The 53,465-nt window shown below is 67.7% G+C and carries 53 protein-coding genes, 2 pseudogenes and 1 riboswitch (1 of these 56 only partly in view); of the genes and pseudogenes, 30 read left to right on the top strand and 25 right to left on the bottom strand.

Translation table 11 applies throughout. The features are described 5' to 3' along the window. Positions 1 to 190 precede the first annotated feature (190 nt). From ACGFSA_RS00535 to ACGFSA_RS00520, 4 genes are all read right to left on the bottom strand, one after another. Positions 191 to 547 (bottom strand): hypothetical protein, encoded by a 357-nt coding sequence (locus tag ACGFSA_RS00535; RefSeq protein WP_393297548.1) that lies wholly within the window; start codon positions 545 to 547, stop codon positions 191 to 193. A 42-nt stretch (positions 548 to 589) separates the two neighbouring features. Continuing rightward, positions 590 to 1,858, bottom strand: a complete 1,269-nt coding sequence (locus ACGFSA_RS00530; protein ID WP_393297546.1) for an MFS transporter — start codon at positions 1,856 to 1,858, stop codon at positions 590 to 592. Between the two features lie 124 nt (positions 1,859 to 1,982). Continuing rightward, positions 1,983 to 3,065 carry an inositol-3-phosphate synthase gene (locus ACGFSA_RS00525; RefSeq protein WP_393297543.1) on the bottom strand — a complete coding sequence of 361 codons (1,083 nt, stop codon included), beginning with the start codon at positions 3,063 to 3,065 and terminating at the stop codon, positions 1,983 to 1,985. Positions 3,066 to 3,132: 67 nt separating this feature from the next. Next, positions 3,133 to 3,840 (bottom strand): helix-turn-helix transcriptional regulator, encoded by a 708-nt coding sequence (locus ACGFSA_RS00520; protein WP_393297540.1) that lies wholly within the window; start codon positions 3,838 to 3,840, stop codon positions 3,133 to 3,135. A gap of 810 nt (positions 3,841 to 4,650) precedes the next feature. On the opposite strand from ACGFSA_RS00520, the gene ACGFSA_RS00515 reads away from it, so the two are divergent. Next, a complete protein-coding gene (locus ACGFSA_RS00515) occupies positions 4,651 to 6,954 on the top strand; it encodes a transglycosylase domain-containing protein (RefSeq protein WP_393298339.1) in 2,304 nt (767 codons plus the stop codon). Between the two features lie 112 nt (positions 6,955 to 7,066). Continuing rightward, a complete protein-coding gene (locus ACGFSA_RS00510) occupies positions 7,067 to 8,593 on the top strand; it encodes a glycosyltransferase family 87 protein (RefSeq protein ID WP_393297537.1) in 1,527 nt (508 codons plus the stop codon). Positions 8,594 to 8,682: 89 nt separating this feature from the next. On the opposite strand, the gene ACGFSA_RS00505 is transcribed toward ACGFSA_RS00510, so the two are convergent. The 3 genes from ACGFSA_RS00505 to ACGFSA_RS00495 all read right to left on the bottom strand — a co-directional run bounded on the left by ACGFSA_RS00505 (position 8,683) and on the right by ACGFSA_RS00495 (position 11,491). Beyond that, positions 8,683 to 9,714 carry an alanine racemase gene (locus ACGFSA_RS00505; RefSeq protein WP_037702122.1) on the bottom strand — a complete coding sequence of 344 codons (1,032 nt, stop codon included), beginning with the start codon at positions 9,712 to 9,714 and terminating at the stop codon, positions 8,683 to 8,685. A 133-nt stretch (positions 9,715 to 9,847) separates the two neighbouring features. Beyond that, positions 9,848 to 10,966, bottom strand: coding sequence for a lipid II:glycine glycyltransferase FemX (locus ACGFSA_RS00500; protein WP_393297534.1), 1,119 nt, complete (start codon positions 10,964 to 10,966; stop codon positions 9,848 to 9,850). 216 nt (positions 10,967 to 11,182) lie between these two features. Continuing rightward, entirely contained in the window at positions 11,183 to 11,491 is a 309-nt protein-coding gene (locus tag ACGFSA_RS00495; RefSeq protein ID WP_393297531.1) for a hypothetical protein, read from the bottom strand. Between the two features lie 278 nt (positions 11,492 to 11,769). Between ACGFSA_RS00495 and rpsF the strand changes: the two genes are divergently transcribed. The 4 genes from rpsF (at position 11,770) to rplI (ending at position 13,485) form a co-directional block, all read left to right on the top strand. Next, positions 11,770 to 12,060 (top strand): 30S ribosomal protein S6, encoded by a 291-nt coding sequence (gene rpsF / locus ACGFSA_RS00490; RefSeq protein WP_015609864.1) that lies wholly within the window; start codon positions 11,770 to 11,772, stop codon positions 12,058 to 12,060. Between the two features lie 74 nt (positions 12,061 to 12,134). Then, complete coding sequence (locus tag ACGFSA_RS00485) at positions 12,135 to 12,740, top strand: single-stranded DNA-binding protein (RefSeq protein WP_393297529.1); 606 nt, start codon at positions 12,135 to 12,137, stop codon at positions 12,738 to 12,740. Between the two features lie 43 nt (positions 12,741 to 12,783). Next, positions 12,784 to 13,020, top strand: coding sequence for a 30S ribosomal protein S18 (gene rpsR / locus ACGFSA_RS00480; protein WP_003967857.1), 237 nt, complete (start codon positions 12,784 to 12,786; stop codon positions 13,018 to 13,020). Positions 13,021 to 13,038: 18 nt separating this feature from the next. Beyond that, entirely contained in the window at positions 13,039 to 13,485 is a 447-nt protein-coding gene (gene rplI / locus ACGFSA_RS00475; protein ID WP_037702131.1) for a 50S ribosomal protein L9, read from the top strand. Between the two features lie 90 nt (positions 13,486 to 13,575). Here rplI and ACGFSA_RS00470 read toward each other — a convergent pair whose 3' ends face one another. Next, a complete protein-coding gene (locus tag ACGFSA_RS00470; protein WP_393297525.1) occupies positions 13,576 to 14,913 on the bottom strand; it encodes an MATE family efflux transporter in 1,338 nt (445 codons plus the stop codon). A 478-nt stretch (positions 14,914 to 15,391) separates the two neighbouring features. On the opposite strand from ACGFSA_RS00470, the gene dnaB reads away from it, so the two are divergent. Next, positions 15,392 to 16,852, top strand: coding sequence for a replicative DNA helicase (gene dnaB / locus ACGFSA_RS00465; protein ID WP_327249482.1), 1,461 nt, complete (start codon positions 15,392 to 15,394; stop codon positions 16,850 to 16,852). A gap of 235 nt (positions 16,853 to 17,087) precedes the next feature. Here the strand turns inward: dnaB and ACGFSA_RS00460 are convergent, their stop codons facing one another. Beyond that, positions 17,088 to 17,651: a dihydrofolate reductase family protein gene (locus ACGFSA_RS00460; RefSeq protein WP_393297522.1), complete on the bottom strand. Its 564-nt coding sequence runs from the start codon at positions 17,649 to 17,651 to the stop codon at positions 17,088 to 17,090. A gap of 455 nt (positions 17,652 to 18,106) precedes the next feature. Here ACGFSA_RS00460 and ACGFSA_RS00455 point away from each other — a divergent pair, with 455 nt between their 5' ends. From ACGFSA_RS00455 to ACGFSA_RS00430, 6 genes are all read left to right on the top strand, one after another. Continuing rightward, positions 18,107 to 18,673, top strand: a complete 567-nt coding sequence (locus ACGFSA_RS00455) for a TnsA-like heteromeric transposase endonuclease subunit (RefSeq protein WP_393297519.1) — start codon at positions 18,107 to 18,109, stop codon at positions 18,671 to 18,673. Then, complete coding sequence (locus ACGFSA_RS00450) at positions 18,589 to 18,834, top strand: hypothetical protein (protein ID WP_393298412.1); 246 nt, start codon at positions 18,589 to 18,591, stop codon at positions 18,832 to 18,834. The genes ACGFSA_RS00455 and ACGFSA_RS00450 overlap by 85 nt, the downstream gene beginning before the upstream one ends. Next, on the top strand, positions 18,831 to 18,998 hold the full coding sequence (locus tag ACGFSA_RS00445) for a hypothetical protein (protein WP_393297516.1): 168 nt from the start codon (positions 18,831 to 18,833) through the stop codon (positions 18,996 to 18,998). The genes ACGFSA_RS00450 and ACGFSA_RS00445 overlap by 4 nt, the downstream gene beginning before the upstream one ends. Positions 18,999 to 19,062: 64 nt before the next feature. Further along, on the top strand, positions 19,063 to 20,265 hold the full coding sequence (locus ACGFSA_RS00440) for a hypothetical protein (RefSeq protein WP_393297513.1): 1,203 nt from the start codon (positions 19,063 to 19,065) through the stop codon (positions 20,263 to 20,265). 52 nt (positions 20,266 to 20,317) lie between these two features. Next, the gene (locus ACGFSA_RS00435) at positions 20,318 to 20,692 is read left to right on the top strand and encodes a PadR family transcriptional regulator (protein ID WP_393297510.1); all 375 of its coding nucleotides are present in this window, start codon (positions 20,318 to 20,320) and stop codon (positions 20,690 to 20,692) included. Next, on the top strand, positions 20,689 to 21,279 hold the full coding sequence (locus ACGFSA_RS00430) for an HAAS signaling domain-containing protein (RefSeq protein ID WP_393297507.1): 591 nt from the start codon (positions 20,689 to 20,691) through the stop codon (positions 21,277 to 21,279). The genes ACGFSA_RS00435 and ACGFSA_RS00430 overlap by 4 nt, the downstream gene beginning before the upstream one ends. Positions 21,280 to 21,426: 147 nt before the next feature. On the opposite strand, the pseudogene ACGFSA_RS00425 reads toward ACGFSA_RS00430, so the two are convergent. The 3 genes and pseudogenes from ACGFSA_RS00425 to ACGFSA_RS00415 all read right to left on the bottom strand — a co-directional run. Beyond that, a pseudogene (locus ACGFSA_RS00425) lies at positions 21,427 to 21,653 on the bottom strand (glycosyltransferase); the annotation flags it as partial. Positions 21,654 to 21,659: 6 nt separating this feature from the next. Beyond that, positions 21,660 to 23,807 (bottom strand): RNA polymerase recycling motor ATPase HelR, encoded by a 2,148-nt coding sequence (gene helR, locus ACGFSA_RS00420; RefSeq protein ID WP_393297504.1) that lies wholly within the window; start codon positions 23,805 to 23,807, stop codon positions 21,660 to 21,662. Between the two features lie 217 nt (positions 23,808 to 24,024). Continuing rightward, the gene (locus ACGFSA_RS00415) at positions 24,025 to 24,438 is read right to left on the bottom strand and encodes a hypothetical protein (protein ID WP_393298336.1); all 414 of its coding nucleotides are present in this window, start codon (positions 24,436 to 24,438) and stop codon (positions 24,025 to 24,027) included. Positions 24,439 to 24,909: 471 nt separating this feature from the next. Between ACGFSA_RS00415 and ACGFSA_RS00410 the strand changes: the two genes are divergently transcribed. The 3 genes from ACGFSA_RS00410 to ACGFSA_RS00400 all read left to right on the top strand — a co-directional run bounded on the left by ACGFSA_RS00410 (position 24,910) and on the right by ACGFSA_RS00400 (position 27,445). Continuing rightward, complete coding sequence (locus ACGFSA_RS00410) at positions 24,910 to 25,089, top strand: hypothetical protein (protein ID WP_393297501.1); 180 nt, start codon at positions 24,910 to 24,912, stop codon at positions 25,087 to 25,089. A 302-nt stretch (positions 25,090 to 25,391) separates the two neighbouring features. After that, complete coding sequence (locus ACGFSA_RS00405; protein ID WP_393297499.1) at positions 25,392 to 25,988, top strand: dihydrofolate reductase family protein; 597 nt, start codon at positions 25,392 to 25,394, stop codon at positions 25,986 to 25,988. A 575-nt stretch (positions 25,989 to 26,563) separates the two neighbouring features. Beyond that, the gene (locus ACGFSA_RS00400; protein ID WP_393297496.1) at positions 26,564 to 27,445 is read left to right on the top strand and encodes a GNAT family N-acetyltransferase; all 882 of its coding nucleotides are present in this window, start codon (positions 26,564 to 26,566) and stop codon (positions 27,443 to 27,445) included. 78 nt (positions 27,446 to 27,523) lie between these two features. Here ACGFSA_RS00400 and ACGFSA_RS00395 read toward each other — a convergent pair whose 3' ends face one another. Further along, positions 27,524 to 28,129 carry a TetR/AcrR family transcriptional regulator gene (locus tag ACGFSA_RS00395; protein WP_393297493.1) on the bottom strand — a complete coding sequence of 202 codons (606 nt, stop codon included), beginning with the start codon at positions 28,127 to 28,129 and terminating at the stop codon, positions 27,524 to 27,526. A 122-nt stretch (positions 28,130 to 28,251) separates the two neighbouring features. Here ACGFSA_RS00395 and ACGFSA_RS00390 point away from each other — a divergent pair, with 122 nt between their 5' ends. Continuing rightward, entirely contained in the window at positions 28,252 to 28,836 is a 585-nt protein-coding gene (locus ACGFSA_RS00390) for a dihydrofolate reductase family protein (RefSeq protein ID WP_393297490.1), read from the top strand. A gap of 63 nt (positions 28,837 to 28,899) precedes the next feature. Then, positions 28,900 to 30,282: a serine hydrolase domain-containing protein gene (locus ACGFSA_RS00385; RefSeq protein ID WP_393297487.1), complete on the top strand. Its 1,383-nt coding sequence runs from the start codon at positions 28,900 to 28,902 to the stop codon at positions 30,280 to 30,282. A 53-nt stretch (positions 30,283 to 30,335) separates the two neighbouring features. Here the strand turns inward: ACGFSA_RS00385 and ACGFSA_RS00380 are convergent, their stop codons facing one another. Genes ACGFSA_RS00380 through ACGFSA_RS00370 form a run of 3 tightly spaced genes read right to left on the bottom strand, consistent with a single transcriptional unit; the run spans position 30,336 to position 32,485 of the window. Beyond that, on the bottom strand, positions 30,336 to 31,499 hold the full coding sequence (locus ACGFSA_RS00380) for a winged helix DNA-binding domain-containing protein (protein WP_393297484.1): 1,164 nt from the start codon (positions 31,497 to 31,499) through the stop codon (positions 30,336 to 30,338). A 46-nt stretch (positions 31,500 to 31,545) separates the two neighbouring features. Continuing rightward, positions 31,546 to 31,998, bottom strand: a complete 453-nt coding sequence (locus ACGFSA_RS00375) for a GNAT family N-acetyltransferase (protein WP_393297481.1) — start codon at positions 31,996 to 31,998, stop codon at positions 31,546 to 31,548. 28 nt (positions 31,999 to 32,026) lie between these two features. Continuing rightward, positions 32,027 to 32,485, bottom strand: coding sequence for a MarR family transcriptional regulator (locus tag ACGFSA_RS00370; RefSeq protein ID WP_366693264.1), 459 nt, complete (start codon positions 32,483 to 32,485; stop codon positions 32,027 to 32,029). Between the two features lie 138 nt (positions 32,486 to 32,623). On the opposite strand from ACGFSA_RS00370, the gene ACGFSA_RS00365 reads away from it, so the two are divergent. The 3 genes from ACGFSA_RS00365 to ACGFSA_RS00355 all read left to right on the top strand — a co-directional run bounded on the left by ACGFSA_RS00365 (position 32,624) and on the right by ACGFSA_RS00355 (position 34,782). Continuing rightward, positions 32,624 to 33,835 (top strand): MFS transporter, encoded by a 1,212-nt coding sequence (locus tag ACGFSA_RS00365; protein WP_393297478.1) that lies wholly within the window; start codon positions 32,624 to 32,626, stop codon positions 33,833 to 33,835. Positions 33,836 to 33,899: 64 nt separating this feature from the next. After that, complete coding sequence (locus ACGFSA_RS00360; protein WP_393297476.1) at positions 33,900 to 34,328, top strand: heme-binding protein; 429 nt, start codon at positions 33,900 to 33,902, stop codon at positions 34,326 to 34,328. 241 nt (positions 34,329 to 34,569) lie between these two features. Further along, positions 34,570 to 34,782, top strand: a complete 213-nt coding sequence (locus tag ACGFSA_RS00355) for a hypothetical protein (RefSeq protein WP_393297473.1) — start codon at positions 34,570 to 34,572, stop codon at positions 34,780 to 34,782. A 60-nt stretch (positions 34,783 to 34,842) separates the two neighbouring features. On the opposite strand, the gene ACGFSA_RS00350 is transcribed toward ACGFSA_RS00355, so the two are convergent. Continuing rightward, positions 34,843 to 35,733, bottom strand: a complete 891-nt coding sequence (locus ACGFSA_RS00350; protein ID WP_393297470.1) for a GNAT family N-acetyltransferase — start codon at positions 35,731 to 35,733, stop codon at positions 34,843 to 34,845. Positions 35,734 to 36,186: 453 nt separating this feature from the next. Between ACGFSA_RS00350 and ACGFSA_RS00345 the strand changes: the two are divergent. Continuing rightward, a pseudogene (locus tag ACGFSA_RS00345) lies at positions 36,187 to 37,311 on the top strand (globin domain-containing protein); the annotation flags it as partial. 44 nt (positions 37,312 to 37,355) lie between these two features. Here the strand turns inward: ACGFSA_RS00345 and ACGFSA_RS00340 are convergent. The 4 genes from ACGFSA_RS00340 to ACGFSA_RS00325 all read right to left on the bottom strand — a co-directional run bounded on the left by ACGFSA_RS00340 (position 37,356) and on the right by ACGFSA_RS00325 (position 40,539). Next, the gene (locus ACGFSA_RS00340; protein ID WP_037702185.1) at positions 37,356 to 37,835 is read right to left on the bottom strand and encodes an NUDIX domain-containing protein; all 480 of its coding nucleotides are present in this window, start codon (positions 37,833 to 37,835) and stop codon (positions 37,356 to 37,358) included. Positions 37,836 to 37,888: 53 nt separating this feature from the next. After that, a complete protein-coding gene (locus ACGFSA_RS00335; protein WP_393297467.1) occupies positions 37,889 to 38,785 on the bottom strand; it encodes a LysR family transcriptional regulator in 897 nt (298 codons plus the stop codon). 212 nt (positions 38,786 to 38,997) lie between these two features. After that, positions 38,998 to 40,122 carry a cystathionine gamma-lyase gene (locus ACGFSA_RS00330; RefSeq protein WP_393297464.1) on the bottom strand — a complete coding sequence of 375 codons (1,125 nt, stop codon included), beginning with the start codon at positions 40,120 to 40,122 and terminating at the stop codon, positions 38,998 to 39,000. Positions 40,123 to 40,161: 39 nt separating this feature from the next. Further along, the gene (locus ACGFSA_RS00325) at positions 40,162 to 40,539 is read right to left on the bottom strand and encodes a phage holin family protein (RefSeq protein WP_393297461.1); all 378 of its coding nucleotides are present in this window, start codon (positions 40,537 to 40,539) and stop codon (positions 40,162 to 40,164) included. 68 nt (positions 40,540 to 40,607) lie between these two features. Here ACGFSA_RS00325 and ACGFSA_RS00320 point away from each other — a divergent pair, with 68 nt between their 5' ends. From ACGFSA_RS00320 to ACGFSA_RS00305, 4 genes are all read left to right on the top strand, one after another. Beyond that, positions 40,608 to 40,925 carry a cupin domain-containing protein gene (locus ACGFSA_RS00320; RefSeq protein ID WP_393297458.1) on the top strand — a complete coding sequence of 106 codons (318 nt, stop codon included), beginning with the start codon at positions 40,608 to 40,610 and terminating at the stop codon, positions 40,923 to 40,925. Between the two features lie 127 nt (positions 40,926 to 41,052). Then, complete coding sequence (locus ACGFSA_RS00315) at positions 41,053 to 41,265, top strand: DUF5326 family protein (protein WP_345512737.1); 213 nt, start codon at positions 41,053 to 41,055, stop codon at positions 41,263 to 41,265. Positions 41,266 to 41,511: 246 nt separating this feature from the next. Next, on the top strand, positions 41,512 to 42,282 hold the full coding sequence (locus tag ACGFSA_RS00310; RefSeq protein WP_393297455.1) for an IclR family transcriptional regulator: 771 nt from the start codon (positions 41,512 to 41,514) through the stop codon (positions 42,280 to 42,282). A gap of 101 nt (positions 42,283 to 42,383) precedes the next feature. Continuing rightward, entirely contained in the window at positions 42,384 to 42,821 is a 438-nt protein-coding gene (locus ACGFSA_RS00305; protein WP_037702202.1) for an SsgA family sporulation/cell division regulator, read from the top strand. Positions 42,822 to 42,902: 81 nt separating this feature from the next. Here ACGFSA_RS00305 and ACGFSA_RS00300 read toward each other — a convergent pair whose 3' ends face one another. After that, positions 42,903 to 44,240 carry a YibE/F family protein gene (locus ACGFSA_RS00300; RefSeq protein ID WP_393297452.1) on the bottom strand — a complete coding sequence of 446 codons (1,338 nt, stop codon included), beginning with the start codon at positions 44,238 to 44,240 and terminating at the stop codon, positions 42,903 to 42,905. Between the two features lie 70 nt (positions 44,241 to 44,310). Further along, positions 44,311 to 44,444: riboswitch (TPP riboswitch) on the top strand. Between ACGFSA_RS00300 and thiC the strand changes: the two genes are divergently transcribed. Next, positions 44,437 to 46,227: a phosphomethylpyrimidine synthase ThiC gene (thiC, locus tag ACGFSA_RS00295; RefSeq protein WP_393297449.1), complete on the top strand. Its 1,791-nt coding sequence runs from the start codon at positions 44,437 to 44,439 to the stop codon at positions 46,225 to 46,227. (Overlaps the previous riboswitch by 8 nt.) 138 nt (positions 46,228 to 46,365) lie before the next feature. On the opposite strand, the gene ACGFSA_RS00290 is transcribed toward thiC, so the two are convergent. From ACGFSA_RS00290 to ACGFSA_RS00280, 3 genes are all read right to left on the bottom strand, one after another. After that, positions 46,366 to 47,190, bottom strand: coding sequence for a hypothetical protein (locus ACGFSA_RS00290; protein ID WP_393297446.1), 825 nt, complete (start codon positions 47,188 to 47,190; stop codon positions 46,366 to 46,368). Positions 47,191 to 47,372: 182 nt separating this feature from the next. Next, positions 47,373 to 48,425 (bottom strand): metallophosphoesterase, encoded by a 1,053-nt coding sequence (locus ACGFSA_RS00285; protein WP_393297443.1) that lies wholly within the window; start codon positions 48,423 to 48,425, stop codon positions 47,373 to 47,375. 173 nt (positions 48,426 to 48,598) lie between these two features. Then, on the bottom strand, positions 48,599 to 49,711 hold the full coding sequence (locus ACGFSA_RS00280; protein WP_393297440.1) for a LacI family DNA-binding transcriptional regulator: 1,113 nt from the start codon (positions 49,709 to 49,711) through the stop codon (positions 48,599 to 48,601). A 369-nt stretch (positions 49,712 to 50,080) separates the two neighbouring features. On the opposite strand from ACGFSA_RS00280, the gene hisC reads away from it, so the two are divergent. The 3 genes from hisC to cydB all read left to right on the top strand — a co-directional run. Further along, on the top strand, positions 50,081 to 51,160 hold the full coding sequence (hisC, locus tag ACGFSA_RS00275; RefSeq protein WP_393297437.1) for a histidinol-phosphate transaminase: 1,080 nt from the start codon (positions 50,081 to 50,083) through the stop codon (positions 51,158 to 51,160). A gap of 236 nt (positions 51,161 to 51,396) precedes the next feature. Further along, positions 51,397 to 52,905, top strand: a complete 1,509-nt coding sequence (locus ACGFSA_RS00270; protein ID WP_393297434.1) for a cytochrome ubiquinol oxidase subunit I — start codon at positions 51,397 to 51,399, stop codon at positions 52,903 to 52,905. A gap of 18 nt (positions 52,906 to 52,923) precedes the next feature. Beyond that, a protein-coding gene (gene cydB, locus ACGFSA_RS00265) for a cytochrome d ubiquinol oxidase subunit II (protein WP_393297431.1) crosses the window boundary here: on the top strand, positions 52,924 to 53,465 show its 5' portion. Its footprint extends 460 nt past the window's final position; the window shows 542 of its 1,002 coding nt (coding positions 1-542); the start codon lies at positions 52,924 to 52,926; its stop codon lies off the right edge, out of view.

Below are 53,465 nucleotides of genomic sequence, written 5' to 3'. Positions count from 1 at the left end.
GTTGTTTTGTGGTTTTTGTGGGTGGGGGGGTGGGTTTTTGGTGTGGGGGGGGGGGGGGGTGGGGGGGGGGGGGGGCGTCTTTCATGTTTCACGTGAAACATGACCGCGGCCGGATGCGTGGAGGGGCGCTGTTTCACGTGAAACAGCGCCCCTCGATGTAGCAGCTATCGGCACCTGCGCCGGAAGAGGGTCAGCCCGTCGGCTTCATCGGCGTCAGACAGAGAACCACACTGGTCCGGCTCTTACGGCTGCCGGAGGTTTCGGTGTAGGCGACGTATTTCTTGGCGTCGCACAGGTCCGTGTCAGAGGTGTCGTCGTGCACCTCGGCCACCTTGTACTCGGCCGCCGACGAGCCGCAGTCGGCCGATGCCATGTCCGGGCTGATGTTGGAGCCCTTGTTCTGCAGGCAGTCGCCGACCGAGGCGGCCTTGGCGTCCGACTCGAATATTTTGTCCCAGCCGAACTTCAGACCCGCGAGGGCGCCGAGCGCCACCACGATGATGACGATGTTGCGCACCGCCAGGAAAGCCTTCTTGCCGCCGGACATGTTCTGAGGCGGCGGGTCCGCTCTTCTTTTGACGCGCGCACGCTATAGCACTTCACTGACACGGCTCCACCGGAACATCGTCACGGCGACGATCCCGTAGAGCAGCGCGAGCCCGATCACCACTGTGGCCGACTTGCCGTCAGGAGGCAGTGCCACAGCGGCTACTGCGGCGGCGCCCACAAAGGCCACGTTGAACAGCACGTCGTACAGGGAGAAGACGCGACCGCGGAATGAGTCGTCCACCGCGGTCTGCACCACCGTGTCCGTCGCGATCTTCGTTCCCTGAGTGACGGCTCCGAGGACGAATGCCGCGACCAACATCGGTCGGGGGGTGAACCACAGCCCGAGCGCGGGTTCGAGGACGGCAGCCGCGGCGGCGCACGTCGCTATCCAGCGGAACCGGCCGAGCCGTCCAACCGCCCAGGGCGTCAGCACGGCCGCCGCGAAGAATCCCGCCCCCGAGGCGCCCACGGCCAGTCCGAGCAGGGCCAGACCGCCGGATTCGCTGTCGGACCAGGCGTACCGGCACAGCATCAGCACCATCACGGTCAGCGCCCCGTAGCAGAACCGGATCACTGTCATGGCGGCCAATGCCCGTGTGGCGTCCGTCCGTTCCGCCAGATGGCGCAGCCCGCCGACGAGTCCGTGCGCGGTGGTGGCCAGCGCGTCCCTCAGTCGGATAGGACTGCCGTGCGTATCCGGTCCGAGGAGTTGGGTGGCAAGGCGCAGGGAGGCCAGTGCCGAGGCGAGGTAGAGCCCCGCGCCCAGCAGCACCACTGCGGCATCCGAGTCCGCAGCCACGAGGCGTACGGCGAAGGCGAGGCCGCCTCCCGCCGTGGCGGCGAGCGTGCCCGCGGTCGGTGAGAGCGAGTTGGCCATGACCAGCCGATCCCTGTCGACGACCCGCGGCAGCGCGGCCGAGAGTCCCGCCAGCACGAAGCGGTTCACCGCGGTGACGCACAGTGCGGAGGCGTAGAAGAGCCAGTCGGGTGCGGTACCGAGGATCAGCAGGGCGGTGCAGCAGGCGAGGGCTGCGCGCAGCAGATTGCCGTAAAGGAAGACCTGGCGGCGCGGCCAGCGGTCCAGCAGGACGCCGGCGAAGGGGCCGACGAGCGAGTACGGCAGCAGCAGCACGGCCATCGCGGAGGCGATGGCCGCCGCCGACGTCTGCTTCTCCGGGGAGAAGACGACGTGCGCGGCGAGGGCGACTTGATAGACGCCGTCGGCAGACTGGGAGAGGAGCCGTACGGCCAGCAGGCGACGGAAGTTCCGAAGGCGCAGGAGTACGCGCAGATCACGTACGACGGGCATGTGGGCAAGGGTCACATACGTTGAGGGTCCCCGGGCGGATTGCCCGGGGACCCTCAACGAGGCGGAAGCGGAGAAGCGTTGCCGCTCATCGCCCTGCCGCGTTCACACGCCGTTGCCGGTCGTGTCAGCGCTCGACGTCGCCGTTGATGAACTTCTCGACGTTCTCGCGGGCCTCGTCGTCGAAGTACTGGACCGGCGGGGACTTCATGAAGTACGAGGACGCGGAGAGGATCGGGCCACCGATGCCACGGTCCTTGGCGATCTTCGCGGCGCGCACGGCGTCGATGATGACACCGGCGGAGTTCGGGGAGTCCCAGACCTCGAGCTTGTACTCCAGGTTCAGCGGAACGTCACCGAAGGCGCGGCCCTCGAGGCGCACGTACGCCCACTTGCGGTCGTCGAGCCAGGCCACGTAGTCCGACGGACCGATGTGGACGTTGTCCGCACCGAGCTCGCGGTCACGGATCTGGGAGGTGACGGCCTGCGTCTTGGAGATCTTCTTGGACTCCAGGCGCTCACGCTCGAGCATGTTCTTGAAGTCCATGTTGCCGCCGACGTTCAGCTGCATCGTGCGGTCCAGGATGACACCCCGGTCCTCGAAGAGCTTCGCCATCACGCGGTGTGTGATGGTGGCGCCGACCTGGGACTTGATGTCGTCGCCGACGATCGGGACACCGGCCTCGGTGAACTTGTCCGCCCACTCCTTGGTGCCGGCGATGAAGACCGGGAGGGCGTTGACGAACGCGACCTTGGCGTCGATGGCGCACTGCGCGTAGAACTTCGCAGCGACCTCGGAACCGACGGGCAGGTAGCAGACGAGGACGTCGACCTGCTTGTCCTTGAGGACCTGGACGATGTCGACCGGGGCCTCGGTGGACTCCTCGATGGTCTGGCGGTAGTACTTGCCCAGTCCGTCGTGGGTGTGGCCACGCTGGACGGTCACGCCGGTGTTCGGAACGTCGGCGATCTTGATGGTGTTGTTCTCGCTGGCACCGATGGCGTCCGCGAGGTCGAGGCCGACCTTCTTCGCGTCGACATCGAAGGCGGCGACGAACTCGACGTCACGCACGTGGTACTCGCCGAACTGGACGTGCATCAGACCGGGCACCTTGCCGGCCGGATCGGCGTCCTTGTAGTACTCGACGCCCTGCACCAGCGAGGCGGCGCAGTTGCCCACGCCGACGATGGCTACGCGAACCGAACCCATTCCGGTTGCTCCCTGTGTTGAGTGTTCTTGGTGATTCCGATGAAGGCCCTGCGGAAGTGCCGGGACTTCACTTGGCGGTGTCGTCGGACGGATCCGGCGGGGTATGACCCCGGCGCCGGGGCAGGCCGTCCGTCTTCCCTGCGGTGTTCTGCTGAGCGGAGCCCTCGGGCGAGGATCGTCGCTGATCCCGTCCCAACCGCTCGCTCTCGATGAGCTCGTTCAGCCAGCGCACTTCGCGCTCCACGGATTCCATGCCGTGTCGCTGCAGCTCAAGCGTGTAGTCGTCGAGTCGTTCGCGGGTGCGTGCCAGAGAGGCGCGCATCTTCTCCAGGCGCTCCTCCAGCCGGCTGCGGCGGCCTTCCAGTACGCGCATCCGCACCTCGTGCTCCGTCTGTCCGAAGAAGGCGAAGCGGGCTGCGAAGTGCTCGTCCTCCCAGGAGTCGGGGCCGGTGTGCGAAAGCAGCTCCTCGAAGTGCTCCTTACCTTCTGCCGTCAGCCGGTAGACGATCTTGGCGCGCCGTCCTGCCAGTGAAGAGGCAGGGGCGACCGCACGTCCGCCGGCGGGCGGGACCTCTGCCGGACCGTTTCCCGGTTCCTCGATCAACCAGCCGCTGGCCACCAGCGTCTTGAGGCAGGGGTAGAGGGTGCCGTAACTGAAGGCGCGGAAGACCCCCAACGATGTGTTGAGGCGTTTGCGCAGCTCGTACCCGTGCATGGGGGACTCGCGGAGCAGACCGAGTACGGCGAATTCGAGGATGCCGGAGCGTCTGCTCAACTTCGCCTCCTCCTTCTCCGAGCGCTCTCGCGGAGCCTTATGCCGAGCTGATGTATCGACTCGATACATCACGACGATAGATCGCTCACCGCGATGCGACAAGGGGGGGTGCCGTGAACGGCGTCACATCACCAATTCGTAGGAAGCGACTTGCGTGATTTGGGGTGAGCTTGGGCCCTAGGTGGGTTTTGACCGTGCGTAGTCTGTGCGGCATGCAGACCACCGGGAACCGCGCGACGCCCCCGAGCGTCAGTCGTCGCGGACTGACCGGACGCACTGCGGATGAGCCTGTCGCAGGGTCCGTCCGTAATTCGGGGGACCGGATCTCAACTGCCGCTTCCAGGCGCTTTCGCCTGCCCGAGGAGTAGTCGTTCGATGAGCGAGCACCGTCGCAAGACGCAGCAACCGCAAGGTGGCGGGCGTGCCGCGGCCAGACGAGCCGCCCAGCAGTCCACAGGACGCCGCGCAGCTCCGTCACGCAGAGTAACTAATGAGTCACCTTCCGGTTCGTACGACGACGAGAGTCCGTACGGCGGGCGTGCCGCGGCCAGACGAGCCGCGCAGCGTGGAAGCGGGAGCCGGCGTGCCGCCGAGGGAGGTGGCGCGGGTCATGGCGGCGGGGGTGGTCGAAGCCGCGGTGGTGGCGGCGACGGGTACGAGGGTCCCGGTCGGGGCCGCGGGCGCGGCAGTCAGCGTCCCGTGAAGAAGCGCTTCATCGACTACCCGCGCGCCGGGAAGTACGGAGTGCGGCGCTGGGTGCCGTCCTGGAAGCTGGTCTCCGGCCTGTGCATTGGCTTCCTCGGCCTTCTCATGGGCCTCGGCGGTATCGCGTACGCGATGGTCGCGACGCCCCGTGTGAAGGATGCCGCCAAGGCGGAGAACAACGTCTACTACTGGGCGAACGGCAAGCAGATGATCGCCACGGGGGGTGGGGCCAACCGTCAGATCATCGGTTACGAGCAGATCCCCGAGGCCATGCGGAACGCCGTCATCTCGGCGGAGAACAAGTCGTTCGACAACGACAGTGGCATCGACCCGATGGGTATCGCCCGGGCCTTCTACAACATGGCCAAGGGCGGACAGACCCAGGGTGGCTCGACGATCACCCAGCAGTACGTGAAGAACTCGCGTCTCTCTCAGGAGCAGACCCTGAGCCGGAAGTTCGAAGAGCTCTTCATCACGATCAAGGTCGGCAAGACAGAGACCAAGCAGACGATCATGGCCGGCTACCTGAACATCTCGTACTACGGGCGAGGCGCATCGGGGATCCAGGCCGCGGCACGTACGTACTACGGCAAGGACGCCAACAAGCTCAATCCGAGCGAGTGCGCCTTCCTGGCCACTCTGCTGAAGGGCGCGACCTACTACGACCCGGCCGGCGTTACCGAGGCCGACCCCAAGGAGGCGACCCCTGCGAAGAACAGGTACCGGGCGGAGAGGCGCTGGCGCTGGATCCTCAACGAGGAGGTGAAGGACGGGCGGATGACCCAGGAGGAGCGCGACAAGTACACGAAGTTCCCCATGCCGAAGCCGCCGAAGCAGAACGCGCAGCTGGGCGGTCAGACCGGTTATCTGGTGTCCCTCGCCCGGGAGAGCTTCCTCAACAACCACAAGGACGTCACCCGGGAAAAGCTTGCCCTGGGCGGCTACGAGATCCACACCACCTTCGACGAGAAGAAGGTCAAGGCGCTCAACGCCGCGGTCAAGAAGGTCTACGACCGCAAGATCAAGCCGAAGGAGCGCCCCGAGACGGACACGCACGTCCAGTTCGGCGGCGCTTCGGTGGATCCGAAAACCGGCGCCATTCTCGCGATCTACGGTGGTCAGGATGCGACGCGGCACTACACCAACAACGCCGACGCCACCGGTGCGCAGGTGGGTTCGACCTTCAAGCCGTTCGTACTGGCGGCTGCCATGGAGTACGGCAAGCGTGACCCGAAGGGCCTGTCGGATCAGGACGAGTCGCAGCGCACGAAGGTCTCCCCGAAGAGCATCTACAACGCCGACGACCGGCTGAAGATCAAGAAATACAACGGTGAGATCTGGACCAACGAGAACGGCGAGGAGTGGCTGCAGACCAACGACGGCCATGAGTCGAGGGGGAACATCACCCTTCGCGAGGCCATGCAGTGGTCCGCCAACTCCCCGTACGTCCAGCTCGGTATGGACGTCGGCACCGACAAGGTGAAGGACGTCGCGATAGCCGCGGGTCTGCGTGACGACAAGTACATGGCGGACGCGACCGTTCCGTCGTTCTCCATCGGTACGTCCCAGCCCAGCGCGATCCGGATGGCTGGGGCCTACGGCACCTTCGCCGACAGCGGGATGCAGCACGACCCGTACTCCGTCGAGAAGGTCAAGTACCGCGGTGAGGTCATCTATCAGCACAAGAAGGTGCCCAAGCGTGCCTTCGACAACATCGTCGCCGACAACGTCACCGACGTCCTGAAGAACGTCGTCGAGCACGGGACCGGCACGCCTGCCAAGCTCCCCGGTCGTGACGTGGCGGGCAAGACGGGTACGACGGACCTGAACAAGTCCGCCTGGTTCGTGGGGTACACCCCGCAGCTGTCGACCGCTATCAGCATGTTCCGGTACGACGACAACGAGAAGCACAAGAACCGTGAGTTCGAGAAGATGTACGGCACGGGCGGCGAGAAGTCGGTCCACGGTGCCTCGTTCCCGGCCCAGATCTGGCACGACTACATGGCCGACGCGCTGAAGGGGGAGGACGTCCTGACCTTCCCGAAGCCGGAGCCGTGGGGCGAGATGGTCTACGGGGGCGGCGCGCCGAGCCCTTCGCCGACGCCGAGCACCGTGCCTTCGGAGACCCCCTCCAGCACGCCGCCCACGACACCTTCGATGACGCCCTCCTCCCCCACGCCCGACCCGAGCGGCAGCTGCGGGGCGTGGGACCGGAACTGCCAGAACAGCAGTGGAGGCAACAACGGAGGCAACAACGGAGGCAACAACGGAGGCACCTCGGCCGGTAGCGGCGGAGGTGGATCTCCCAGTCCGACCGACGGGACCACGTCTCCGGATACCTCGTCGGTCGGCGGGGGCAACGGGCACGGCAACGGGAACGGCGGTTTCTTCGGAGGCTCGACCGGATAGCGCCCGAACGGCAGGCCAATAGGCGCAGCCGGAAGAAGGCCACCAGGCCGCCGCACCACTCGGTGCGGCGGCCCTCGCCGTTTCCACAGCGCCGTACGGCAGGATGTGCGGCATGCCAAGCGCAGAACACACGAGCGTGCACCAGGAACGGTCCGTCGTTCGGCCCACGCATCAGGACGAGGTCGCCGCGGCCGGCAGCGAGCTGATCGGCGGGCGGTCGGGGCGCTGGGCACGACTCGGCTCCGGCCCCCTCACGCCTGTGCGTGTCGTCGCCCTGGTGGCGATCGGCATGTTCGCGCTCGGCATGGTGCAGAAAGTGCCCTGTTACAACTGGGCGTGGTTCAGGGGCGCCAGCTCGCAGTACACGCATGCCTGCTACTCCGACATTCCGCACCTTTTCGTCGGACGTGGTTTCGCGGACGGTCTCGTGCCGTACTTCGATCGGCTGAGCGACACCATGCAGTACCTGGAGTACCCCGTCCTGACCGGGGTGTTCATGCAGGTCGCGGCCTGGCTGACGCCCGGCGGCTCCATCCAGTACCGGGAGCAGATGTACTGGATGGTCAACGCGGGCATGCTGATGATCTGCACCGCGGTCATGGCGGTGTGTGTCGCCCGTACGCACCGGCGCCGTCCGTGGGACGGGTTGCTGGTCGCCCTCGCGCCGGCCTTCGCGCTCACCGCGACGATCAACTGGGACCTGCTGGCCGTCGCGCTGACGGCCGCAGCCATGCTCATGTGGTCCCGGCAGCGGACGCTGGCCTTCGGCATCCTCATCGGCCTCGCCACAGCCGCCAAGCTCTACCCCGTACTCCTGCTGGGGCCGGTGTTCGTGCTCTGCTGGCGGGTCGGTAAATGGCGGGAGTTCTTCGTGGCGACACTCGGCACGGCCGCATCATGGCTGGTGGTGAACCTGCCGGTGATGGTGTTCGCGCCCGAGGGATGGAAGAAGTTCTACACGTTCAGCCACGACCGGCCGCTCGACTTCGGCTCGTTCTGGCTGATCATCTCGCAGCGCACCGGCATTTCCATCCCGGTCGACACGGTGAACACCGCGTCGACGCTGCTGATGCTCTTCTTCTGCGTATGCATCCTGGTGCTGACGCTGATGGCGCCGCGCCGGCCCCGCTTCGCCCAGCTGGTCCTTCTTGTCGTCGCGGCGTTCATTCTCACCAACAAGGTCTACTCGCCGCAGTACGTGCTGTGGCTGATCCCCCTTGCCGCGCTGGCCAGGCCGCGGTGGCGGGACTTCCTGATCTGGCAGGCGTGCGAGGTCATGTACTTCCTCGGGATCTGGATGTACCTCGCGTACACGACGAGCGGCGACAAGCACCAGGGGCTGCCGACCGAGGGCTATCAGGTGGCGATCGCCCTGCACCTGCTGGGCACGATCTACCTCTGCGCCGTCGTCGTACGGGACATTCTGATGCCGGAGCGGGACGTCGTACGCAGGGACGGTTCGGACGATCCGTCGGGCGGGGTGTTCGACGGTGCCGAGGACGTCTTCGTGCTGGGGCACGCGGCGGCGCATCCGCCGCGGCACGCGGCACCCGCGGTCGAGGGGCCGCGGGTGGAGTGGGGTACGGCGCACGGGCCGGTCACAGACCGAACAGGTCCACATCGGCCGGCCGCGGACTGAACAGGGCCCCGCCAAGGGCGCGAAACCCTTGGCGGGGCCCTGGCCACATCGGTCGTGGGAGCCGGTCGTGGTGCCGTCCGGCCCGGTGTCTAGCGGTCGACGAGGCGGTCGAACTGGGTGGTCGTGTGGCGCAGATGGGCCACCAGCTCGTCGCCGACCTTCGGTTCCTGTGCGTCCGCGGGCACGAACAGGATCGACACCTGCATGTGGGGCGGCTCGGCGAACCAGCGCTGCTTGCCCGCCCAGACGAAGGGCGACAGATTCCGGTTGACGGTGGCCAGGCCCGCGCGGGCGACGCCCTTGGCACGCGGCATCACGCCGTGCAGCGCCTTCGGGGCCTCCAGGCCCACGCCGTGCGACGTGCCGCCGGCGACGACCACCAGCCAGCCGTCGGAGGCGGCCTTCTGCTGGCGGTACCCGAAGCGGTCCCCCTTGGCGACGCGTGTGACGTCGAGGACGGCACCCCGGTACTCCGTCGCGTCGTGGTCGCCGAGCCACAGCCGTGTGCCGATCCGGGCGCGGAAGCGGGTCTGCGGGAACTGCTGCTGCAGCCGTGCCTGTTCCTCGGCGCGCAGATGGCTGACGAACATGGTGTGCAGCGGCAGCCGGGCGGCGCGAAGGCGGTCCATCCAGCCGATGACCTCCTCGACCGCGTCCGAGCCGTCGGTGCGGTCCAGCGGCAGGTGCAGCGCGAAACCTTCGAGACGCACGTCCTCGATGGCGGCGTGCAGCTGCCCCAGCTCCTCCTCCTTGACGCCGTGACGCTTCATCGAGCTCATGCACTCGATGACGACCCGGGCGCCCACCAGCGCGTGCACGCCGTCCACGGAGGAGACCGATCGGATGACGCGGTCGGGCAGCGGCACGGGCTCCTCACCCCGCCGGAATGGGGTGAGGACCAGCAGATCGCCGCTGAACCAGTCCTTTATGCGGGCTGCCTCGTAGGTGGTGCCGACGGCGAGAGTGTCGGAGCCGAAGCGGATCGCCTCGTCTGCGAGTCGCTCGTGACCGAAGCCGTATCCGTTGCCCTTGCAGACCGGGACGAGCCCGGGGAACTGGTCGAGGACGGATTTCTGGTGCGCCCGCCAGCGCGCGGTGTCGACGTAGAGGGAGAGCGCCATGGCCGGTCCGGAACCTTTCTGGTGGCTGCGGTGTATTAGAGGTATGTGGAGCTTGTCGAAGTGTCTGAGCCTGTCGGCCTGCCTGCCGGCGGGCCTGCTGAAGCGCTCATTGGAACGGGTGATGCCGGTTTCGTCAGCGGCGCGACATATACATGTCCAGCGCCTTGTGCAGCAGCTTGTTGAGCGGGAAGTCCCACTCACCGACGTACTCGACGGCTTCGCCACCGGTGCCGACCTTGAACTGGATCAGGCCGAAGAGGTGGTCGGTCTCGTCGAGAGAGTCGCTGATGCCGCGCAGGTCGTAGACGGTGGCGCCCATCGCGTAGGAATCGCGCAGCATCCGCCACTGCATGGCGTTCGAAGGCCGTACCTCGCGTCCGATGTTGTCGGACGCGCCGTACGAGTACCAGACGTGCCCACCGACGACGAGCATTGTCGCCGCGGAGAGGTTCACCCCGTTGTGGCGCGCGAAATACAGCCGCATGCGATTCGGGTCCTCGGAGTTGAGGACGGTCCACATGCGCTGGAAGTAGGAGAGGGGACGCGGTCTGAAGTGGTCGCGCACAGCGGTGATCTCGTACAGCCGCTGCCATTCGGCGAGGTCCTCGTAACTGCCCTGGACCACCTCGACGCCGGCCTTCTCAGCCTTCTTGATGTTGCGCCGCCACAGCTGGTTGAAGCCCTTGAGGACGTCTTCGAGCGAGCGGTTCGCCAGCGGCACCTGGAAGACGTAGCGCGGCTGCACGTCACCGAAGCCGGCGCCGCCGTCCTCGCCCTGCTGCCAGCCCATCTTCCGCAGCCGGTCCGAGACTTCGAAAGCACGCGGCTCGATGTGCGTGGCCTCGACGTCGCGCAGGCGCTTCACGTCGGGGTCCTGGATACCGGACTTGATGGCGGCTGCGTCCCAGCGACGGATGACGACCGGCGGGCCCATCTTCACCGAGAAGGCGCCCTGTTGCTTGAGATGCGCGAGCATCGGCTGCAGCCAGTCGTCGAGGTTCGGCGCGTACCAGTTGATGACCGGGCCCTCGGGGAGGTATGCGAGATACCGCTTGATCTTCGGGAGTTGGCGGTACAGCACCAGGGCGGCGCCCACGATCTCGCCGCTCTTGTCGAACCAGCCCAGGTTCTCCGAGCGCCATTCGGTCTTCACATCCGCCCACGCCGGGACCTGGCAGTGACTGGCCGACGGCAGACTCTGGATGTACGCCAGATGCTGCTCTCGGCTGATGGTCCTCAGGGTCAGGCTCATGCGGGGCGCTCCTCGGCAGGTGTGTCCCCATCGGTCAGGGGCTCCGGCTCTCGCGCCGAAGCCTACTGCGACCGGGGAGCGCGTCGTCTGGCCCTGTCGGACCTTGTCGGCCAGGTGGGTCCCGGCTGTCCGCCCTCGGGGGGCCTGGGCGACCCCCTGAGGGGTGCGGGTGGACGTGCCGGGACCGGCGTCCGGAGGCGTCCGGGACAGGCGCGGCTACAGGCCGCCGAAGAGACCGCCGTGGGCCATTCCCAGGTAGAACCCGACGGCGGACGCGCCTATACCAAGGATCAGCGGGAACCTCTCGCGGGTGGTCACCGAGACGTACTGCCCGTATGCACCTGTGAGGATCCCGATGAGCCCGGCCCACGAGCTGATCAGATGCAGGCTGTGGAACATCGCCGTCACAAAGGCGATAAGACCGAGGGCCACGGTCACCGCCACCAGAGTGTCCTGGAGCGGATGGGGCCTGCCGTCCGTGGCGAGAAGGGAAACGCGGGGGCGGGTTCGCACTGTCTGTGCCATGGAGTACCTCCTGGCCGAAAAGGCGGCGCATCGTGGCGCCGCTCACACCCGATGTGTACAGATTGCGTCTCCTGAGCACCGGATTTCAACCGGAAGCCGGTGTGCGGGTACTCTGTACGGTCTGCACCGGTGTCTACCCAGGCCAACACGGCAGCCCTCCTCGGAAGGGGGCGTTGTCAGTGGCGGCTGTTTTACTCGGAGACACTGTTGCTTACGCATCACGACCCTCCTGCCACGGAACGACCGTGGCCGCTGAGTCCAAAGGAGGTGGGTTCCACATGCGTCACTACGAGGTGATGGTCATCCTCGACCCCGATCTCGAGGAGCGCGCTGTCTCCCCGCTGATCGAGAACTTCCTCTCCGTCGTCCGTGAGGGCAACGGAAAGGTTGAGAAGGTCGACACCTGGGGCCGTCGTCGTCTCGCTTACGAGATCAAGAAGAAGCCCGAGGGCATCTACTCGGTCATCGACCTGCAGGCCGAGCCTGCGGTCGTCAAGGAGCTCGACCGCCAGATGAACCTGAACGAGTCGGTCCTCCGGACCAAGGTCCTCCGTCCCGAGATCCACTGAGCATCTAGCTCAGCGGTCATCGGGTTCGAGTAGCAGCAAGCAGCCAGAAGCAATCCCCGCCGAGAGGTTCACCCATGGCAGGCGAGACCGTCATCACGGTCGTCGGCAATCTCGTCGACGACCCCGAGCTGCGCTTCACCCCGTCCGGTGCGGCGGTCGCGAAGTTCCGTGTCGCGTCCACTCCCCGCATCTTCGACCGGCAGACCAATGAGTGGAAGGACGGCGAAGGCCTGTTCCTCACCTGCTCGGTCTGGCGGCAGGCGGCGGAGAACGTCGCCGAGTCGCTCCAGCGAGGCATGCGCGTTGTCGTGCAGGGCCGGCTGAAGCAGCGGTCGTACGAAGACCGCGAAGGCGTGAAGCGCACGGTCTATGAGCTGGATGTCGAGGAAGTCGGCCCCAGTCTCAAGAGCGCCACGGCCAAGGTCACCAAGACCACCGGTCGCGGTGGCCAGGGCGGCCAGGGTGGTTACGGCGGTGGCCAGCAGGGCGGCGGCAACTGGGGCGGCGGTCCCGGTGGCGGCGGCCAGCAGGGCGGCGGCGGTGCTCCCGCTGACGACCCGTGGGCCACCGGCGCGCCGGCCGGCGGCCAGCAGGGCGGGGGTCAGCAGGGCGGCGGAGGCGGTTGGGGCGGAAGCTCCGGCGGCTCCGGCGGCGGCTACTCGGACGAGCCTCCCTTCTAGGGCAGCTCGTACCCCCACTTCTTGATCACACAGGAGAAACACCATGGCGAAGCCGCCTGTGCGCAAGCCTAAGAAGAAGGTCTGCGCTTTCTGCAAGGACAAGACCCAGTACGTGGACTACAAGGACACGAACATGCTGCGGAAGTTCATTTCCGACCGCGGCAAGATCCGTGCCCGCCGCGTAACCGGCAACTGCACGCAGCACCAGCGTGACGTCGCCACGGCAGTCAAGAACAGCCGTGAGATGGCGCTGCTGCCCTACACGTCCACCGCGCGATAAGGGAAGGGTGACCGAATAATGAAGATCATCCTCACCCACGAGGTCTCCGGCCTCGGCGCTGCCGGCGACGTCGTCGACGTCAAGGACGGGTACGCCCGTAACTACCTGGTTCCGCGTGGCTTTGCCATCCGTTGGACCAAGGGTGGCGAGAAGGACGTGGCGCAGATCCGCCGCGCCCGCAAGATCCACGAGATCGCGACGATCGAGCAGGCCAACGAGGTCAAGGCCAAGCTTGAGGCCGTGAAGGTTCGTCTGGCTGTTCGCTCCGGCGACGCCGGCCGTCTCTTCGGCTCCGTCACCCCGGCCGACATCGCTTCGGCGATCAAGGCTGCCGGTGGCCCGGACGTCGACAAGCGTCGCGTCGAGCTCGGCTCGCCGATCAAAACGCTCGGCGGGCACCAGGTGTCCGTGCGTCTGCACCCCGAGGTTGCGGCGAAGCTCGGCATCGAGGTCGTTGCTGCCTAAGGGCACAGCTCACCAGAGCAACTGAAGGGCCGCACCCCACTGGGTGCGGCCCTTCGTCGTTTCACGTGAAACAGGGTCGACGGCCGCTGCTCAGCGGGTGGCTCCGGTGACGATCCACTTGCCCGAGCGCGTGCGCAGCCAGAGCGTCACCATGCGGACCGTCATCATCAGTGCCATCGCCCACCACAGAGCAGTCAGGCCCCCGCCGTAGGTGGGCACGAGCAGGGCGACCGGGGCGAAGACGGCCAGGGTGATCAGCATGGCCCAGGCGAGGTACCGACCGTCTCCGGCGCCCATCAGTACGCCGTCCAGCACGAAGACCACACCGGCGATCGGCTGGCACACGGCCACCACCAGCAAGGCGGGGAGCAGGGTGCTCTGCACGTCCTGGTCGCCGGTGAACAAGGGGATGAACAAGGGACGCGCGAGCACGATCAGTGCCCCGAGCACCACACCTGAGGCAATGCCCCACTGCACCATGCGGCGGCATGCCTCGCGTCCGCCCTCGGTGTCATTGGCTCCCAGGTAGCGGCCGATGATGGCTTGCCCGGCGATCGCAATGGCGTCGAGAGCGAAGGCCATCAGGTTCCACAGGGAGAGGATGATCTGGTGGGCGGCGATATCGGTGTCGCCCAGACGTGCGGCGACGGCGGTGGCGATCATCAGGACGGCGCGGAGCGACAGCGTACGAACCAGCAGGGGGACGCCTGCCTGGGCACTGGCCTTGATCCCTGCCGCGTCAGGGCGCAACGATGCGCCGTGTCGGCGTGCTCCCCTCACTACCACGATCAGATAGGCCGAGGCCATGCCGACCTGGGCGATCACGGTACCCCAGGCCGATCCGGCGATACCGAGACCTGCGCCGTAGACAAGCCCCGCGTTGAGGGCTCCGTTGGCCGCGAAGCCGCCGATGGCGACATACAGCGGGGTCCTGGTGTCCTGCAGGCCGCGGAGCACGCCGGTAGCGGCCATGACTATGAGCATGGCGGGGATGCCGAGGCTGGAGATCCGTAGATAGGTGGTGGCGTACGGCGCGGCGGTGTCGGAGGCGCCGAAGATATCGACGAACCAGGGGGCAGAGGGCAGGGCCACGGCGATGACGGCGATACCGAGGAGCAGCGCCAGCCAGATGCCGTCCATGCCCTGCCGTATAGCGGAGGCGAGATCGCCCGCACCTACGCGTCGAGCGACCGCTGCCGTAGTGGCGTAGGCGAGGAAGACGAAAATGCTCACGGCGGTGGTCAGCAGAGCCGCGGCGACGCCCAGGCCGGCTAGTTGCGGTGTGCCGAGACGGCCGACGATGGCGCTGTCGACCATGACGAAGAGCGGCTCGGCGACGAGCGCGCCGAAGGCGGGGACGGCGAGTGCGACGATCTCGCGATCGTGCCGTCGGCGGCTGGAATGTGAGGTCGCGGTGGCCTGGGGCATGAGGGTCAATCTAATCTTCCACAGGTAACGGATGCAATGGCAGAGCAGTCCTTACATTTACTGGCGCCGAGTGTTCTCCTGTGTGCGGTTTGCCGTGATCTTGTGCCGGCTCGGAAAGTTTTTCTCCCCCACAGGCCGTGGATGGAGAAATCCCAGGTCAGGGCTGTGGTCGGGGCGGCGTTATGAGTTTGTCCACAGTGCTGTCCCCTGCTCCGTGCACAGGTTCTGCGGAGTTCTCCACAGCATCTGGTCCGTCGTCCACATGCCCTGTGGATAACCAGATTGGCTGACGGTGCAGCGAGGCCTACCGTGGACCGGCGCCCACACCCCGTTTCAGCCCTGGAATCCCGCAGAACTCGACGTGCCGGAACCGGAGTCGAGCGTCTTGTTTGTCGGTGCTGTGCCGTAAGAAAGAGTGGCACGGCGAAGGTCCGCGGAGCGGACGGGAGGAGGTGGCACGGTGAGCATTCCCGAGCCTTTGGACGACCCCTGGGCCGACACCGGTCCCAGTGACCGTCTGCCCGTTACCCGCCAGCGTCGTGGCGAAGGCCGGGACCGCGGCGAGCAGCACGACCGCGGCAGGGAGAGCGGCGGCTGGGACGGCGGCTCGCCCGGATTCGAGCGCGTGCCCCCTCAGGACCTCGACGCCGAGCAGTCGGTCCTCGGCGGCATGCTCCTCTCCAAGGACGCTATTGCCGACGTCGTGGAGATCATCAAGGGGCACGACTTCTACCGCCCCGCCCACGAGACCGTCTTCCAGGCGATCCTCGACCTCTATGCCAAGGGCGAGCCCGCCGACCCGATCACGGTCGCGGCCGAGCTGGTCAAGCGCGGCGCGATCACCAAGGTGGGCGGCGCCCCCTATCTGCACACCCTCGTCCAGTCCGTGCCGACTGCGGCCAACGCCTCGTACTACGCGGAGATCGTCCACGAGCGGGCGGTCCTGCGACGGCTTGTCGAGGCGGGCACGAAGATCACGCAGATGGGATATGCGGCCGACGGTGACGTCGACGAGATCGTCAACTCGGCGCAGGCCGAGATCTACGCCGTCACGGAGCAGCGCACCAGCGAGGACTATCTGCCGCTGGGCGACATCATGGAGGGCGCGCTCGACGAGATCGAGGCGATCGGTTCGCGCTCCGGCGAGATGACCGGCGTACCGACCGGCTTCACCGACTTCGACGCCCTGACCAACGGCCTGCACCCGGGACAGATGATCGTCATTGCGGCGCGTCCGGCCATGGGTAAGTCCACGCTGGCCCTGGACTTCGCGCGGGCTGCGTCGATCAAGAACAACCTCCCGAGCGTGATCTTCTCCCTCGAAATGGGCCGCAACGAAATTGCGATGCGGCTGTTGTCCGCCGAGGCGCGGGTGGCACTGCACCACATGCGTTCCGGCACGATGACCGACGAGGACTGGACGCGGCTGGCCCGCCGGATGCCAGACGTCTCGGCCGCGCCGCTCTACATCGACGATTCGCCGAACCTGTCGATGATGGAGATCCGGGCGAAGTGCCGTCGGCTGAAACAGCGGAACGACATCAAGCTGGTGATCATCGACTATCTGCAGCTGATGCAGTCCGGTGGCTCGAAACGTGCCGAGAGCCGTCAGCAGGAGGTCTCGGACATGTCCCGAAACCTCAAGTTGCTGGCCAAGGAGCTGGAGCTCCCGGTCATCGCGCTGTCCCAGCTGAACCGTGGTCCGGAGCAGCGTACGGACAAGAAGCCGATGGTCTCCGACCTTCGTGAATCCGGCTCCATCGAGCAGGACGCCGACATGGTGATCCTGCTGCACCGCGAGGATGCGTACGAGAAGGAGTCCCCGCGGGCGGGCGAGGCGGACCTGATGGTGGCCAAGCACCGTAACGGCCCGACGGCGACGATCACTGTGGCATTCCAGGGCCACTACTCACGCTTCGTGGACATGGCGCAGACCTAGAAGACTGATGTGTAGGGTGTCAGATTTCGCGGCACAGTCTCATCTCCGATGGCACATCGGCGGCACTTATGCCGTCTTCGTGAGACTCGCTGGTCGGGGTTCTCACCCTTTCGGGTGGCGGGGTTCCGGCCCGCTCCGCCCGTCAGTGCCTGGCTGACACCCTTGGCTGTCCACCCCAGTGGTGGCGTTCACGTTCGCGTGGACCCGGCAGGCGGTCGAGTCGCGTGACGGGCGCTCAGCGCCTCGTCTCGTACCTGGTCAGGATCACGCCGCAGGGAAGCGTCCGCGTCTCCACCAGGTTCAGGTTCACCCAGCTGTCCAGCGCGGTGAAGAACGGCGTGCCGCCGCCCACCAGGACCGGCGCGGTGGCCAGCACGTACTCGTCAATCAGCCCGGCCCGCATGGCCGCCCCAGCGAGCGTCGCGCCGCCGATGTCCATCGGGCCGCCGTCCTCGGCCTTGAGCCGGGTGATCTCGGCGACCGCGTCGCCGGTGACCAGGCGGGTGTTCCAGTCGACCTTGTCGATCGTCGAGGAGAACACCACCTTCGACATGTCCCGCCAGCGGCGCGCGAACTCGATCTCCGCCGGGGTGGCGTTGGGCCGCTGGTCGCCGGTCGGCCAGTAGGAGCTCATCGTCTGCCACAGCTTGCACCCGTACAGCGACAGGTCGGTCGCCTGCAACTGGTCGGACCAAAACTGGAACAGCTCGTCGCTCGGCACGCTCCAGCCGATGTCGTTGCCGGGCGCGGCGATGTATCCGTCCAGGGTCAGGTTCATGCCGTAGATCAGTTTCCGCATGGCGTCAGCCTTCCGTGAGTCGGTCTCACGCGTACAGACCGGCGCGGCGCGGGAAACTCATCGGTGCGCGATCTGAGCTCGCATGTAGTCCTCGTGCTCGGTGGCTCAGCCGCAGACTCATCGTTCCGCCGAGGAAATGGCATCGATCTGAGACTGATCTTGGGTGACATCGCGGTGAGACAACAGAGAACCAGCAGGTCACAGAAGATCGACATGTCATCGGCGGCGAGACCCTACATGATGTGTAGGTTTCCAGGTCACGTGGCCACTTTCCACCAGCGTTGGCCACCCCGTGGCCAATAGGGCACGGGGATGGAAATCATGCTGCGTGAACGAGTAGTGCCCGTCTTCGTGCACAGGACCTCCCCAGTGGTCGTCTCCACGCCTTGCCGGGGCAGGACCCGAGCGTTTGGCGGCTGACGGGCCGCCTCGGGAAACGCAGGGTTGGTGGTCCGATGGGTACAGCGGTGGCCACGCCGGTACGACTGAGTGTCCGGCGTGGTGACGAGGCCGTGGTGGAGGACCTGGACTGGCCTTCGGTGCCGCTCGGGCTGCTGCGGGAAGCCCGGCCGTGGCGGACGTTCCGCTGGTTCAAGGGGCAGCAGCATTACTCGGGTACGTACTGGGCGGCCACTGTTGGCGAACATGTGATCTACGAGTCGCGGTTGGAGCTGGGGCGGCTGCTGTTCGCCGACTTAGCCCCGGAGGTGCGGCACATCGTCGCCCAGCCGTTCCTGCTCAAGGCCGACCTGGATGGCGAGGTCCGCAAGCACACCCCGGACTATCTGCTGCTGACGGATGACGGTCCTCTGGTCGTGGACGTCAAGCCGCGGCACCGGCTTGAGAAGCCGGAGTCGCCTTCGCCTTCGACTGGACGCGGGAGGCGGTCACATCGCGGGGGTGGCGGTACGAGGTGTGGAGTGAGCCGGATCCCCATGTGCTGGAGAACATCCGGTTCCTCGCCGGCTACCGCCGCGACTGGCTGTTCGACGCTGATCTGGTCGGCACCTTGCGGGCCGTGAATCTGGACGGGATGTCGCTGGGCGATGCTTTCCGACTGCTGCCCGAGTGCCCCCGGCCGCTGGTGAAGTCGGCGGTGCCGCACCTGTTGTGGTCCGGGCATGTGACGACCGCTCTGGACCGGCCGCTGAGTGCGGGGCACGTGCTGCGGAGGGCTGCATGAGCGGGGCGGGGACGAAGCTGGGGGTCGGGACGCATTTCTGCTTGGACGGCGAGACAGTCGAGGTCGCGGAGTTCGCCAGCCTGGCCACGGGCATGGAGGTCATCCTCAAGGACGGGCGCGACCGGCTGGCCCGGGATGTCGCTGCGCGAACTCCTGACCTCTGATCGTGCAGAGCTGATCCACGATGGATCGGGCCCGTCTTCCGCCGATGACGAGGACGTCGCCGCCGTGGTGCTGAACCGGCTGACCACGGAGGAGAAGAAGGAGGTCCTGGAGCGGGCCGAGCATGTCCGGGAGATGCTGACGGGCTACCGCTCCGGCAGCGAGGACCGTCCACGCCCGGATGAGCCGCGCTCTCAGTACGCCCCTGGCATACCTCTGAAGGCTCGGTATGAGGCCAAGGCCGCGGAACTGGGGGCGTCCGCGCGGTCGATGCGCCGGTGGGCACGGGCCTTCCGCGAACTGGGCGAGGCCGGGCTGGTGCCTAGGACTGCGCAGGCGGATGGCGGGCTGAGCAACGCCGATCCGCGATGGGTCGAGACCGCGGTGGAGGTGCTGAAGGGCTACATCGAGGTGCCCCGCGACCCGCATCTCGCCTTCGAGTTCCTCGACGTCACGATGCGCACCGTCCAGCCCTACGGCGTCGAGATCAACGGCCGCTGCTACAACGGTGACTGCCTCGACGGGCTCCGGGACATGGGCGGCTCCGACATCGACCTGGACAGACGCCGGCTGCCGCCCTTCCGAGACCCCGACGACGCCACCCGGATTCATTTCCGCGATCACGAAGGCGTCTGGCACACCCTTGAGTGGGAGCACGCGCGCAGCCTGGACATGCCGCTGAGTGAGGAACCGCTCCAGTTCGCCCGGCGCCTGGCGGCGAAGGAGTACACCTATCCCGACGACCGGCTCGCCATCGCCCTGCTGCTGAAGCGGTGGAACCTCGGCCTGGGCACTTCCCTGGTCGAACGGCGGATGGCCCTGCGGCTCTCCCGCGAACAGGCCGCCCTGGAACTCCCCGAGACGCAAGCCGACGCCGTCAGTTCGCTGCCGTCGGTCGCCCGCGTGCTGTTCCTTCCCGAGTCTTTCCAGAACAGGACACCATCCATGACCCAGCTTCAGAGAGCCGAGGGAAGCCGGCAGGCGGGTGACCCTCCTGTCAGCTCAGGGCTGCATCGTGATCGGAAACTTGGAACTCAGCTGTGGCAGCCTGCGCGACGCTTCGACCTCATCTCGCACGTCCCAACGCTTCCCGAGCGGGTCTTGAAGCACTGCGTTGCCGCTCTGGCGGGCGTCCACGGCCTCATAGAAGGTGGCGAACTCGTCAGAAGTTGTTTCCGATCTGCGGGTTTGTCGAGTCACTCGCCTGATTACGGCCTGGCAACGACCCGGAAGGTCGTAAGCACCAGCACCACCAGACTGATGGGTTAAGGGGATCCGCCCCCCTTCCCATCCGCTTGCCTCACCAGGTATCTTGCATCGCATGGAACCAGGTGATTCGGCCAAGCAGGCCCGGGCAGCCGCCCAGCTGCGCAAGGGCGTCCTGGAGTACTGCGTACTCGCCCTGATGCGGGACCGCCCCCGCTACGGCGTGGAACTCCTCCATGCCCTGGAGGACTCCGGCGCCCTGGCCACCAGCCAGGGCACGGTCTACCCGCTGCTCTCCCGGCTCCGCCGCGACGACCTGGTCACCACCACCTGGCAGGAATCCACCTCCGGACCACCCCGTCGCTACTACGCGCTCACCGACAGCGGCCGGGCCGCGCTCGACGAGTTCACCCGCGTCTGGCCCGGCTTCCGCAACGCCGTCGACGCCTTCCTGACCACCCCGCCCCCCTCCACCGGAGACCTCGCATGAACACCTCTGCCGACCCCGTACGCGACTACCTCTCCGCCGTTGAGCGCGAGGGCTCCGCACTCCCCGCCGACCGTCGCCAGGAACTCCTCGCCGACCTCGCCGAACACATCGAGGTGACGCGCGCCGAGCGCCCCGACGCCGCCATCGGTGAGATCCTCGCGGAGCTGGGGGACCCCCGCACGATCGCTGCAACGGCGCTGGCCGAGGCGGGGAACGGGGCCGCCGGGGCCTCGGCCCGGAGCGGTGCCGGTGCACCCACCCGGCGCGGCAAGGTGCACCCCCTGGTCCCGCTCCTGATGCTCACCCTCTCGCTGCCCTTCATGATGATCTTCCCCGACCTCCCCGGGCCGCTGTTCGGCGTCCTGTTCCGCGTCACCGGCGCGGTACTTCTCTGCACCTCGGTGCACTGGACCGCCGTCCAGAAGACCACCGGCGTACTGCTTACCGCCATCCTGCCGAGCGCCGTCATCACCACCTGGAACCTGTCAGGCGCCCCGGGCGGCACCCCGGCCCTCCTGGCCAACCTGGTAACGCTCGTCCTGCTGGCCTGCACGGCAGCATGGCTCTGGCGGGTCCGCCGCGCCTGAGAAGTTGTTTCCGGTCTGCGGGTTTGTCGAGAGCCGTTGGGCAACTGGTGCGGTGACGGAGGGTGGCCGGTCAGCGGCTGATGCGGCGGGTCATGAGGGTGAGAATCCGTTTCGACGACTCCAAGATCCCCGACAGAGCCAAGCTGAGTTGACTTCGCCGACGATGAAGCAGTTGTTTCGGTCGTGGATCTGGGCCAGGTCGGCCCAGCCGCGCCCGACGCGTGCGCGACGGCCCTGCGCGCGGATCGCCTCGACCGCCACCCGGGCGACGTCCTCCGAGTCGCGCATGGGCATGCTGCCGAAGCCCACGTACACCGGTGCTGTGCCGGCGTTCAGGAACGCACCAACTCGGCCGGGAGCGGGCTTTCGTCCGGCCGACGTCAGGAGCTCGTGAGGATGACGAGTTGCTGGGTCGCTCGGGTCATCGCGACATAGCGGTCGACCGCTCCTTCGATGCCCTTTCCGAACGCTTCTGGGTCGATGAGGACGACCAGGTCGAACTCGAGCCCCTTCGACAGCTCCGGGGTCAGCGACCGGACACGGGATGTCGTCCGGAATGTGGGATCGCCGATGACGCAGGCGATCCCGTCTGCATGTGCGGCGAGCCAGGTGTCGAGGATCGAGCTCAGATCCGACGCAGATCCGTGTACGACGGGGACGTCGCTGCTGCGGATGGAGGTCGGCACGTTGGCGTCCGGGAGCACGGCCCGGATGACCGGCTCGGCTTCCGCCATGATTTCTTCCGGCGTCCGGTAGTTGATGCTCAGGGAGGCCAGGTTGATCCGGTCGAGCCCGATCCGCCCGAGCCGTTCCTGCCACGATTCCGTGAACCCGTGCCTGGCCTGGGCACGATCCCCGACGATGGTGAAGCTCCGGGACGGGCACCGAAGCAGCAACATCTGCCACTCTGCGTCGGTCAGTTCCTGAGCCTCGTCCACGACGATGTGCGCGAACGGGCCGGCGAGCAGGTCCGGTTCGGTGCTGGGCAGTGCGGTGTCATCGACCAGGGTGTCCTGTATGTCCTGTCCGCGCAGCATCGTCACCACACCTTCACCGTCGTCATCGGCCTCAAGCAGGGCGTCGACGACCTTGGCCATGTGCTCGCGTTCGGCGGCGACAGAGGCGTTGTGCCGACGCTTACGCCGCGACGCCTCCGGGTCGCCGAGCCGCTGCCGTGCTGCGTCCAGGAGCGGCAGGTCGGACACCGTCCAGGCCTGGGCGTCCCCGCGCTGCAGCTGCGAGACGTCATCGGGGCTGAGCCAGGGAGCGCACTTCCGCAGGTAGGCGGGTACCGACCACAGGTCTCCGACGAGGTCGGCCGCTTCGAGCAGCGGCCACGCGCGGTTGAAGGTCGTGAGCAGCTCCCTGTTCTGCAGCAGCGACTTGCGGAGCAGGTCAGCCGAGACGTCGCCGTCGTGCTTGTCCACCAGGATCGTGAGCAGCTCCTCCCAGATCTGGTCGCGCGCCTCGTTGTGCGGAGTACCGGGTTCTGCCGCTTCGAACGCCACGGCCCAGTCGTCGGCGCCCAGCCGGATGTCGGACCAGTGGGTTGTGATCGTCATCCCCTTGGTGGGCGGCTCCTCGTAGAACCCGACGGCCGTCTCGATCGCCTTCACCAGGTTCGCGGATGACTTCAGGAGGGCCACGTTCGGGTCGGCCTCGATCGCTGCTGCGGCTCCCTCGGCAACGAGATCCCGCAGGGTGCAGGTCTGCACGCCCTCCTCTCCGAGGCTGGGGAGGACGTCGGCGACGTAGCCCAGGTAGGGCTGGTGCGGACCGACGAACAGCACGCCGCCCCGGCGGTGACCGAGGCGAGGGTCGGAGTAGAGGAGGTAGGCGGAGCGGTGCAGAGCGACGACGGTCTTCCCCGTACCCGGACCGCCGTCGACGACGAGAGCGCCGCGGGATCCCGCGCGGATGATGGCGTCCTGGTCGGCCTGGATGGTGCCGAGCACGTCTCGCATCCGTGTCGACCGGTTGCTGCCCAGGCTGGCGATGAAGGCGGACTGGTCGTCGAGCGCGGCGTGCCCGGCAAACCCGTCCGAGGTGAACACCTCGTCCCAGTAGTCGCTGATCCGGCCGCGGGTCCAGCGATACCTGCGGCGGCTTGCCAGACCCATCGGGTTGGCATGGGTGGCTCCGAAGAACGGCTCGACCACGGGGGAGCGCCAGTCGAGCAGCAGCCGACGACCTGCGCTGTCCGTAAGGCCGAGTCGTCCGACGTACACGGGCTCGGGGTCGTCTGCACTGACCATGTGTCCGAGGCACAGGTCCAAACCGAAGCGGCGCAGTGCGCGCAGGCGAGCGGTCAGCCGGTGAACCTCCGTGTCCCGGTCCATCGCCTGCCGGCCGATGCCGCCGGGTGCCTTGCGCTCGGCGTCGAGGCGGTCGGTCAGCTTGGCGATCGACTGCTCGAGGCACTCCGCAATGGCTGCGAAGTGCTGCTCATCGCCGGTGATCAGCGTCGGGTCGGCCTTGGGGGAGAGCTGGTCGGGAAGGTCGAACGCGCTGGTGGTCAGGGGGTTCACTCATCAGCTCCGATCTGAGGCCGCTTGCAACCACTGCGCGCGGCAAGGTGTCTGGACCGGCGTGACGAACCTGGTGGCCATGACGAGCAACGCTCCGCCTGACGTGGACCCCGTGGCCGTTGCCGGTTCAGGTCGCCAGGGTGTGCAGGTTCTCGTGCTCTGGGTCCTGGCTCGATGATCAGGTGTTGTTCACGCGGACATGGGTGGCGTTTCTCGGCTAGCCGCGTCGAGCAGCAGCTTCGCGGCCACCGTTGTCCCGTCGGTGCGGATCGTGCCGGCCACGCCGGTCGCTCGTGCGCGGGTCTCGGGGGTCAGGGCCGTCTGGAGCACGGCCGACAGGGACACGAAGGTCGGAGTCGGACCGTCGCGGGCCGGCCGCGGCCTGCGGCGCGCCGGTCGCCACCAACGCATCGCGTCCCTCGGCCGCCGCGGTGACCGCGGCGAACTGGCTGGCGATCAACTCGGCCGCGCGCCAAGGCAGGGGTGAAGGCGGCGAGGCCGCAGTCATCAGCGCGCGCGCCGACTGGCCGACCGGCACCAGCGGCACGCCGGCCGCGGCCGGCAGCTCCGCGAACTCCTCGTCCGGAGGTGCGCACACCCGCACCTCCGCGCCGAGTGCCCGCAACCGCACCGCGAGTCCCACCGTCGGTTCGACGTCCCCGCGCGACCCATACGTCGACAACAGCACCCGCACTTCGTGACTCCCATTTCCTCAAGTTCTGGCTTAGACCGACCGGCACATGGGAGGCGGCGTCGCGGGGCTGGGTGCGCACATCTGCGGCGTTGTCGTCAGTCGACAACTCCCCCATAGCCCTAACGGCATGGGGGGACCCCCTTCGCGTTGCCTCCCTCCTCCGCCTTGCAGCTGCACGCACCCAGCCCCGCTCCTTCTCCCACCCCCCATCTGCCGGTCGGTCTTAGGTCGGCGATTCTGCGGCACGACCCGGGTCTTGCCGCAAGCCCCCCGGTGCGCTATACGTTGAGAGTGGAAAGGAGTGGGTACTCCCCTTTCCCTTTTATCGTCCGCTGTGGACGGACAACCTCCTCGCGAATCGGCGGTGCGCCGCGTACGGCGGTACCGTCGGCCCAGGAGGATCTCCCCATGGGCCTACGGATGCGGCCGCGGAACGAGAAGTTCTTCACCCTCTTCAGCGAGGCCGACTCGAACATCGTCGAGAGCGCCGCCCTTCTCAGGGAGTTCGTTGCCGCGCCGCACGAGCGCTGGGCGGAGCCCGCCAAACGCATGCACGACACCGAGCACGCCGGCGACGACACCACGTAAGAAAACGACAAATGTCATGGGGTTACGGCACCGACACGGCGCTGGAACGGCACGTGAAACCACAGGTCACATAATCTGACGCTGATGCAGGTGAGGGACCTGCAGTCCCAAGGGTCCCCAACTTCACGGCACAGTCGCAGCCTCGTGGGCATCACGGTGACACGTGTGACGTCGCCGCGAGACTCGCCGGCACATCCGCCTTCTCCCCGCGGCGAATGCGGGACCCGCTGGGAGCGATGATTTTGGAGCGGCGCCGGAGTCTCTCCTGCAGTTGACCCGGAAGAGGAAGAGGAGCGAGTCCCGTGCGCATCGTGATCAGTGAGTTCATGAGCTTGGACGGCGTCGTGCAGGCGCCGGGCGGACCCGACGAGGACACCGACGGTGGTTTTGCCCATGGCGGCTGGTCGCACCCCTTCTTCGATCCGGAGGTGGTGGGCGGTGCTTTCGACGACGCGCTGACCAAGGCCGAGGCGCTGTTGTTCGGGCGCCGCACGTGGCAGTCGATGGCCGCAGCGTGGCCCGAGCGAGCCGGTGACCCGTTCGCCGACCGGATGAACGCCATCCCGAAGTACGTCGTGTCCGACACGCTCGGCGACGCCGAGCTGACGTGGGACAACACCACGCGTATCCCCGGCGACAAGGCCGTTGCCCGCATCCGTGAGCTGCACGAGGCCGACGGCGGCGACCTGTTGGTCATGGGGAGCCCCACGCTTGCGCGCACCCTCCTGCGCGAGGGCCTGGTGGACGAGCTCCGGCTGATGATCATGCCGGTGACCCTCGGCGGCGGTAAGACGATCTTCCCCGGCGACGGCGCGCTGCGCCCGCTGGAGCTGGTCTCCACGGTCACCAGCGGCACGGGGGTACACGTCTGTACCTACCGGCCGGTCGCCGAGGGGTAGGTCGGGCGGCGGGGCGCCGGGGCCGCGCGCCGGGCCGACCCCGGTGGCCGTACGGTTCCGGCGCTTGTCGGTTCGCCTCGTTCGAACCGTCCGTCGGCGCGGCGGTCATCCGCCGGTTGCGCCGCTGCCGGCTCCGAGGACCTGGGCGGATGACACGGCCGGCCCGGTGGTGCGCAGCGTCATGCCTGCCAATTCCCGGCCGGCTCCTGGTCGAAGCACTCCAGGGCCGCCGGTCGGTGCCCGAGCGCGACGGGGCGGGGAGCCTTCTCGACCTCGCGGGACGCTTTCCAGGGAGCGAGCCCGCTTCGGTCGGTGCGACCGACAGCCACGCGGTCAATCGTTCTTTGTCCGCCCGCGCCGCAGGCCGGAACCCGTGCCGACCGGACGTGCCACGGCGGGTTCGGCAGCCGATAAACGCCGTTGTTGCGGACCCCGGCGGTGGATACGGTTGCTGGGTCGTCCCGCGCGCGGAGCGACGTCATCGACAGGAGGTGTGCAGCACATGCGCAGGAGCCGTCAGCACCCGAACCCGTGCACTGCCATGCCACCAGCCGCTTCCTCCTGACGGAGACATCTTGTCGATTCGCATCACCCTGCTGACCGAACCCGACCGCGGCCCGGCCGGCCACCGCCTGGCGTGGCTCGCATCGGGTCCCACCGGAGCTCCGACCGGATCAGCCTTTCTGCGTCTTTTCACGACCACCGGTCAGGATCACCTGGCCGAGCTCGAACTCGCCGTCCATCCGGCCGAGAGGCGGAACGGCATCGGCTCACAGCTGCTGGAAGCGGCTGTGGCCACTGCTCGAGCCGAGGGCCGGAGCTGCGTCACCGCTCAGGTGGACGCGGGGTCATCCGGTGACCGGTTCCTTTCGGCACGGGGCTTTCGCAAGGTCCTGACCCTGACCTTCGCCCGGCTCGCGTTGGCGCGGGCGGACATCGCCGCTCTCACCGAGATCATCCGGAAGCCGCACCCCGGCTACCGGCTGGCGTCATGGGCCGGAACCGTCCCCGATGAGCTCGCCGAGACTTTCGCGTCTTCGCGGCGGGCCATGGACGACATGCCGATGGACGACACCGATTACGGCACGGTGAGCTGGGACGTGGACCGGGTCCGGGCAGTGGCACAGGTCATCGAGAAGCGCGGCGACCTTCTGTACACGGTCGCCGCCATCGACGTGTCGAACGGCACGATCGCCGGTTTCACCGAGCTGGTCGTCCCCGGCGCCGGCAGGGGCGACGGCCAGCACTACGGCACCGGTGTCCTGCCCGAGCACCGCGGACATGGCCTCGGCCGATGGATGAAGGCCGAGGCGATCCGACAGGCCGTCGAGTACCACCCGGATCTCGGCGGTCTGCTGTCAGACGCGGCCGACAGCAACCGGCCCATGCGCGCGATCAACGACGCGTTCGGATATCTGCCGACTCATAAATCGCTTCTGTACCAGCTCGATCTGTAGACGCGATGCCGCAGGGCCGGGGTTGCTCTGTCGCCCGGACAGGGCTGCCCCGGCCATGTGTTGCCCTCCTCGAGCGGGTCACTCCGCAGGGATGATGCGGGTGACGACCGTCTCCACAAGCCGGTCCAGGACGGCATCGGTGTGGGGAGCGTCGACGGTCTCGCTCCCGGTGAGCACGTAGGGCAGTGTGAAGTGCTCCAGCAGCAGGCCCGTCATGGCGAGATACAGCACGAGGAAGGCGTCGGCGTCGCCCGGCAACCCCGCTTCCCGGTGGAAGCGGGCGCTCTCGTCCAGATTGGCGCGGAAGGTCCGGTTGAGCCGGTCACGGAGGGCGGGGCGCCGGGTGGCCTCCAGACGCAGTTCCAGCATGGCGAGGTAGCTGGTGCGATCGGCGGCCATGCGCTGCACCAGCCATCGCATCAGTTCGGTGACCAGCTCGCGCGAGGGAGCCGGACGCATCGCCTCCTCGACTCCGACCGGGTCCGGTGTCATCCGGTCGGTGATCCGGGCGCCGGCTTGCATGAACAGGTCGTCCCGGTTGGCGAAGTAGTTGGATGCCGTCCCGACCGGTACGCCCGCCCGTGTGTCGACCGCGCGGAAGGTGAGCCCTCGCGCACCCTCGTGCGCCAGCACCTCGATGGCGGCATCGACGAGGGCCGTTCTGCGCTCCGGGTTCCTGACCATGTGTGTGTCTCCTCTTCCTTCGGTCCCTCTGCGGAAAGGGGGCTTGCGCAACCACTACATGTGAAGCACTATAAGTGAAGTGGTTCATATTCCGAGCCAACGCCACATTGAACGGGGATCCTGTGCGAAAGCTGACCTACTTCATTGCCTGCTCCATCGACGGCTTCATCGGTGACCCGAGCGGCGATGCGTCGTCCATGTACCGGTTCGTGGACGAGGAGTTCCTCGGCTACCTCAAGTCCCAGTATCCGGAGACGGTTTCGACCGCAGGCCGCCGGCAGCTGGGATTTCACGGCGTCAGGAATCAGAAGTTCGACACCGTGATCCAGGGAAGGGCCAGCTACCAACTGGCCCTGGACGTCAACATCACGAGCCCGTATGGCCAACTGCGCGAGCTCGTGGCATCCCGGACCATGAAGGAGTCGCCGGACCCGAACGTCGAACTCGTCTCCGGCGACGTGGTCGGCAGGGTGCGGGAACTCAAGGCGGAGGAGAACGGCCTCGGGATCTGGCTCTGCGGTGGCTCACAGCTCGCGGGGGAACTGCTCGACGAGATCGACGAGCTCGTGATCAAGACGTATCCGCTGGTCTACGGCTCGGGTATGCCGATGTTCGGATCGGATTTTGCGGCCACGGAGTTCACGTTGGATTCGGTGGTCGCCTTCGACAGCGGAGTACTGGTCAGGACGTACAGCCGCAAGCGCTGACCCCCAGGCCCGCGGCTTCGAAATCGGGTCGCCGCCGACTCGATGTGCCGGTACTTGTTGACCATGACCTATTCCTCAGAAGAGTTGCTTCCCGGTACGCAGCGGGCGCTGCTGCACCGCATCGCCTCCGCACAGGTCGAAGGCCGTACGCCCTCGCTCGTCGCTGCGGTGCAGCGCCAGGGCCGGATCGTCTGGAACGGATCGCGTAGTTGTGTAGACGGTCACGCCCCCGACTCCGATACGCAGTTCAGGATCGGTTCCCTGACCAAGACCTTTACGGCCGTGCTGGTCCTGCGGCTGCGTGACGAGGGACTGCTCGATCTCGACGACCCGCTGGAAAAGCACCTGCCAGGGACAGGCGTCGGCGGGGTCACCGTCCTCCAACTGCTGGGCCACAGTGCGGGGCTGAGCGCCGAGTCGCCCGCGCCCTGGTGGGAGCGGACGCCGGGAACTCTGCGTCCCGAGCTCGCCGATGTCCTCGGCGAGCAGACGCGGATGCACCCTCCCGGCCGTCGTCATCATTACTCGAACCCCGGCTACTCAGTGCTCGGAGCGCTGATCGAGGCGGTGCGCGGCGCATCGTGGGCGGAGGTGCTGCAGCGCGAGATCCTGGAACCGTTGAGCATGCGTCGTACGAGCACCCAGCCGCAGGCGCCGCACGCGGGTGGCTGGGCCGTCCACCCGTGGGCCGATGTCATGCTTCCCGAACCGGCGGAGGACCTCGGTCTCATGGCACCGGCCGGGCAGCTCTGGTCGACCACCGCCGACCTCCTCCGGTTCGCCGCCTTCCTCGTCGAGGGGGATGACCGTGTGCTCGGCGCCGCCTCGGTGGAGGAGATGCGTGCTCCGTCGGCGCCGTCTCCATACGGTCCCGGGGAGGGCGCTTACGGTCTCGGCCTGCAGGTCGTCCAACAAAGCGGCCGCACCCTGCTCGGGCACACCGGCTCGCTGCCGGGGTTCCTGGCCACGCTCTGGTTCAGCATCGAGGACGATGTGGCCGCCGTGGTGCTCACCAATGCCACTTCTGGGCCGCTCGCCGCTACGATCGCCGCGGACCTCGTGAAGATCGTCGCCGAGGCCGAGCCGTGCATCCCTGAGCCGTGGCGCCCGCTGCCCGAGGCCGACCCGGAACTCCTCGCGCTGACCGGACTCTGGTACTGGGGCACACGCCCGAATGTCCTGCGCCTGACTGCAGACCGGGGGCTGGAACTGGGGCCGCTGCGTGGTGACGGCCGCGGTGCCCGATTCGTCGCGCAGCCGGACGGCACCTGGACCGGCCTCGACGGTTATTACGCGGGGGAGACGCTCCGTGTCGTCCGGGACGTCGACGAAAGCGTGAGCCACCTCGACCTGGGGTCGTTCGTCTTCACACGTGAGCCGTATGATCCCGCGTCGGCCGTTCCCGGTGGGGTCGATGCGGAGGGCTGGCGGGGCCTCGGCGCCTGAGCATCACGGCGTCCGGCGTCACGTTTCACGTGAAACGCGACGCCGGAGCCCGCTCATGCCGTCAACTCCCTTTCCAGCGGCGTGCGGAAGCGTGGAGTGATCCGTGTTTCCCCCACCCACACCGACAGCCGGGACGCCTCCACCTCGATCGCGGTGGTGGCATCCCGGCCGATGTCGGACAGCAGTCGCCAGACCGGCTCGCCACCGGCGCGCTGTGCCCAGCCACCCACGATCTCGCCGTTCCACCACACCGTCGGGCCGATGTTGCCGGCCCGGTCGAAGAGTGCCGCCCGGTGCTCGGCCGGAAGATGGAAACCGCGATCGGCCCAGCCCATCGCGCTCGGGTCGAGGGCGGGAAGCAGTGCCGCCCACGGCTCCAGGGACGGTTCGGGCTCCGTGTCCTCCGGGGAGACCCAGCCCGTCGCGCCGCTGTCGAGCCGCACCTCCTCGGCTCCGGTGGCTGCCAGCGCACTGCGTACCTGGCCGAGGCCCCAGCCCGTCCACCACTTCAGATCGGCCTCGGTCGCGGGGCCGTACGAGCGGAGATAGCGCAGGGCCAGTTCCGCCTGTGCCACTGCGGGCTCCCGGGCGGGCCATGGCTCGCCTGCCGTCCAGCGGAACTGGCTGGAGGTCCAGGAGCCGCGCGGCCGGTCCCGGCGGATCAGGCCTTCGGCTGCCAGTACCCGCAGAACACGGGTGGCGACTCCCTGAACCGTCTCCTGCTTCTTGCCGGGGAAGACCGTGATCTTCGTACGCAGCGCCGGTACGGCGGCGGACAGCTCGCTGCCGGTGGCGGAGCCGCGTGCTGTGAGGGCGGCCAGGGTCGCCTTTTCCGTCTCGATGAGCCAGCTCTCGTCCAGTCCGTTCCCGTCGTCCTGCAGGTGCTTGAGGAAGGTCCGGCGCTCCTTGGTGGCCACGGCTCGGGCGTTCGACGCATCGACATACGGGGCGAGCCCGCTCGACACCGTGAAGAGGGTGTTGCGCATGGAGAGCAGCCGGACCAGCGAGACGTCCTCGTAGAGAGCCCGCTCCACCGTGTCCACGCCGGCCTCGGCGAGCCGGGCGCACGTGGAAAGAAAGACAGTGGCCGCGTCGGTGGCGTGCAGCGCAACGACCGCGTCAGCCACGGACACCGCGGATGCGGCCCGCACCGAGGGCGCCAGGAGGTGACGTCGGCCGAGTCTGATCCGGCGCTGGGTGTCGCTTATGGCGTGCATCGAGCACTCCTTCGGTCCATCGGATCCTGTGGATTCCGAGCGGCGGTCACAGAGCGAGCTTGAAACCTACGTGACTGGCGGTGAAGCCGAGCCGCTCGTAGAAGCGATGGGCATCGGTCCGGGTCGCATCGGACGTCAGCTGGACCAACTGGCAGTTCTGGCGCCGGGATTCGTCCACGGCCCACTGGATCAGCCGGGTGCCGAGGCCGCTGCCGCGCTCATCGGCATGGACGCGAACGCCCTCGATGATGGAGCGGGTCGAGCCGCGCCGGGAGAGCCCGGGGACCACCGTCAGCTGCAGGGTCCCGACAACATCGCCTTCGCGGACGGCGACGACCAGGTGCTGGTTCGGGTCATCGGCGAGTCGCTGGAACGCGGCGTGGTAAGGGGCGAGATCGTCCGGCGACTCGCGCCGCGCGCCCAGCGGATCGTCCGCGAGCATGGCCACGACGGCCGGGATGTCGGTGGGGGCCGCAGGGCGTATTTCCAGATCGCTCATGATCGGCAGACTACGCAGTTCAGGTGGCCTACGCGGGGACCTTCAGCTCTTCGACTGCCGTGACGAGCGGGGCCAACTCGGGGTTCCTGGCCGCCTCGTCGAGGGCGGCGCGCAGAGCGGCGTCATTGGTCGGCCGGGCCTGCGCGAGCAGTGTGAGGCCGGCATCGGTGACGTTGGTGTAGATGCCGCGGCGGTCGGTGTCGCAGAGATACCGGGTCAGCAGCCCGCGGTCTTCGAGGCGGCTGACAAGACGGGTGGTGGCGCTCTGGCTGAGCACGACCGCGTCGGCGACCTGCTTCATCTGCAGATGGCCGCCCGGGCCGTTGTGCTGTCGGCTCAGGACGTCGAGCAGGGAGTACTCCCGCACGCTGAGCCCGTGCCCGGACTGCAGGGCCCGTTCGATGTGGGACTCGATCTTGCCGTGGAGCAGGGAGAGGGCGCACCAGCCCTGCGAGAGGGCAGTCAGTGCAGGGTCCGTCGCTGTCATGGTCTCTCCTCCGTGCGGAGCCGCTTGCCTCCAGGATAGAGGACGTCTGCAATAGCCCGCGTTTGCAATTAATGAGCGCCTGCAATTATTGTGGACGCTTGTAAGGCGCAGACGCAATCTCTTGGGAAGGTGAAACCCATGCCGCTCGCGCTCCTCGCCCTCGCCATTGGGGCATTCGGTATCGGAACCACCGAGTTCGTGATCATGGGGCTGCTCCCCGAGGTTGCTGCGGACTTCCGGGTCTCGATCCCCACCGCAGGATTCCTGGTCACCGGCTACGCACTCGGCGTCGTACTCGGCGCCCCGCTGATGACGGTCCTTGGCACGCGGGTCTCGCGCAAACGCATGCTCATGCTCCTGATGGGGCTGTTCATCGTGGGCAATGTGGTGTCCGCCGTCGCCCCCGTCTTCGGTGTGATGCTCGCCGGGCGATTGATCGCCTCCCTCGCCCACGGCGCCTTCTTCGGCATCGGATCGGTCGTCGCGGCCGATCTCGTCACCCCACAGAAGAAGGCCGGCGCGATCGCCATGATGTTCACCGGCCTCACCGTCGCCAACGTCGTCGGCGTACCGCTCGGCACCTACATCGGGCAGAGCGGCGGGTGGCGGACCACGTTCTTCGTCGTTGCGGCCCTAGGAGCCGTCGGTCTGCTGGGTGTGGCCAGGCTGGTGCCCGAGCAGCCGAAGGCCGAAGGCGTGCGGCTCCGCCATGAGCTGGCCGCGTTCCGCAATGTGCAGGTGCTGCTCGCCATGGCGATGACCGTCCTGGGCTTCGGTGGCGTTTTCGCCGCGATCACCTACATCACGCCGATGATGACCGAGATCGCCGGCTACTCCGCGTCCTCCGTCACCTGGCTGCTGGTCCTCTTCGGGCTCGGCATGGTCGGGGGCAATCTGCTCGGCGGCAAGTTCGCCGACCGCCACCTGATGCCGATGCTGTACGTGTCGCTGGGCGCCCTGTCCGTGATCCTGGCAGTCTTCACGCTGACCGCCCACAACAAGATCGCGGCAGCCGTCACCATCATGCTGATCGGTGGCCTGGGCTTCGCGACCGTGCCCCCGCTGCAGAAGCGGGTTCTCGACCAGGCGGCGGGGGCCCCGACCCTCGCCTCCGCCGTCAACATCGGCGCCTTCAACCTCGGCAACGCGCTGTCGGCGTGGCTCGGCGGCCTCGTCATTGCCGCCGGTCTCGGCTACACCGCACCCAACTGGGTCGGCGCCGCGCTGGCTGCTTCCGCTCTCGTCCTCGCCGTCCTCTCCAGCGCCCTGGAGCGCCGGACGGTCACCCGTAACCGCCTTGTCGCCGGACGCATTCCCGAGCCGGTCGAGGCGTCCGCCGCCCGGCACTGACACCCCCACAACGCGCGCTCACCACAGGGCGCGCACTCTCCACCGCACCAAGGAGCCATCCCTCATGAGCACCATCCTCCCCACGGCCGTTGCCCCGCTGACCATTCAGGACGCGGAATTGTTGGTCGCCGCAGCCCGCACCGCCGCCGAAGCCGCCGGTGTCACTGCCGCTGTGACGGTCCTCGACGCGGGCGGCCACCTGCTGGCCTTCCGCCGCGACGACCGGGCCGTACTGATCGCGGGTGAGACCAGCACCCGCAAGGCGTACACGGCCCTTCAGCTCGGCGCCCCGACCGCCGGCCTTGTCGACACGGTCCAGCCGGGCGGGCCCTTCCACACCCTGCCGACTGCCCTCGACCGGCCGCTGCTCTTCATCGCCGGCGGTGTTCCGGTCTTCCGCGACGGTCGGCTGATCGGAGCCGTCGGCGTGGGCGGTGGCGCGCCCGAGCAGGACCACGGCTTCGCCACGGCCGCCGTGACGGCTCTCGGCTGACTCGCGAACCGCTGCGAGGGCAGCGGACATCTACGGTTTCGTCGAGTGCCGGGCCAGTTGGTACGAGAAGGGCGAGCCCTGGTCGGCCGCAGTCGATCTCGATCTGCTCTACATGGGCCGGAGTTACGACGCGTTCGGCTGCCTCTTCGGCGTGCGCAACCGTGTCGGCTTTCGACCGATCGCGGCCGGCCGTGGGCTGCCGGAGGGTGTCTGCGACCGCGTCCGCCAGGAGATCGGGAACATGGCGGCCGACGCGCGCAACGCCACCTGGATCGGCTGGGACGAGCTGAAGACCGTCGATTGGGACGAGCCCGCAGTGGCGTCGGACGCGCGGATGACCCGGCGCGAGGCCGTTCCGGTGGACGGAGACTGGAAGCCCGTGTGGACGGTGATGGAAACGCTGGCCGCCATCCACGGTGACACAAACGTCCGGCTCGCGGCCTGGTTCGACTGACAGGACAACGGGCCGGTGAAAGGCGTTTCCCCGGCCCGGCGCCGTTCAGCCCGGTCCCCGTCAGCCCGTCGCCACGGTCAAGGGTGCGAAGCGACGGGTCCAGTCGCCCGGCAGGTCCGGAGACCGGTAGGCCATCACCGTGGTTCCGGAGCCGGCCGGCTGCAGACCGCACTCCTTGAGCCGGCCCAACAGTTCTTCATGGCGTGCGTCGATGTCCGCGCGCAGGGGACGGTCCGTCGCCCGCGCGAGGGAGTCGACGAGCGCCAGCGCCGTGACGGTGTCCCGGGCGACCAGCGGACCGACCACATGGACCCCGTCACTCGGCCACAGCGCCGCGTAGCCGACAAGCCCGTCCTTGTCCTCCGCGACCCGGAGGTGATCTGCGAAGGACGGCAGCCGGGCAAGGAGATGCGTCCGGTCCGCGCCGAACACCTCCGCGTCCAGCCGGAGCATGGCACGCAGATCCTCGGCCGTCGCCGGACGGACGGTCACGGTGGACGCTGCGGGAGTGCCGTCACCCGACGCGCCGGTCGGCCGGAAGTGACCACTGATCCGCTCGGCCCGGCCCACCCCTTCGAAACCGAGCTCTTCGTACAGCGGCCGCCCGGCCGACGTCGCGTACAGGCTGAGTGACGTCTCCCCCGCCGTTTCGATCACCTGGTGCATCAGGCGCCGGGCGATCCCCTGGCGCGCGTACCGCTCGGCGACGAGGAGCATGCCGATGGCAGCGAGGCCCTCGCCGTATGAGGTCATCACACAGGCGGCCATCAGGCCTTTGCCCTCGGGATCATCGATGCCGTAGCCCGTCCCTGCGGAGAGGAGCAGGGCCCAGCGGCGCTCGTCACGCGGCCAGCCGCGGTCCTCGCAGAGGTCGGCGCAGGCGACCAGGTCTCCCCGGGTGAGGCGCCGGATGGGCGTATCGGTGCGCGGGTGGGGCAGTGGGCTGGGCATGAGGGCCAGGCTGTCCGACGCAGTGATCGCTCGTCCACCGCTTTACCGGATCCGGTCGAGACACATATGCGCCGACCGTGCCGACAGTGCCCGCGCGGCCAGAGAGCCGAGCCTGCGGTGAGGGCTCGGCAGCGCGCTGCACGCGTGCGCAGTTTCACGTGAAACACGCAGCTGAGCGACGGTCGGAGGTGATCCGGCGCTGATGCGCGTTGCCCGAATTGTCCTTGGGTTCCCGGACTGGCCATGGGGCAAAAGAGCGTAACGGGAGAACGGGTTCGGATACCCGGACTTCCCGCTATTTGTCCGACCTGCAGGTGTCGCAGGCATGCTGGGGCAAGGGACCGCAGGCGGTGCGTGCGGTGTCGGCACGCTCATGCGACCAGAAGATGCTCGAGGCGAGGCACAGTTATGGACGCTCCGGCCACCATGTCGACCGGCGACGGAACTCTGAGATCTCCCGACGCGACCCTGATCCGCCGCACTCTGGCAGAACTCAGTCCTGTCGCGGACCAGGCCACCTCGTACTTTTACACCCTGCTCTTCGTGCGCCACCCCGATCTGCGGGCCATGTTTCCGGTCGCGATGGACACCCAGCGCGACCGTCTCCTCCGGGCGATCCTCACGGCTGCCGACCGGATGGACGACCCCGATGCGCTGACCGAGTACCTTGGCGGGCTGGCCCGCGGGCACCGTAAATACGGCGCTCTGCCCGCGCACTATCCCGCATTCGGCGAGGCTCTCCTCGGCGCACTGAGCCGCTACGCCACCTCATGGGACGGGGAGACCGAAGCGGCCTGGATCCGTGCCTACACGGCGATTTCGCAGATCATGATCGACGCGGCTGCCGAGGACGAGGAACGGGCTCCCGCCTGGTGGCCGGCGGAGGTTGTCTCCCACGACCTCAGAACGCCCGACACAGCGGTCCTCACCGTCCGTCCCGACCAGGCGTATCCCTTCCTCGCGGGCCAGTACGCCGCCCTGGAAACCCCTTGGTGGCCACGGATCTGGCGGCACTACTCCTTCGCCTCGGCCCCTCGGCCCGACGGTCTGCTCACCTTCCATATCAAGGCGGTCCCGGCGGGCTGGGTCTCCAACGCTCTGGTGCGCCGGGCCCGCGCCGGCGACGTGGTGCGTCTCGGCCCGCCCACCGGCTCGATGACCGTCGACCACACCACCCACAACGGTCTGCTCTGCCTGGGCGGCGGCACGGGTATCGCGCCCATCAAGGCACTCGTCGAGGATGTCGCGGAGCACGGCGACCGGCGCCCGGTGGAGGTCTTCTACGGCGCACGCAGCGACCGCGACCTGTACGACATCGACACGATGCTGCGGCTCCAGAAGACCTTTCCCTGGCTCGCCGTGCGGCCTGTGGTCTCCAGCGGTACGGGGAGCGCGCTGAAAGGCCTGCTGCCCGACGCGGTGCGCGAGAGCGGTCCATGGCCCGAGTACGAGGCCTATCTTGCGGGGCCGCCGGGGATGATCCGCAGCGTCGTGGACGTCCTCAGAGGGACCGGTATGCCGCCTGAGCGCATCCGGCATGACTCCGTCGAGGAACTGGCGCCCCTGGGTCCGGGCTGACCACGACGGCCCATCCCGTCGGCATGGGGCCTCCAGGCCCGGGATCAGCCCAGGTCCGGCGCGTGCATCGCCCGGACGCCCTCGATGTTGCCGTCCAGGTAGTGCCGCAGCGACAGCGGCACGAGATGGACGGCGGCGATCCCGATCCGGCTGAACGGCACCCGTACGACGTCGTACTCGCCGCACGGATCGTCGATCTCGGGGCCGTGCCGCCGGGACAGGTCCATCGAGTCCAGCCGGCAGACGAAGAAGTGCTGGACCTTGACACCCTTCACCCCACCGCCCTCGATGTGTTCCACGGTGTCGACGAAGCAGGGGACCACATCGGTGATCTTGGCGCCGAGCTCTTCGTCCACCTCGCGGTGGAGTGCGTCGACGACGGTTGCGTCCTCGGGCTCGACCCCGCCGCCCGGCGTGAGCCAGTACGGATCCACCCCCGGCTTGGTGCGCTTGATGAGGATGAGGTCGTTGCCGTCGAGCAGGATGGCGCGTGCGGTGCGCTTGACCACAGGACGTTCGGTCATGGCAAGAGAGTGGCCCACAGAACCCTTTCTGAAACACCCGCCCTGCCGTCGGGTCACCAATCGACGGCAGCACGCACCAGCCACTCGTGTGCCCGCGCGATATGCGACAGCGCGAGTGTGCCGGTCCGCGCGGCCAGGAAGTAGGTGCGCAGCGGCGGCACGGGCGGGTCCAGGAGGGCCACCACCTCGCCGCGCTCCAGTGCCCCCTCGCACAGATAGCGCGGTAGTACAGCGAGTCCGGCGCCCGCCGCGGTGCACTCCAGGACCGCGCGCAGATCCGGCGCGATGACGGTGCCCGCTGCGGCCGGCCGCCCGTCGAAGACAGCGGCCCAGTAGCGGGAGACGAGCGGAAGGCTCTCATGCACCTCCACCACCGGCAGTTGCTGAAGCGCCACGGGACCCTTGTGCCGCAGGGCTCCGGGTCCGAGGCGTGCCGCCCAGCGCGGGGCGGCGACCAGCACCTGCTCTTCGTCGCAGAGCGGAGTCGCGGTGAGCAGACCACCGCGCGGCCGGGCCGTCGCAATGGCCAGATCATGATGTCCGGCGGCGAGCCCCTCCAGCGCCTCCTCGGAATTGGCGAGGAACGTGCTGCGCAGGGCAAGGCCCTGGGAGATGAGGGGGGTGAGCGCGGGCAGGGCCCGCAACGAGGTGAATTCCGGCGGACCGGCCAGATGCAGCGTCCGTACGGCCGACTCCTCGTCGAGCCCCGTCTCGGCGATCTCGACCAGTGCGTCCAGATGGGGAGCCGCCCGGTGCGCGAGCTCGTCGCCCACGGTGGTCGGGGTGACGCCGCGGGCCCTGCGCAGGAAGAGCGGACGGCCCAGCTGCCGTTCCAGCGTGCGTATCTGCGAGGTGACCGCGGGCTGGGAGAGACCGAGCAGCGCGGCGGCCCGGGTGAAGGAACCGGCCCGGTGCACCGTGACGAACGTACGCAGCAGGGCCAGGTCCATGTCCGGTTCCCTCCCGCCCTTTCGAGGTGTCCGACGCGAACAATCATAAATATGTCGATAGGTCGCTGTCGCTACTGTGATTGGACTCTGACGCAGAGTCAATTAACCTTGTCCAGACGGTTCTTCGCGCGTGGAACCGGGACGGTCCGAGCCGCGAGGGGGGAGGCTCGGGCCGTCCGTACCGCTGGTTCTCCTCTGTCCTGCCCTGGCCCCTAGCTCATCGCCTCGTCCAGGGCCCGCTCCACGTCGGCGATCAGGTCGTCCGCGTCCTCGGCCCCGACCGAGAATCGGATGAAGCCCTCCGGCACGGCATCGCCGCCCCAGCGCGCCCGCCGTTCGGCGGTGGAGCGCACGCCGCCGAAGCTGGTGGCGTCGTCGACCAGCCGCAGCCCGGCAAGGAAGCGCTCCGCGATCTCGCGGTCGGGCAGCACGAACGACACCACGGAGCCGAAGCGCCGCATCTGCCGCGCGGCGACCGGGTACGAGGGGTCGGTGGGCAGCCCGGGATACCGCAGCCCGGTCACCTCCTGCCGTCTGCCCAGCGCCTCTGCGAGAGTCAGCGCGGTCGCGCACTGCCGGTCGATGCGCAGCTCCAGCGTGGCCAGCGAACGGTGCGCGAGCCAGGCCTCCATCGGGCCGGGGATCGCCCCGACCACCTTGCGCCAACGCCGTACACCCGCCGCCAGCTCCGGATCCCGGCACGTCACATGGCCGAGCAGGATGTCGCCGTGCCCGGTCATGCCCTTGGTGTCACTGGCCACGGAGAAGTCGGCGCCCCATTCCAGAGGGCGCTGGCCGAGCGGAGTGGCGAGCGTGTTGTCCACGGCCACCAGAGCGCCGGCCGCGTGCGCGGCGTCGATGACCCGCCGCAGGTCGCAGACGTCGAGTGCCGGATTGGACGGCGTCTCGATCCACAGCAGCCGGGCCCCTTCCAGGACCGCAAGCTGTCCGTCGCCCCCGGTCGGCGCGGTCCGCACCTCGACCCCGTACGCCTCCAGCTGCTCACGCACCAGAGGCAGCGCCTGATAGCCGTCGTCGGGCAGGACGACGGTGTCACCGGTACGCGCCTGCGACAGCAGCACCGCCGATATCGCCGCCATTCCGGAGGCGAACACCGTGGTCTCGACGGCCTCTCCCGGCGCTTCGAGCTCGCCGATGGCCCGTTCCAGATGGGTCCAGGTCGGGTTGGTTTCCCGTCCGTAGGTGTACGGACCGGTCGGCTCGCCGGAGAGATGGAAGTGCGCGGCGAAGACCGGACCGGGCAGGGTGGGTTCGTACTGCTCGGGTTCGGGAAGGCCTGCCCGTACCGCCCGGGTGCCGTCGCCCATGGTGCTCATGTCGTTCTCTCTGTTCTCTCTGGTCTGTGCGGCGTCGGATCAGTCCTCGTCGGGCAGGACCACGTTCAGTGCCCAGGACACGATCGAGATGATGAGACCGCCGAGCACGGCGGTCCAGAAGCCGTCGACATGGAAGCTGAGATGGAACTGGCCCGCCAGCCAGGAGGTCAGCATCAGCATCAGCGCGTTCACCACGAGGGTGATCAGCCCCAGTGTGAGGATGAACAGCGGCAGGGTGAGCACCTTCACGATCGGCTTGACCACGAAGTTCACCAGCCCGAAGAGCAGGGCGACCAGGATCAGGGTGAGCACCTTGCGACCGGTGCTGCCGCCCGACAGCGTGATGCCGTCCAGCAGCCAGATGGCCACGGCCAGCGCACCCGCGTTGGCGATCGTCTTGACTACAAAATTCTTCATGTGTCTGATCGTGGCAGACATGATCGGTGGCGGACACCGGTTGAACAGAAGCAAGGAGCGGACGGGCCATGAAGGCATTCAGGCTGGACGAACTGGAGGCGGAACGTGCCGCCAACGACGGCGCGTATCTGCAGTTCCTGCGGGAGCGGAACATGTCCGTCGGCCTGTACGCGCTGGACGCCGGCGAACTCGACCCGCAGCAGCCGCACCAGCAGGACGAGGTCTACTTCGTCGTCAGCGGTCGTGCCTCGATCACCGTGGGCATGGAGACCACGCAGGTGGGCAGGGGAAGCGTGGTGTACGTACCGGCCGGGGTGGCCCACAAGTTCCACCACATCACCGAGGATCTGCGAGTCATGGTGGTCTTCTCTCCGCCCGAGAGCTGAGCCTGGCTCTCAGGGATCCCTCGGGGTTCGATCAGGGGAGATCAAGGGCTCCGGAGCCCCCGCCGGCGACCCCCGCGCCTCTAGCATCGAGTCAGGTACTCACAGGAATGAGGTAGGGACGATGGCTGTGCGGGAGATATTCGCGGGGATGCCCTGGTGGGTGAAGTGGGTCGCAGTGCCCGTCATCGCGATCGTGGTGTTCGGCGGTCTGATCGCCAGCGTGATCGGGTTCGTGATCGGTCTGCTCTTCAAGGTCCTGGTGTTCGTCATCCTGGTCGGTGGCCTCGTTTTCGTCGTACGGAAGTTCATGTCCTCCTCGTCCTCGCGCGGCGACTGGTAGGGGCGGGCGGTCACCAGTCGGGCAATTAGCCCAGCTGAGCTAAGCGCAGGACGAAACGAGGCCCCCTGCTTACACGGCCTATACAGTGGCAGTCCGCTGCCGCCGCCTGGGAATTAACTGTCCGTCACCGCTGTGCCCAGTGGTTTGTGCATACGCCCGGTCTCCGGACCTCAGGTTTGCGGCAGGACCGTGGGGGCGGCCCCCACGGACGGGCCGACCGCCCGTCGCCATGCCTGGGGGTGACTTTTGACCACGGCATCGAGCACCGCTGTTCCGACGTTGATCGGTTCGGTTCAGCGGGCGTTGAGGCTGTTGGAGGCTGTGGGCGCCCATCGGGACGGGGCGCCCGCGAAGCAGCTCGCACGGGAAGCGGGACTTCCTCTTCCTACCGCCTATCACCTGCTGCGCACCCTCACCCATGAGGGCTACCTGCGCCGCGCGAACGGTGTTTTCCTCTTCGGTACTGCCGCAGAGAGGCTCGTCGACGACGGCTGTCTGCAGAATCGTCGCAGCAGAATGACCCAGTCGCTGGCCCGCTGGCGCGACATCATCGGTGCGCCGGTCTACTGCGCCGTCTACCGCGAAGGTGAGATCGAACTCATCGCGGTCGCCGACACCCCCGCGGCACCCGCGGTGGACGAGCGGGCCTCGTTCCGGGAGACCGGGCATGCCCATGCGCTCGGTCAGTGTCTGCTCAGCCGGCTCGACGAGAAGGCCCGTGAGGACCATCTGGACCGCCACCCCGTGCGGCCTCTCACCCGCTATTCGGTGCGGGACCGACCGGCGCTTCTTGAGCGTTTGAGGTCGTTGGAGCGGATGGAACCTGTCATCGAACGACAGGAGTACGCCCTGGGGACGGTCTGCGCGGCCATCCCGATCACGGCCGGATTCACTGCAGCCGCCATGGCGATTTCCATGCCTCTCGACCAAGAAGATCGATTGCTCCCCGCAGTCGAACGACTACGCAATGAAGTGGCAACCCTCTTGCGTTCGTTCGTGTTCTCTATCAGTATCTGAAAAATCACTCCTTGTGATCTGCTATCGCGTGCACCACGATGGCGTCAATAGGGCCATGGGGGATCATTCCTGGCCAGATTCAACTACTGCGGGGTTGGACGATGCGCGAGTCGGTTCAAGCTGAGGTCATGATGAGCTTTCTCGTTTCCGAGGAGCTCTCATTCCGTATCCCGGTGGAACTCCGGTACGAGGTGTGCGATCCGTACGCGATCCGGATGACCTTCCACCTGCCCGGCGACGCCCCCGTCACCTGGGCTTTCGGCCGTGAGCTGCTGCTGGACGGCCTCAACAGCCCCAGCGGCGACGGCGATGTGCACATCAGCCCCACGGAGCCCGAGGGACTCTCCGACGTACACATCCGGCTGCAGGTCGGGACGGATCGCGCCCTGTTCAGGGCCGGTACAGCGCCACTCGTCGCGTTTCTCGACCGCACGGACAAGCTCGTACCCCTCGGGCAGGAGTGCACGCTGAGTGACTTCGAGGGCAGCCTGGAAGAGGCGCTGGGCCGGATCTTGGCCAAGGAACAGAACGCCGGCTGAGGAAGAACTGCGCGGACGGCCTACTGGCCGATCGAACGCTCTATCTGCCGAACGGGTGATATGTGCTCTGCGTCGAGGTGCTCAATGCCTCGCCCTGCGACGCCGGCCCCTCCCACCCCGTACGGGTGCCGAAGCTCCTGCTTCCGCGCCGAGCCCTGTGCGGTCCGCGGAGACGACCAGTGCCGCGAGCGCCGTCGTCACCGGCACCGAGGCGACCAGACCGATCGAGCCGACCAGCGTCCGGACGATCTCCTCCGCCACGAGCTCGCTGTTGGCCACCGTCCCCACGCTGCTCTGCGCGATCGAGAACAGCAGCAGCAGGGGAAGCGCGGCGCCTGCGTAGGCGAGCACCAGCGTATTGACCACCGAGGCGATGTGGTCGCGACCGATCCTGATCCCTGCCCGGTACAGCTTTCGCACACCCATGGTCGGGTCCGCCTGGTGCAGCTCCCAGACCGCCGACGTCTGGGTGACCGTCACGTCGTCGAGCACACCGAGCGAACCGATGATGACGCCGGCCAGCAGCAGGCCGCTCATGTCGATGTGAGGGTAGAGGCCGTGGATCAGACCGGTGTTGTCGTCGGTGTTCCCCGTCAGGCTCGCCCAGCCGATGAAGAGCGAACCGAGCAGCCCGATCAGCAGCAGTGAGATCAGGGTGCCGATGACCGCGACCGAGGTACGTGCGGTCAGGCCATGGCACATGTAGAGCGCGATGAGCATGATCGCGCTGGCCCCGACGACCGCGACGAGCAGCGGATTCGACCCCTGAAGGATCGCGGGGAGGATGAACAGGGTCAGTACGGCGAACGACACCGCGAGCGCGACCAGCGCCATCAACCCGCGCATTCTGCCGACGACGACCACTGCGAGAGCGAAGATCCCGGCCAGCAGCGCCATCGGGAACTTCCGGTTCACATCCGTCACGGAGTACTGCAGGTCATGGGGCGCGTCGGGGGCGTACGCCACGACCACGCCCTGGCCCTCGCGCAACTGCCGAGGGGCGTCGGGGTGAACGATCTCGACGAACGTGCGCCCCTTGTCGTGTCCGGTCGTCACCTCGACCGTGGCCTTCTCGCACAGCCCCGGTTCCTGACCGGCGCCCGCGTCCCCCGATGGCGTTGTGGTGCCGCCCGTGACCGGCGTCTGCGCGGCATTCACGTCCTTGCAGTCGACCTTGTCGACGTTCACCACCTTGCCCTGCTGGGTCTGCTGGTCGAAACCGACACCGGTGCGCTCGTGCGCGGGCGCACCGCCCGGCCAGAGAACCAGCAGGCCGACAACGACCGCGGTGGCGAACGGGATCAGCACGGCCGCGATGATCTTGCGCAGATGCGTGGAGACCGGCGCAGCAGGGCCGTGGCTGTGCGAATGCCCGTGCTGATGGTCCTGCGATCCGGGGGCGCTCTGAAGGGACGTCACCGGGCGATCATCGCAAGAAGGAACAGGCCCTCTGTCCAGCACGCCGGAACAGGCGCTAGCGTGGTGGCACCTTTGCACACGCGGGAGCTCGGAGCACCGGGCTGAGAGGGCGCTGATATCCGTACATCCGTACGGGACAGGCTGCGCCGACCGCCGAACCTGTTACCGGGTAATGCCGGCGTAGGGAGTAGGTCTCATGACCACATCGGACGCACGCACGCCTGCCTCGAACCAGAGCGACGAGGCCGGCACGTCCATCGGCTGGCACAAGGGATACGTCCAGGGCTCGCGCCCGGACCTCCAGGTGCCGGTCCGAAAGGTGCACCTCACCAACGGCAAGCACGTGACGCTGTACGACACATCGGGGCCGTACACCGATCCCGCCACCGAAACCGACGTACGGCGCGGTCTCGCACCCCTGCGGGAGAACTGGATCACCGCCCGCGGCGACACCGAGGAGTACGTGGGCCGCCCCGTCCGCCCCGAGGACGACGGGCTGGGGCACACGTCGCCGCGCGGCGGACTGCGTAACCTCGACGCCGTCTTCCCCGGCCGTCCTCGTCGGCCGCGCCGCAGCCGCGACGGGCAGCCCGTCACCCAGCTCACGTACGCCCGCCGGGGCGAGATCACCCCGGAGATGGAGTACGTGGCGATCCGGGAGAACGTCGAACCCGAGGTCGTACGCGAGGAGATCGCGGCCGGCCGGGCGGTCCTGCCGGCCAACGTCAACCACCCGGAGACCGAGCCGATGATCATCGGCAAGCGGTTCCTGGTGAAGGTCAACGCCAACATCGGCAACTCCGCGGTCACTTCCTCCATCGAGGAGGAGGTCGAGAAGATGACCTGGGCGACGCGGTGGGGTGCCGACACGGTCATGGATCTCTCCACCGGCCGCAACATTCACACCACCCGCGAGTGGGTACTGCGCAACTCCCCCGTGCCGATCGGCACCGTGCCCCTCTACCAGGCCCTCGAAAAGGTCGACGGCAGGGCGGAGGAGCTGACCTGGGAGATCTACAAGGACACTGTGATCGAGCAGGCCGAGCAGGGCGTCGACTACATGACGGTGCACGCCGGCGTGCGGCTGCCGTATGTCCCGCTCACCGCCCGGCGCAAGACCGGGATCGTCTCCCGCGGCGGGTCGATCATGGCCGCGTGGTGCCTGGCGCACCACAAGGAATCGTTCCTGTACGAGAACTTCGAGGAGCTCTGCGAGATCCTCGCGACGTACGACGTGACGTACTCGCTGGGCGACGGACTGCGCCCCGGTTCGATCGCCGATGCCAACGACGAGGCGCAGTTCGCCGAACTGCGCACGCTGGGCGAGCTCAACTCGGTCGCCAAGCGGTTCGGCGTCCAGACCATGATCGAGGGCCCGGGCCATGTCCCGATGCACAAGATCAAGGAGAACATCGACCTCCAGCAGGAGATCTGCGAGGAGGCGCCGTTCTACACGCTCGGCCCGCTGACCACCGATATCGCCCCGGCGTACGACCACATCACCTCGGGCATCGGCGCGGCGATGATCGCCTGGTGGGGGACGGCGATGCTCTGTTACGTCACGCCCAAGGAACACCTGGGCCTGCCCAACCGGGACGACGTGAAGACGGGCGTCATCACCTACAAGATCGCGGCCCACGCCGCGGACCTCGCCAAGGGGCACCCAGGGGCGCAGGACTGGGACGACGCACTGTCGGACGCGCGGTTCGAGTTCCGCTGGGAGGACCAGTTCAACCTGGCACTCGACCCGGACACGGCGCGGGAGTTCCACGACGAGACACTGCCGGCCGAACCGGCGAAGACGGCCCACTTCTGCTCGATGTGCGGCCCGAAGTTCTGCTCGATGAAGATCAGCCGAAGCATCTCGGAGCAGTTCGGCGGCGACGAGCCCGCGGCGACCGAGGCCGAGATCGCCGAGGGCATGATGAAGAAGTCGGCAGAGTTCGCGGCCGCCGGCAACCGGGTGTACCTCCCGCTCACCGACTGAGTAGCCGTACCGGAGCGGCCCGAGGCTCCCCCGGAAACCGCCGGGGGAGCCTCGGGCCGCTCCACCGGCCACCCGCCGGGTGCCCCGCGGCTGGTGATTCCCCACCACTCACGAGGCAGGCCGGGCCGTGGCGGCCGGTCAGTCCGGTTCGTGTTCCGGGCCGCCGAAGTCCGGGCTGGTGAAGTCCGGACTCGTGAAGGACGGGCGGGGGCCCGCCGCCGGCCCCTCGTCCGGCCCCGTGAAGTCCGGTCTGCTGTAGCCGATCTTCGGGATGCGGTGGGCCGACGGGTGCGGTGTGCGCGACGCGGCGCCTGCGGTGGGATCGGCGAGTGCATCGCGCAGGAACGGCAGGATGCCGCGCTCCAGCAGCGCATGACGCCAGGCCTCCCTTGCGCGCGCCACCTCCTCCGGCAGCTCGTCCTCGGCATCCTCGGCGGGCAGCGCGGTCGATCCGTTGCGCAGCGCCGTGATGAGCAGTCCGACGGCGGCGGCCAGTATCGCGGCCGCCGTCACCGCCGCGAAGAACCACCCGGCGGCGACCATGGTGTCGGCGAACGAGGGGGGCCGGCTGAGCATCTTCAGCAGATAGCCGACCAGCAGGAAGATCAGTGCGGAGGTGCCCGCGAGCATCGGCGCCAGGACCGTGACGACCGCCCCTATCCCGGCGCCCGGCCGGTCCGGATCGTCCGCGTCGGAGCCGAGGCCAGAACCCTGGGCGGAGTCGGCGGCCGGTCCGCGTAGTTCTTTGCGGGCCTTCACATAGTGGTCGTACTCGGTGGCCGCCGCCGTGGTGATCAGTGCCGTGGCGTTCAGCGCCATGGTGCGCAGCTGTTCCGCGTTGAGCCGTTCGCCGACTCCGGCGAGATCCGGTCGTTCGTGAGCGTGACGCAGCGCGTCGCCGAGGATCCGCTCGTACTCGGGTCGGTCCTCGGCCAGCAGGTGCGGAGCGCTGTTCATGTGCATCCCCCGATGCTCCGTTGGGCCTGACTACCCGCACTGGCCGGGCAGTTGGGCGGAAACGGAGGAGAGCCTGCTACTGATACGCCGATGGTAGAGCGCCCACGGCACGGGGTGACAGGGAGTTTCCGTAAATAGGCCCAGTGGTCGGCGTGGTCAGGTCGTTGATGCGTCTTCCCCGAAGACCGTCAGTCATGCAACGGCAGCTGGACGACCAGTAGCTTTCCGGCCATGGTCACGCCGCCGTCCATGGCGATCGCGAGCCCGTCCGCGTATACGTGCGGGCCCTCCACCACGGGCCCGGCGCTGTCCTCGCCGTCCTCCGAGCCGACCTCGCCGAGAAGATACGGAATGGGGCTGTGACCATGGACGATGCGCTGTCCGCCGTAGGCCGCCATCAGCTCCTGGACCGCCTGCGGACCCGCCTCGTCGCGGAAGGCGAACCGCTTGGTGAGCTTGCGGAAGAGGTCCCAGCACTCGTCGGCGTCGTTACGCGTGAGAATGGCGTGCACGGTGTCATTGACGTCCTCGATGGTGGAGCCGTAATCGAGGTACGCCGTCGTGTCGGAGTGCATCAGCAGATGCCCGTCCTCCTCGACGACCGCGTCGAGCCGGGACATCCACTGGAGGTGGTGGTCCTGGAGCCGCTCCATGTCGTTCTTCTGGCCGCCGTTGAGCAGCCAGGCGGCCTGGAACGTCGCGGTGCCGGCCCCGGAGTTCACCGGTGTGTCGCCGAACCGCTTGGCGCCGATGAGCAGCAGTTCGTGGTTGCCCATCAGGGCCTTGCAGTAGCCGCCCGCGGCCGCGGCTTCGGCGGACAGGCGCATGACGAGTTCGATGACGCCGACGCCGTCCGGACCGCGGTCGGTGAAGTCGCCGAGGAACCAGAGCCGGGCGTTGCCCGCGGCCCACTGTCCCCCCGCGTCGATGAGCCCCTGTTCGGCCAGGGCGGCGTGGAGCTCGTCCAGATAGCCGTGGACGTCGCCGACGACGTACAGCGGTCCGAGCCCCGGGTCCTGCGCGGGCCGAGGGTCGGGGACGGTCTGCACCTGGACGGTGTCACGGTTGATCACGGGAAGATCGCGCGCGGTGGGCGTGTAGCCCTCCGGCTCGTCCGCCGGAACGGCACTGCCCGGATGCGGCGCCGTGGGTGGCACCGGAGTCTGCGCATAGGGCGGCACGCGGAAGTCACGCAACGTCGCCGTCCGCACCACGGGTTCCTGACCGGCCCCCTGTGTCATCGACCCCTCCACCACCGTCGCGCCGCCGTACACCTGACGGGCCCTGCTGGTCGGGGTGGTCCGCGGTGTCGTGCGCCCATCATAGGAATGCGGATCGTGCTGTGTGACGCAACAGGGGTGGTGAATCCGGGCGCACGCGAGGTTCACCGCTTGATTTGTCCTAATTGCGCTGATCAGTCCCCGGAGGGGGACCTTGGGGCGCTGACCGTGGTGCGGGGCGGACGGCGTTGCGAGGACGTCCGCACGATGAGTTCTGTCGGTATGACCTGTTCCACCGGGCCGTCCTGGTCGACCCCTTCGATGGCGTCGATGAGGAGCTGGACGACCGCCGTACCGATCCGGCGCGGTTTGAGCGAGAGCGTGGTGATGGGCGGCTCGGTCGTCGCGTACACGGTGGACTCGCTGCAGCAGACGAGCAGGAGGTCCTCGGGGACCCGCAGACCGTACCGGCGGGCGGCCGCCAGCAGATCGGTGCCATTGGGATCGAAGAGCCCGTAGACGGCGTCGGGCCGGTCCGGGCGGGCGAGCAGACGGTCGGCGGCGACCGCCCCCGCGCACGGGTCGTGGGCGGGATAGGACTCGTACACCGGGTCCTGGCCCACGCGCTCGCACCAGTGGAGGTACGCGGTGGTGGAGAGGCGGGTGTACGTGTCGGTGGTGGTGCCGGTGAGCAGGCCGATGCGGCGGGCCCCGGCGGCGGCGAGATGGTCGAGGAGGTCGAGCACGGCGGCCCGGTGGTCGTTGTCGACCCAGGCGGTGACCGGGAGGGTCCCGGCCGGGCGGCCGTCGGAGACGACGGGCAGCCCCTGCCGGACGAGTTCGGTGACGACCGGGTCCTGGTCGGAGGGGTCGATGACGACAGTGCCGTCGAGAGCGACGTTCGACCAGACGTCATGGCGTGAGGTGGCGGGGAGGACGACGAGGGCGTACCCGCGGGCGAGCGCGGCGGAGGTGGCCGCCCTGGCCATCTCGGCGAAGTAGGCGAATTCGGTGAAGGTGAAAGGTTCATCCCCGTACGTCGTCACGGTCAGGCCGATGAGGCCGGACTTGCCGGTACGGAGGGTTCGGGCCGCGGCGGACGGGCGGTAGCCCAGGCGCTCGGCGACCTCGCGGACATGGTGGCGGGTGGCGTCCGGGAGCCTGCCCTTGCCGTTGAGCGCGTCGGAGACGGTCGTAATGGAGACCCCGGCGGCGGCGGCCACATCCCGGATTCCCGCTCGTCCCTGCCGACCGCCGCGCCGGGGGGTCTCCGTCCGGCTCACCTGGTGCTTCCCTGCTGCTGTCATGGCGAGCCGATAGTAGGGCTCGCGCGGACGGTTGGCCCGGTCGCATATTTGCACGTCGACAGGCACGTTTCTGCATGGTCAATTGGCCATAAATGCCTTGCAAAACAAGGGTGTTGGCGGGGTGGGCTGTAGTGTTTCATGGGCTGAGGAGGATGGGCCTACTGAACGGTCGATGTTTCGAAGAGGTCTCAACTCACCTCTTCGAGGGATGCGCGCCACGGAGTGAGCCACCGGCGCGCGCAGGTACGAGGAACGCTCCCCCCATTCCTGGGCCCACCGGACGTTTCCTCCGCTCTGCCATTCGCAGCGGCGCGCAATCCTCATAAGGTAAGCAGTATTGATGTGTGCGACGGTCGAGGAGGACCTGCGGTGAGCGAGACGAGCCCCAAGCTGCGCGCCGAGCTGGACGGCGTCCCTGCCTATGTGCCGGGCAGGCCGGCGGCAGCCGGCGGACCGGTCGCGTTCAAGCTGTCCTCCAACGAGAACCCGTATCCGCCGCTGCCCGGGGTGATGGAGTCCGCCCTGGCGGCGGCCGCGAACTTCAACCGCTACCCGGACATGGCGTGCACCGGTCTGATGAACGAGCTGGCCGACCGGTTCGGTGTGCCCGTCTCGCATCTCGCCACCGGCACCGGTTCCGTCGGGGTGGCGCAGCAGCTGCTCCAGGCCACCTCGGGCCCGGGCGACGAGGTCATCTACGCATGGCGCTCCTTCGAGGCGTACCCGATCATCACCCAGGTCAGCGGAGCGACCTCGGTGAAGGTTCCGCTCACCGACGGCGAGGTGCACGACCTCGACGCGATGGCGGACGCGATCACGGACCGCACGCGGATGATCTTCGTCTGCAACCCGAACAACCCGACCGGGACCGTGGTGCGCAGGGCCGAGCTGGAGCGGTTCCTGGACCGGGTGCCGGGCGATGTTCTTGTAGTGCTGGACGAGGCGTACAAGGAGTTCATCCGCGACATCGACGTGCCGGACGGCATCGAGATCTACCGGGACCGGCCCAATGTGGCGGTGTTGCGGACGTTCTCCAAGGCCTACGGTCTGGCCGGTCTGCGGGTCGGGTTCGCGGTGGCCCACGAGCCGGTGGCGGCCGCGCTGCGCAAGACGGCGGTGCCGTTCGGGGTCAGCCAGCTGGCGCAGGACGCGGCGGTCGCCTCGCTGCGCGCCGAGGACGAACTCCTCGGCCGGGTCGGCTCCCTGGTCTGCGAGCGCGTCCGGGTGCACAAGGCTCTCGTGGACCAGGGCTGGACCGTTCCGGAGTCCCAGGCCAATTTCGTCTGGCTGCGGCTGGGTGACCGTGCGGTCGACTTCGCCGGGTTCTGCGAGCGGGCCGGCGTCGTGGTCAGGCCGTTCGCGGGCGAGGGCGTGCGGGTCTCGATCGGTGAGGACGAGGCGAACGACGTGTTCCTGAGGGTGGCTGAGGCATACCGCAAGGAGCTGTAGCGCGGCGCGTTTGGCCCAGGTGTACCGGAAGGCTCCGTACCTCTCGTTTCTCGGAGGTGCGGGGCCTTCGCGTGGAGCGTCCCGATAGGGGACCCCCCTCGAACATCCCGAAAGCCTGTGCGCCATAATGCTTGTGAATGTGAACGCGTTCACAAGCGTGTCCTGTTCCTCCAGCGATCGGTCGGATTAACAGGGCAAACTGCCGCTGCGGCTACAGCGACGTAAGGAGAGACGACGTGGAGCTGGCTCTGGCGCCCGAGACCCTCGCGCGATGGCAATTCGGTATCACCACCGTCTACCACTTCCTTTTCGTTCCTCTGACGATCTCGCTCGCTGCGCTCACCGCCTGCCTGCAGACCGCCTGGGTGCGGACGGACAACCAGAAGTACCTCAGGGCCACCAAGTTCTGGGGCAAGCTCTTCCTGATCAACATCGCCATGGGCGTCGTCACCGGCATCGTCCAGGAGTTCCAGTTCGGCATGAACTGGTCCGACTACTCACGGTTCGTGGGCGACATCTTCGGCGCTCCGCTCGCCTTCGAGGCGCTGATCGCCTTCTTCTTCGAATCCACCTTCATCGGGCTGTGGATCTTCGGCTGGGACAAGCTGCCGAAGAAGATCCACCTCGCCTGCATCTGGATGGTCTCCATCGGAACCATCCTCTCCGCGTACTTCATCCTCGCGGCCAACTCCTGGATGCAGCACCCGGTCGGCTACCGGATCAACAAGGAACGCGGCCGGGCCGAGCTCACCGACTTCTGGCATGTGCTCACCCAGAACACCGCTCTCGCCCAGTTCTTCCACACCATCACGGCGGCCTTCCTGGTGGGCGGCGCGTTCATGGTCGGCATCGCCGCCTTCCACCTGGCGCGCAAGAAGCACATCCCGGTGATGCGCACCTCGCTCCGGCTCGGACTGGTCACCGTCGTGATCGCCGGTCTGCTCACAGCTGTCAGCGGTGACAGACTCGGCAAGGTCATGTTTAAGCAGCAGCCGATGAAGATGGCCGCGGCCGAGGCGCTGTGGGAAGGGCAGCACTCGGCACCCTTCTCGATCTTCGCGGTCGGAGACGTGGCCAAGGGCCACAACACCGTGGAGATCTCGATCCCGGGGCTACTGTCCTTCCTCGCGGACGACAACTTCAATTCGTACGTCCCCGGCATCAACGACATCAACAAGGCCGAGCAGGAAAAGTTCGGCCCCGGCGACTACCGGCCCAACATCCCGGTCGCTTTCTGGAGCTTCCGCTGGATGATCGGCTTCGGCATGGCGTCCTTCGGCCTCGGCCTGCTCGGACTGTGGCTGACGCGGAAGAAGTTCATGCTGCCTCCGGGGCTGCGGACCGGTGAGGACGAAGTGCCGCACCTGGTCCTCTTCAAGAACAAGGCGCTGAGCCCGAAGTTCACCAGGCTCTACTGGATCGTCGCCCTGTGGACGCTCCTCTTCCCGCTGATCGCCAACTCCTGGGGCTGGATCTTCACGGAGACGGGCCGCCAGCCCTGGGTCGTCTACGGGGTGCTGCAGACGCGCAACGCGGTCTCCCCCGGCGTCTCGCAGGGTGAGGTACTCACCTCGATGATCCTCTTCACCCTGCTCTACGCGGTGCTCGCCGTGATCGAGGTCAAGCTGCTCGTGAAGTACATCAAGGCCGGACCGCCGGAACTCACGGAGTCCGACCTCAACCCGCCCACCAAGATCGGCGGCGACGACCACGACGCCGACCGGCCGATGGCCTTCTCCTACTGAGAGCAGAGGAGCTGAGAGATGGAACTCCACGACGTCTGGTTCGTACTCATCGCCGTCCTCTGGATCGGCTACTTCTTCCTGGAGGGATTCGACTTCGGGATCGGTGTCCTCACCAAGCTGCTGGCCCGTGACCGCAAGGAACGGCGGGTCCTGATCAACACGATCGGGCCCGTCTGGGACGGCAACGAGGTGTGGCTGCTCACCGCGGGCGGCGCGACGTTCGCCGCCTTCCCCGAGTGGTACGCGACGCTGTTCTCCGGGTTCTACCTGCCGTTGCTGATCATCCTGCTCTGCCTGATCGTGCGCGGTGTCGCCTTCGAGTACCGGGCGAAGCGGCCCGAGGAGCGGTGGCAGACCAACTGGGAAAACGCGATCTTCTGGACCTCGCTGATCCCCGCCCTGCTCTGGGGTGTGGCCTTCGGGAACATTGTCCGCGGCGTGAAGATCAACGCCGACATGGAGTACGTCGGCAACTTCTGGGACCTGCTCAACCCGTACGCGATCCTCGGCGGACTGGTCACGCTCTTCCTCTTCACCTTCCACGGCGCGGTGTTCGCGGG

Source organism: Streptomyces sp. NPDC048496 (genome assembly GCF_043200055.1).
In the GTDB taxonomy this organism is placed as follows: Bacteria; Actinomycetota; Actinomycetes; order Streptomycetales; family Streptomycetaceae; genus Streptomyces.
Note: the sequence above shows the minus strand (reverse complement) of the source record. Positions and strands in the feature narration are given on the sequence as shown.

Bases quoted from the DNA above. Each gene is read 5' to 3' on its own strand.
- ACGFSA_RS00535 (WP_393297548.1), bottom strand. From the start codon at position 547: ATGTCCGGCGGCAAGAAGGCTTTCCTGGCGGTGCGCAACATCGTCATC.
- ACGFSA_RS00530 (WP_393297546.1), bottom strand. From the start codon at position 1,858: ATGCCCGTCGTACGTGATCTGCGCGTACTCCTGCGCCTTCGGAACTTC.
- ACGFSA_RS00525 (WP_393297543.1), bottom strand. From the start codon at position 3,065: ATGGGTTCGGTTCGCGTAGCCATCGTCGGCGTGGGCAACTGCGCCGCC.
- ACGFSA_RS00515 (WP_393298339.1), top strand. From the start codon at position 4,651: ATGGGCCTCGGCGGTATCGCGTACGCGATGGTCGCGACGCCCCGTGTG.
- ACGFSA_RS00510 (WP_393297537.1), top strand. From the start codon at position 7,067: ATGCCAAGCGCAGAACACACGAGCGTGCACCAGGAACGGTCCGTCGTT.
- ACGFSA_RS00505 (WP_037702122.1), bottom strand. From the start codon at position 9,714: ATGGCGCTCTCCCTCTACGTCGACACCGCGCGCTGGCGGGCGCACCAG.
- ACGFSA_RS00500 (WP_393297534.1), bottom strand. From the start codon at position 10,966: ATGAGCCTGACCCTGAGGACCATCAGCCGAGAGCAGCATCTGGCGTAC.
- ACGFSA_RS00495 (WP_393297531.1), bottom strand. From the start codon at position 11,491: ATGGCACAGACAGTGCGAACCCGCCCCCGCGTTTCCCTTCTCGCCACG.
- rpsF (WP_015609864.1), top strand. From the start codon at position 11,770: ATGCGTCACTACGAGGTGATGGTCATCCTCGACCCCGATCTCGAGGAG.
- ACGFSA_RS00485 (WP_393297529.1), top strand. From the start codon at position 12,135: ATGGCAGGCGAGACCGTCATCACGGTCGTCGGCAATCTCGTCGACGAC.
- rpsR (WP_003967857.1), top strand. From the start codon at position 12,784: ATGGCGAAGCCGCCTGTGCGCAAGCCTAAGAAGAAGGTCTGCGCTTTC.
- rplI (WP_037702131.1), top strand. From the start codon at position 13,039: ATGAAGATCATCCTCACCCACGAGGTCTCCGGCCTCGGCGCTGCCGGC.
- ACGFSA_RS00470 (WP_393297525.1), bottom strand. From the start codon at position 14,913: ATGCCCCAGGCCACCGCGACCTCACATTCCAGCCGCCGACGGCACGAT.
- ACGFSA_RS00460 (WP_393297522.1), bottom strand. From the start codon at position 17,651: ATGCGGAAACTGATCTACGGCATGAACCTGACCCTGGACGGATACATC.
- ACGFSA_RS00455 (WP_393297519.1), top strand. From the start codon at position 18,107: ATGGGTACAGCGGTGGCCACGCCGGTACGACTGAGTGTCCGGCGTGGT.
- ACGFSA_RS00445 (WP_393297516.1), top strand. From the start codon at position 18,831: ATGAGCGGGGCGGGGACGAAGCTGGGGGTCGGGACGCATTTCTGCTTG.
- ACGFSA_RS00435 (WP_393297510.1), top strand. From the start codon at position 20,318: ATGGAACCAGGTGATTCGGCCAAGCAGGCCCGGGCAGCCGCCCAGCTG.
- ACGFSA_RS00430 (WP_393297507.1), top strand. From the start codon at position 20,689: ATGAACACCTCTGCCGACCCCGTACGCGACTACCTCTCCGCCGTTGAG.
- ACGFSA_RS00410 (WP_393297501.1), top strand. From the start codon at position 24,910: ATGGGCCTACGGATGCGGCCGCGGAACGAGAAGTTCTTCACCCTCTTC.
- ACGFSA_RS00395 (WP_393297493.1), bottom strand. From the start codon at position 28,129: ATGGTCAGGAACCCGGAGCGCAGAACGGCCCTCGTCGATGCCGCCATC.
- ACGFSA_RS00385 (WP_393297487.1), top strand. From the start codon at position 28,900: ATGACCTATTCCTCAGAAGAGTTGCTTCCCGGTACGCAGCGGGCGCTG.
- ACGFSA_RS00380 (WP_393297484.1), bottom strand. From the start codon at position 31,499: ATGCACGCCATAAGCGACACCCAGCGCCGGATCAGACTCGGCCGACGT.
- ACGFSA_RS00375 (WP_393297481.1), bottom strand. From the start codon at position 31,998: ATGAGCGATCTGGAAATACGCCCTGCGGCCCCCACCGACATCCCGGCC.
- ACGFSA_RS00370 (WP_366693264.1), bottom strand. From the start codon at position 32,485: ATGACAGCGACGGACCCTGCACTGACTGCCCTCTCGCAGGGCTGGTGC.
- ACGFSA_RS00365 (WP_393297478.1), top strand. From the start codon at position 32,624: ATGCCGCTCGCGCTCCTCGCCCTCGCCATTGGGGCATTCGGTATCGGA.
- ACGFSA_RS00360 (WP_393297476.1), top strand. From the start codon at position 33,900: ATGAGCACCATCCTCCCCACGGCCGTTGCCCCGCTGACCATTCAGGAC.
- ACGFSA_RS00355 (WP_393297473.1), top strand. From the start codon at position 34,570: ATGGCGGCCGACGCGCGCAACGCCACCTGGATCGGCTGGGACGAGCTG.
- ACGFSA_RS00350 (WP_393297470.1), bottom strand. From the start codon at position 35,733: ATGCCCAGCCCACTGCCCCACCCGCGCACCGATACGCCCATCCGGCGC.
- ACGFSA_RS00340 (WP_037702185.1), bottom strand. From the start codon at position 37,835: ATGACCGAACGTCCTGTGGTCAAGCGCACCGCACGCGCCATCCTGCTC.
- ACGFSA_RS00335 (WP_393297467.1), bottom strand. From the start codon at position 38,785: ATGGACCTGGCCCTGCTGCGTACGTTCGTCACGGTGCACCGGGCCGGT.
- ACGFSA_RS00330 (WP_393297464.1), bottom strand. From the start codon at position 40,122: ATGAGCACCATGGGCGACGGCACCCGGGCGGTACGGGCAGGCCTTCCC.
- ACGFSA_RS00325 (WP_393297461.1), bottom strand. From the start codon at position 40,539: ATGAAGAATTTTGTAGTCAAGACGATCGCCAACGCGGGTGCGCTGGCC.
- ACGFSA_RS00320 (WP_393297458.1), top strand. From the start codon at position 40,608: ATGAAGGCATTCAGGCTGGACGAACTGGAGGCGGAACGTGCCGCCAAC.
- ACGFSA_RS00305 (WP_037702202.1), top strand. From the start codon at position 42,384: ATGCGCGAGTCGGTTCAAGCTGAGGTCATGATGAGCTTTCTCGTTTCC.
- thiC (WP_393297449.1), top strand. From the start codon at position 44,437: ATGACCACATCGGACGCACGCACGCCTGCCTCGAACCAGAGCGACGAG.
- ACGFSA_RS00290 (WP_393297446.1), bottom strand. From the start codon at position 47,190: ATGCACATGAACAGCGCTCCGCACCTGCTGGCCGAGGACCGACCCGAG.
- ACGFSA_RS00285 (WP_393297443.1), bottom strand. From the start codon at position 48,425: ATGACACAGGGGGCCGGTCAGGAACCCGTGGTGCGGACGGCGACGTTG.
- ACGFSA_RS00280 (WP_393297440.1), bottom strand. From the start codon at position 49,711: ATGACAGCAGCAGGGAAGCACCAGGTGAGCCGGACGGAGACCCCCCGG.